The following is a 57671-nucleotide window of genomic DNA, read 5'->3' as shown; positions in this document are numbered from 1 at the left end:
CCCGGGGTCTGACGGCCAAGCAGAACGATCTGATGGCGGAGGAGGACAGGCTCAACATCGAGTGGCGCCACCTCTTGCTGGAACAGGGCACACTGGCTGAGCACTCCCGGGTGGCGAGTCTGGCCATGGACAAGTTGCAGATGGCTCGCCCACTGGTGACCACTGAAAAGGTAATTACACAACCATGACACGCAAGGCCGCCACCAAGGCTCCGGCAAAGGACAAAGCCAAGGCGAAAGCACCCTCACTCTACCCGTGGCGCTTTCGTACCCTGGTTTTCTTCATCGGCATCGCGTTTGCGGGGCTGATCCTGCGGCTGGCCTGGATCCAGGTGATCGATCCGGACAGACTGCGCCAGGAGGGGGACATGCGCTCCCTGCGCACCACCTCCACCCAGGCGGTGCGCGGCATGATCACGGACCGCAATGGCGAACAGCTTGCGGTATCCGTGCCGGTCGAAGCGGTCTGGGCCGATCCCAAGACGGTGCATGAGTCCGGTGCCATCCACAACGAGCGTGCCTGGCTGGCACTCTCCGCCGTGCTCAAGCTCGACATCAACACCCTCAAGCATCGCATCGCCAACCCGAGCAAGCGCTTCGTCTATCTGCAGCGGCAGGTGACGCCTGCAGTGGCCGAGTACATCAAGGGGTTGAAGCTGGGGGGCATCTATCTGCGCCCCGAGGCGCGCCGTTTCTACCCGACCGGCGAGATAAGCTCCCACCTGGTGGGGGTGACCAACATCGATGGCAGCGGCATCGAGGGGATTGAGCGCAGCTACAACGAGTGGCTGACCGCAACCCCTGGCGAGATGAGGGTGCGCAAGGACAGGCAGGGCCGCGTCATCGAGCGCCTGGGTCTGGTGAAAGAGGGCAAACACGCCAACGATCTGCAACTGAGCATCGATCAGCGGGTGCAGGCGCTGGCCTATCGCGCCCTCAAACGGGCTACCGACGAGAACAAGGCCACCTCCGGCTCCATGGTGATGCTGGATGTGAAGACCGGCGAGGTGCTAGCCATGGTCAACACCCCCTCCTACAACCCGAACAACCGCGGCCAGTACCAGAGTTTCCGGGTGCGAAACCGGGTGGTGACCGATACCTATGAGCCGGGTTCCACGGTCAAGCCATTGATTTTGCTTAGTGCCTTGCAAGCCGGTGTCACCAGCTGGAAGGACTTCATCCCGGGCGGCCCGCTGTTTATCGGGGCCAAGCAGATCCGTGACGTGAGTATCCACAAGGCGACCAACCTGTACGACATCCTGCGCTACTCCTCCAACATCGGCATGTCGCGCATCGCGCTGCGGATGCCGGCCCAGGAGATGATCAATACCCTGAGCATGGTGGGATTCGGCATGGACACCGGCAGCGGCCTGATGGGGGAGAGCAGCGGCATGCTGCCCCAGCGTCGCCGCTGGTCCGACATTGAGCGAGCCACCCTGTCGTTCGGTTATGGTCTGCGAGTGACCCCGCTGCAGCTGGCCTCCGCCTACGCCACCTTGGCCAACAAGGGCAAGCGGGTACCGCTCTCCATCATCAAGGTGACCAAGCCGCCCAAGGGTGAGCAGGTCATCGATCACAACAACGCCGCTGCCATGTTGCAGGCGCTGGAGTACGTGGTCAGCAATGCCATTCCCAAGGCCCAGATCCCCGGTTATCGGGTCGGTGGCAAGAGTGGTACCGCCAAGGTGGCCGTGGCTGGGGGCTATGGCAAGGACTACATGGCCTGGTTTGCCGGTTTCGCGCCAGCCAGCAATCCCCGTTTCGTCATGGTGGTGGTGATCAACGAGCCCAAGGGGGATGCCTACTACGGCGGTGCTGTGGCGACCCCGCCCTTTGCGGAGGCCATGGGAGGCGTGTTGCAGCTCTTCAACATCCGTCCCGATGCGATCCCGCCCGAGGTGCCCGCCAAGCTTGCCCGCACGGAGGCCAACAATGGCGCACCGCGTACTTGACGGGCATCCGGCTTTTTCCATCGGCCCCGCTGCTGTCGGGGCGTTTTCCATGGCGTGTACGAGCGCCCGCATTCCCGCATTTTCGGAGGCTTCCCATGCCGCCCCGCACACTTGATCAACTGATGAGCCGCTTCGGCATCGATGCCCCGGCGCTTTCCCTCACCGATCTCCAGCTCGACAGCCGGCGGGTCGGTCCCGGCTCGCTCTTCGTGGCGATTCGTGGCCATCAGGTGGATGGCAGGCGCTTCATCGAACAGGCGGTGGCTCAGGGAGCGACCGCCGTGCTGTTTGAGGAGGACGGAGAATTCGTCCCTCCGGCGACCCAGATCCCCTGCATCGGCATGAGGGATCTTCCCGCTCGCCTCTCCGAGCTGGCCGGTCATTTCTACGGTCACCCTGCGCAAAAGCTGCAACTGGTGGGCATCACGGGCACCAACGGCAAGAGCACCACGGCCCTGCTGGTGGCCAACTGGCGCACCCTGCTGGGGGGCAAGGCCGGGGTCATGGGCACCATAGGCAACGGTCTGTTTGGCGAGCTCATCGAAGCAGAGAACACCACGGGCAGCGCGGTCCAGGTGCAGGCCAATCTGGCCGCCTTGCAGCAGCAGGGGGCCGATCTGGTGGCGATGGAGGTCTCCAGCCACGGTCTGGTGCAGCATCGCGTGGCGGCCCTGCCGTTTGCCGCGGCAGTCTTCACCAACCTGAGCCGGGATCATCTGGACTATCACGGCACCATGGAGGCCTATGCCGCCGCCAAGGAGGAGCTGCTGAAGCTGGTGGATGAGCCTTGCGCCGTCATCAACGCCGATGACCATCTGGGACGGCAATGGTTGGCGACCTATCCCGGTGCGGTGGCCTTCGGGGTTCATGGTCCGATTGAAAACCATGCCGGACGACAACTGACGGCGCAGGATCCCCATTTCCACCAACAAGGTTTTGATACGCGCATTAACTCCAGCTGGGGGAATGGTGTATTATCCGCCCCCTTGCTCGGCCGCTTCAACGTCAGCAACGTGCTGGGCGCCATGGGTGCCATGCTGGTGCTCGGCTACGACTTCGATGACCTGCTGGCGACGGCCCCCAGACTGCAACCGGTGACCGGTCGCATGGAGTGCTTCGGCGGTGGCGATGCGCCGCTCGCCGTGGTCGATTACGCCCACACCCCGGATGCGCTGGAGAAGGCATTGCAGGCCCTGCGGGTGCACTGTCACGGCCGGCTCTGGTGCCTGGTGGGATGCGGCGGCGACAGGGATCGCGGCAAGCGTCCCATGATGGCTGCCATGGCGGAGCAGCATGCGGACTGCGTGATCCTGACCGACGACAATCCCCGTACCGAGGAGCCGGCCCGGATAATGGCCGACATGGTGGCGGGTCTTCGCGATCCCGGCGCCGTGCAGATCGAGCACGACAGGACCAAGGCAATCCAGTTGGCACTGAGCCAAGCGAGCAAAGAGGACATCATCCTGGTGGCCGGCAAAGGCCACGAGGATTATCAGATCATTGGAACCGACAAGCGGCACTACAGCGATCGGGAAACCGTCGCAGCCGCCTTGCACACATTAATGGAGTCATTCAAATGATGACCCTCAGGCTTGCCGACCTGGCGCAGGTGCTCGATGCCCGTCTGATCGGGGGCGACCATGAGATCACGGCGGTCAGCACCGACACCCGTACCCTGGGCGCGGGGGCGCTGTTCGTGGCCCTGCGCGGCGAGCGTTTCGACGCCCACGATTTCTGCGACCAGGCGGTTGCCGCCGGCGCCAGTGCCCTGCTGGTGGAGCGCGAATTGCCGCTGGCCATTCCACAACTGGTGGTGGGCGACACCCTCAAGGGACTTGGGCGTCTGGGCAGGCTGGTGCGCGAGCGCATCAATCCGAAAGTGCTCGCCATCACCGGCAGCTGTGGCAAAACCACGGTGAAGGAGATGGCGACGGCCATCCTGCGTTGTGAAGGGGAGGTGCTGGCCACCGCCGGCAACTTCAACAACGAGGTGGGGGTGCCGCTGACCCTGCTGCGCCTCGAGCCGCAACACCAGTTCGCGGTGATGGAGCTGGGAGCCAACCACCCGGGCGAGATCGCCTGGACCACGTCGCTCGCCAGACCTGACGCCGCCATCATCAACAACGTCGCTGCCGCGCACCTGGAAGGCTTTGGCTCCCTGGAAGGGGTGTTCCATGCCAAGAGCGAAATCTTCGAAGGGTTAGGCGAGGGCGGCACCGCCATCGTCAATGCCGACAACGAGTTCTGGCCGAAGTGGCGTGAAAAGGGCATCCACTGCGCCTTCTCCCTCGAGGATCAGCGTCAGCCGTTCCACGCCCGCGACATCGTGCTCAACGAGCAGGGTTGTGCCGGGTTCGTGATGGTGACGCCCCAGGGAGAGGTGAATCTGACCCTGGCCATTCCGGGTCGCCACAACGTGGCCAACGCCCTGGCTGCTGCCGCCGGTACCCTGGCCCTGGGCGCATCGCTTGCGTCCGTCAAGGCGGGGCTGGAGCAGATGGCGCCGGTCAAGGGCCGTTTCTGCGTGCAACGCTGGGGTGGCCTCACTCTGGTGGATGACACCTACAACGCCAGCGTGGAGTCCGTGCTGGCGGGTATCGATGCCCTGACCGCCATGAACGGCTACAAGGTGCTGGTATTCGGTGACATGAAAGAGTTGGGTGAGGAGTCCGCCGCGCAGCATGCCCGGGTCGGACACCACGCCCGTGAGCAGGGCCTCGATGCCGTGCTGACCGTAGGGGAACAGAGTCGCCACACCGCAGATGCCGCGGCTGGCCGACATTTCGATAACAAGGCGTCGTTGTTTGAAGTGCTTGCGCAAATGATAAAGACACATCAGGAAATTTCGATTCTGGTCAAGGGCGCCCGTGGCTCCCGCATGGAAGATATCGTCGAGATGGTCAAGGGCCATCAGGAGTCAGCCACATGCTAGTCTGGCTGGCGGAACTGCTCACCCCGCACTTCACCTTCTTCAACGTCTTCTCCTACCTGACGTTTCGCGCCATCCTGTCGATCATCACCGGTCTGGTGGTGGCGCTCTGGATGGGGCCGCGCCTCATCCGTCGCCTGCAGATCATGAAGTTCGGCCAGGTGATCCGCAACGACGGTCCCGAATCCCATCTCAGCAAGAAGGGCACCCCGACCATGGGCGGCCTGATGATCATTGCAGCCATTTTCACTTCTGTGCTGCTCTGGTGCCGCCTCGACAACCCCTATGTCTGGCTGGTGCTGTTCGTGCTGGGGGCCTATGGCGCCATCGGTTTTGCCGATGACTATCTCAAGGTGGTGCGCAAGAACACCGACGGCCTCATCGCCCGCTGGAAGTACTTCTGGCAGTCCGCGGTCGCGCTGGGTGTGGCAGTCTTCCTCTACGCCACGGCCACCCACGATGGTCAGACCCAGCTGGTGGTCCCCTTCCTCAAGGATGTGATGCCCCAGCTCGGCCTGATGTTCATCCTGCTGACCTACTTCGTCATCGTCGGTACTTCCAACGCGGTCAACCTGACCGATGGCCTGGATGGCCTCGCCATCATGCCCACCGTGATGGTGGCGGGGGGCTTCGCCCTGATCGCCTGGGCGACCGGCAACGTCAACTTCGCGAACTACCTGCACATTCCCTACGTGCCCTACACCTCCGAGCTGGTGATCGTCTGTACCGCCATCGTGGGCGCGGGCCTGGGCTTCCTCTGGTTCAACACCTACCCGGCCCAGGTCTTCATGGGGGACGTGGGTTCCCTGGCCCTGGGCGGCGCGCTCGGTACCATCGCGGTGCTGGTGCGCCAGGAGTTCCTGCTGGTGATCATGGGGGGTGTCTTCGTGATGGAGACCGTCTCGGTGATCCTGCAGGTCGGATCCTACAAACTGCGCGGCGTGCGGATCTTCCGCATGGCCCCCATCCATCACCACTATGAGAAGAAGGGCTGGCCGGAGCCGCGCGTCATCGTGCGCTTCTGGATCATCACCCTCATGCTGGTGCTGCTTGGCCTCGCCACCCTGAAGGTGAGGTAAGCCATGGTCATCATCATCGGACTCGGCAAAACCGGACTCTCCTGCGTCGATTACTTCCTCGACCGCGGCGTCACGCCGCTGGTGATGGACACCCGTGCCAACCCGCCGGGCAAGGACGAGCTTCCCCCCGAGGTGGAGCTCATCCACGGGCTGGACGCGGAGCGGCTCAAGCAGGCGCACATGATAGTGGCGAGCCCGGGCATCGCCCTGGCGACTCCGGAGTTGAAGGCCGCCGCCGAGTTCGGGGTGCGCATCGTCGGTGACATCGAACTGTTCGTGCGTGAAACCCAGACGCCCGTCATCGCCATCACCGGTTCCAACGGCAAGAGCACGGTCACCACGCTAGTGGGTGAGATGATCGCCGAGGCGGGGCTCAAGGTCGGTGTGGGGGGCAATATCGGCACCCCGGCGCTGTCGCTCCTCAAGCAGCCCATGGATCTCTGCGTGCTGGAGCTCTCCAGCTTCCAGCTCGAGACCACCTGCAGCCTGCGGGCCGCCGCCTCCGTGGTCCTGAACCTCAGTGAAGATCATATGGATCGCTATGCCGGCATGGCGGATTACCGCGCCGCCAAGATGGAGATCCATCAGCACTCCCAGCACATCCTGATCAATCGCGACGATCCCCAGACCCTGCCCGATGTGGGTCAGGTGTGGCAGAGTTTCGGCCTCGACTGCAACGGCTACGGTCGCTGCGAGCTGGAGGGCCGTCACTGGCTGACCTTGCACGGCGAGCCGCTCCTGGCGGTGGACGAGATGAAGATAGTGGGTGCCCACAACCAGGCCAATGCCCTGGCGGCCATGGCCCTGTGCGATGCGGTGGGCATTCCCCGCGAGGCACAACTTGCCGTGCTGCGCCGCTTTGAAGGCCTGCCTCACCGTGCCCGCTTCGTGCGGGAGGTAAATGGGGTGCGCTGGATCAACGACTCCAAGGCCACCAACGTGGGGGCGACCCTGGCCGCCGTGGCCGGGGTACGTGAAGCGGTCAAGGGCCGCCTGCTGCTGCTGGCCGGTGGCCAGGGCAAGGGGCAGGACTTCGGCCCGGTGCAGGCCCTGCTCGGCAGCCAGATCGATCACATGTACTGCTTTGGTCAGGATGCCGAGGTGCTGCTGGCCCTGGGCGAACAGACCGAGCGGGTTGCCGATCTTGACGCTGCTGTCGCCAAGGCGGCGGCCGACGCCAGGCCCGGAGACTGGGTGCTGCTGGCGCCGGCCTGTGCGAGCCTGGATCAGTTCAAATCCTTTGAAGCGCGCGGCGATCGCTTCACCGAACTGGTGATGGGCTTATGAACGCCCTGCGCGTGGTTGCGGGATTCTTGCAGCGCTGGTTGCTACCGGCGCGCCCCGCCGGTCTTTATGATCGGCAGCTGGTGGTACTGGCCCTCGCCCTGATGGGCGTCGGGCTGGTGATAGTGGCGTCCGCTTCCATTCCTGAGGGGATCGCCATCAACAACGATCCCTTCATGTTCGTGAAGCGCCACGGCATGTTCCTGGTGATGGCGCTGGGTATCTCCTGGTTCGTGTTGCAGGTGCCCATGGCACGCTGGCAGCACTACAACGGCCCCATGTTGTTGCTGGCCATCGTGCTGCTGGTGATGGTGTTGCTGGTGGGCCGCAGCGTCAACGGTTCGGTACGCTGGCTGCCGCTTGGCCCCTTCAACTTGCAGCCGGCCGAGTTCGGCAAGCTGGCGCTGTTCGTCTATCTGGCGGGCTATCTGGTGCGCCGCCAGAGCGAGGTGCGCGAGCGCTTCATCGGTTTCATGAAACCCATGGCGGTGCTGTTCGTGGTGGCCATCCTGCTGCTGGCCCAGCCGGATCTCGGGTCAGTAGTGGTGATGTTCGTCACCTCCCTCGGGATGCTGTTCCTGGCCGGTGCCCGGCTGGTGCAGTTCATCGGTCTCATCCTGGTGGGGGTGAGCGCCGTGGTGACCCTGATCATCGCGGAGCCCTACCGGATGCGGCGGGTGACCTCTTTCCTCGACCCTTGGGCCGATCCCTTTGGCAGCGGCTATCAGCTGACCCAGTCCCTGATGGCCTTTGGTCGGGGGAGCTGGTTTGGCGAGGGGCTCGGCAACTCCATCCAGAAGATGGAGTACCTGCCGGAGGCCCACACCGACTTCGTGTTCGCCATTCTGGGCGAAGAGCTGGGCTACGTGGGGGTGCTTGGCGCACTCTTCCTGATTTTTGCGCTGGCGGTGAAGGCGCTCAAGCTGGGTCACCAGGCGCTGGTGGCCGAGCGGCTCTATGAAGGTTATCTGGCCATCGGCATCGGCATCTGGTTCAGTTTCCAGACTTTCGTCAACGTCGGTGCCGCCAGCGGCATGATGCCTACCAAGGGGCTGACCCTGCCGCTGGTCAGTTATGGCGGCTCCAGTCTCATCATCATGATGGTGGCGGTGAGCATGTTGATTCGTATCGATTTCGAGTTGCGCCAGGCGAGTGCCCAGGCGCGCGTGCGGGAGGTTGCGTGAGCAAGACGTTACTGGTGATGGCGGGTGGTACCGGGGGCCATGTGTTCCCCGGCCTGGCCGTCGCCGATCGCCTCAAGGCCCAGGGCTGGACCATCCACTGGCTCGGCACTGCCGACCGGATGGAGGCGGAGCTGGTGCCTGCCCATGGTTATCCCATCTCCTTCATCGACATCCAGGGGGTGCGTGGCAACGGCATCAAGCGGCTGCTCGCGGCGCCCTACCGTGTCATCAAATCCGTGCTGCAGGCCCGCCAGGTGCTCAAGACCATCCAGCCCGATGTGGTGCTGGGCATGGGGGGCTTTGCCTCCGGCCCGGGTGGCGTGGCCGCCTGGCTGTCGGGCATTCCGCTGCTGCTGCACGAGCAGAATGCCGCCGCCGGCCTGACCAACAAGCTGCTGGCCCGTATCGCCAGGCGGGTACTGATGGCCTTCCCCGGTGCCTTCGCCCCCAATGCCCGCACCGCCGTGGTGGGCAACCCGGTGCGCCCCGAGGTGGTGGCGCTGCCGGATCCCCAACTGCGCAGCAGCAGCGATCCTCTGCGCCTGCTTGTGGTCGGTGGCAGCCTGGGGGCCCGGGTCCTCAACGAGCAGGTGCCTCCTGCGGTTGCAGCCGCCGGTGTGCCCATCGAGGTGCGTCACCAGTGCGGCAAGGGCAATGGGGAGGCCGTGGCTGCCTCCTATGCCGGGCTGGGGGTCGAGGCCGAGGTGAGTGAATTTATCAAGGACATGGCGGATGCCTATGCCTGGGCGGACCTGGTAGTGTGCCGCGCCGGCGCATTGACCGTCTCCGAAGTGGCCGCCGCCGGTGTGGCCGCCATCTTCGTGCCCCTGCCCCATGCGGTGGACGATCACCAGACCCGCAACGCCCTGACCCTGGTCGACGGCGGTGCGGCCGAGTTCCTGCCCCAGTCCGAGCTGACGCCGGCCGCGCTGGCGTCGCGCCTCTCCTGGCTCGCCGGGCGCAGGGAAACCCTGTTGAACATGGCCCAGGCCGCGCGCCGGGTCGCCATCATCGATGCCGCCGAACGGGTTGCCGATGAGTGCAAGCGGCTCGCCACCGGCTGAGCCAAACGAGATGGAAGGCCAAGATGTGCCGCCAAGGCCCCGCTTCTGTCTTCGAACTGATGAATGTCGCCGAATGAAAATGGCCTGTGGCCGCGAATTGAGAAAGAACTATGACCAAGGTTGAACTGGCAAAACTGCGTACCGTTATCCCCGAAATGCGCCGCGTGCGTCGCATCCACTTCATCGGCATCGGTGGCGCCGGTATGGGCGGTATTGCGGAAGTGCTTGCCAATGAAGGGTATCAGGTGACCGGCTCGGATCTGGCCCGCAACGGGGTGACCGAACGCCTGGCCTCTTTGGGCGCACACATTTTTGTCGGTCACAGTGCCGAGCATGTGGACGGTGCCAGCGTGGTGGTGGTTTCCACCGCCATCAAGCAGGACAACCCCGAGCTGCTGGCTGCCCGCGAGCTGCGTATTCCCGTGGTGCGCCGCGCCGAAATGCTGGCGGAACTGATGCGCTTCCGTCACGGTATCGCCATCGCCGGGACCCACGGCAAGACCACCACCACCAGTCTGGTGGCGAGCATCTATGCCGAGGCGGATCGCGACCCCACCTTCGTCATCGGCGGTCTGCTCAACAGCGCCGGCACCAATGCCCGCCTGGGCAGCAGCCGTTATCTGATTGCCGAGGCGGACGAGAGCGACGCCTCCTTCCTGCATCTGCAACCCATGGTTTCCATCGTGACCAACATCGAAGCGGATCACATGGACACCTATGGCGGCGATTTCTCCAGGTTGAAGGCCACCTTCATCGATTTCCTGCACAACCTGCCGTTCTACGGCCTGGCCGTGGTGTGCGTGGATGACCCCGTGATCCGCGGCATGCTGCCGGAGATCGCCCGTCCTACCCTCACCTACGGTCTGAGCGATGATGCCGATGTGCAGGTGCTGGACTTCGTGCAGACCAGCAATCGCAGCCGCTTCCGGGTGCGCCGTGCAGGGGCGGGTGAGCTGGAGGTGACTCTCAACCTGCCCGGTATTCACAACGCCCTCAACGCCGCCGCCGCCATCGCGGTGGCAACCGAAGACGGCATCGGCGACGAGGCCATCATCCGGGCACTTTCCAAGTTTGAAGGGGTAGGGCGCCGCTTCCAGCAATATGGCGAGTTTGAAACCGGCCGTGGCAAGGCCATGCTGGTGGACGATTACGGTCATCACCCGAGCGAAGTGAAGGTGACCATCAACGCCGCTCGCGCCGGCTGGCCCGAGAAGCGGCTGGTGATGGTGTTCCAGCCGCACCGCTACAGCCGGACCCGGGATCTCTACGAAGATTTCGCGGATGTGCTTTCCAAGGTGGACGTGCTGGTGATGCTGGAGGTCTATGCCGCCGGTGAGGAGCCCATTCCCGGTGCCGATGGCCGTGCCTTGTGCCGTTCCATCCGCTCCCGCGGCACCCTGGAGCCCATCTTTGTCGCAACGCCGGATGATGTGCCCGCGGTGCTGGCCGACCTGATTGGCGAGGGGGATCTGGTATTGACCCAGGGGGCGGGTAACGTCGGTGCGCTGGCCCGTCGTCTCGGCGAGATGAAATTGAGCGTGGATAGCATGAAATCCGGTGCCTGAGGGCCCAATGAGTATTTTGACCGCCAAGCCGAGGCCTATATAATGGCGAACCGGTCTGCAAGTGGCCGGCATGGCGCGTTTTACGGGGATCGATCGGGTGGAGGCAAGGGCACAAGGGCGCACCAAGGGGGGCTTCATCGCCGGGGTGGCATTTTTCATCCTGGTCATGTGGGGGCTCTACCAGACTGCGCTGGATGTTAAAGACTGGCTGACGGATGCCAGTCGGTTGCCCATGAGCGAGCTGTTGCTGCAGGGGCAACACGAATATTTGAAGGCCGATGAGTTGCGTGCTGCCGTGCTGGATGGTGCCGAACTTCGCAACTTCTTCGAGCTGGATGTGAACGAATTGCAGGCGCGTCTGAACGCTCTGCCCTGGGTGGCCCAGGTCTCGGTACGAAAGAAGTGGCCGAACAAGATCAAGGTCTATCTCACGGAACAGGATGTGGCGGCTCGCTGGAACGGCAACCGCTTCGTCAACACCAAGGGTGAGGTATTCAGTGCCCCGGACAGGGTGAAGAAGCCCCTGATGCAGTTGTCCGGGCCCGATGATCAGGCCGCCAAGGTGCTGGAAGCCAGCCATCAGTACGAAACGCTGCTGGCGGCCAAGGGATACAAGTTGCTGGGGGTGAATCTGACCCCCCGCCATGCCTGGGAACTGACCCTGGATGGCAACATTCAGCTGTTTGTGGGGCGCTCGGATATCGCGCTTCGTCTGCAGCGGTTTATCGATGCCTTTCCGGTCATCGAGCCCCGTGAGCGGGTTGCTTACGTGGATCTTCGATACGACACCGGGATGGCAGTTGGCTGGAAGAAAAGCGAAGAGAAAGTGAATGACCAACACCGCAGATAGAAATTTGATTGTCGGACTGGATATCGGCACGACCAAGGTGGCGGTACTGGTTGGCGAAGTATTGCCTGATGGCGAACTCAATGTCATCGGCATGGGCAGCCACGCTTCTCGCGGGATGGAGAAGGGCGGGGTCAATGACCTCGACTCCGTGGTCAAGTCCCTGCGCCGCGCGGTGGAAGAGGCCGAGATGATGGCAGACTGCCAGATCAGTTCCGTCTATCTGGGGCTGTCCGGCAAGCACATCGATTGCCGCAACGAGACCGGCATGGTGCCCATCTCCGACGAAGAGGTGACCCAGGAGGATGTGGACAACGTCATCCACACCGCCAAGTCGGTGCGGTTGTCTGACGAGCTCCGGGTGCTGCACGTGCTGCCCCAGGAGTTCGCCATCGACTATCAGGAAGGGATCAAGAACCCGGTCGGCCTCTCCGGCGTGCGGATGGCCGCCAAGGTGCATCTCATCACCTGCCACAACGACATGGCGCGCAACATCGAGAAGTGTGTGGAGAAGGTGGGTCTGCGGGTGGATCAGCTGATCTTCTCCGCCCTGGCCTCCAGCTACGCCGTGTTGACCGAAGACGAGAAGGAGCTGGGTGTCTGCGTGGTGGACATCGGTGGCGGCACCATGGACATGTCGCTCTTTACCGGCGGCGCCCTGCGTCACACCAAGGTGATTCCCTATGCGGGCAGCACGGTGACCAGCGACATCGCCTATGCCTTCGGCACGCCGCCGCTGGATGCGGAGGCGATCAAGGTGCGCTACGGCTGCGCCCTCGGCCGCCTGGTCAGCAAGGAAGACAATATCGAAGTGCCCAGTGTCGGCGGTCGCCCGGCGCGCAGCCTGCAACGGCAGACACTGGCGGAAGTGATTGAACCCCGTTACACCGAGTTGCTCTCCATGGTGAATGACGAGCTGGTGCGGGTGCAGAGCGAATTGAAGGCACAGGGGGTCAAGCATCAGCTGGCCGCCGGTGTGGTCTTGACCGGTGGCGCGGCCCAGATCGAAGGCATTGTGGAGTGCGCAGAGCAGATCTTCCAGAGCCAGGTCCGGGTGGGCGAACCCATGAATATCCGGGGATTGAGTGACTACGTACAGGCACCGGTGTACTCGACTGCGGTCGGGTTGTTGCAGTACGGCCGCACCAACCAATCCACCGGCAGTAACAAGGAATATGCCGCCAAGGCAAGCGTAGGTGGGCTGGTCAAACGGGTCAGCAACTGGTTGCGTGGCGAGTTCTAAAGATTTTGCTGAGTCAGGCAAATAAAGCGGAGAGACAACATGTTTGAATTTATGGATAGCCACACTGACGAAGCCGTCATCAAGGTGATAGGTGTGGGTGGCGGCGGCGGCAACGCAGTCGAGCACATGGTTCGTCAAAACATCGAAGGTGTCGAGTTCATCACCGTGAACACCGACGCCCAGGCACTGCGCAACTCCAGTGCCAATACCACCCTGCAGATCGGCGGTGGCATCACCAAGGGTCTGGGTGCCGGGGCCAACCCGGAAGTGGGTCGTGACGCCGCCATGGAAGACAGGGAAGCGCTGCGCGAGCTGCTGACCGGTTCCGACATGGTGTTCATCGCTGCCGGCATGGGTGGTGGTACTGGTACAGGTGCTGCACCGATCGTGGCCGAAGTGGCCCGCGAGATGGGTATCCTGACCGTTGCCGTCGTGACCAAGCCGTTCTCCTTCGAAGGGAAGAAGCGGATGGGCTTCGCCGCTCACGGTATCGAAGAGCTCTCAAAGAACGTCGACTCCCTGATCACCATCCCCAACGACAAGTTGCTGAAGGTGCTGGGTCGCGGCATCTCCCTGCTGGACGCCTTCAAGGCGGCCAACGACGTGCTGCTGGGTGCAGTGCAGGGCATCGCCGAGCTGATTACCCGTCCGGGTCTGATCAACGTCGACTTCGCGGACGTACGTACCGTGATGCGCGAGATGGGTACAGCCATGATGGGTACCGGCTCCGCCTCCGGTGACGACCGTGCCGAAGAAGCGGCCGAGAAGGCCATCTCCAGCCCGCTGCTGGAAGACGTGGATCTGGCCGGTGCCCGCGGCATCCTGGTCAACATCACTGCTGGCATGGACATGACCATCGAAGAGTTCGAGACCGTGGGTAACGCGGTCAAGGCCTTCGCGTCCGAGAACGCTACCGTGGTGGTGGGTACCGTAATCGACCCGGAAATGCACGACGAACTGCGCGTTACCGTAGTGGCGACCGGTATCGGTGCCGAGCGCAAGCCCGACATCACCCTGGTCAAGAACAACATGGTTCAAGAGCGTCCGGCCCGTCAGCCCCTGATCAGCGAAGCCCTGCAGTCTCGCGTGATGGAAGAGGCCCCGGCCAAGGTGGTGAACGCCGAGCCGCAAGCTCGTCGCGAACCGGATTATCTCGATATTCCTGCGTTCCTGCGCAAGCAGGCAGACTAAGCCTCTGATGGCTCTGGTTTGTTTGTTGCTTAAGAATTGTGCTAAGATGGCCCGGCAACGACCATCTGGTCAGGAATTTGAGCTGTTAAAGCGGATACGCCCATGATTAGACAAAGAACCTTGAAAACGAGTGTCCAGGCCACCGGTGTGGGCCTGCATTCGGGCCGGAAAGTCACAATGACGTTCCGTCCGGCGCCTGTTAACACAGGGATCGTTTACTTGCGTACCGATCTGAATCCTGTGGTCGCGCTGCCAGCCAACGCCGATCAGGTGCGTGATACCGTGCTTTGTACCGCTCTGGTGAACGAAGCCGGTGTTCGCGTGTCGACCATCGAACATCTGTCTGCCGCTCTGGCCGGGATGGGGATCGACAACCTCTATGTCGAGGTTGATGCCCCCGAGATCCCGGTAATGGACGGCAGTGCGCATCCGTTCATCTATCTGCTGCAGGAAGTGGGTATTCGTGAACAGAACGCGCCCAAGCAGTTCGTGCGGATCAAGCAGAGCATCCGGGTAGAAGACGGCGACAAGTGGGCGGAATTCCACCCCTATCGCAACGGCTTCAAGATGGATCTCGAGATCGATTTCCAGCATCCGGTGTTTGAAGGCCGCAACCAGCGTTGCGTGCTGGACTTCTCCGGCAGCTCCTTCGTGAAAGAGATCAGCCGTGCCCGTACCTTCGGCTTCATGCGTGATATCGAGTACCTGCGTTCCCAGAACCTGGCACTGGGCGGCAGCCTGGAAAACGCCGTGGTGCTGGATGACTACCGGGTGCTGAACGAAGATGGTCTGCGCTACGAAGATGAGTTCGTGAAGCACAAGATGCTGGATGCCATCGGCGATCTGTACATGTGCAATCGCAGTATCATCGGTGAATTCCGTGCCTACAAGACGGGCCATGCCCTGAACAACAAGCTGCTGCGTGCCCTGCTGGCCCAGCAGGAGGCCTGGGAACTGGTGACCTTCGAGGGTGAGGGCGACAAAGCGCCCATCGCTTACTACGACAACGGTCTGGTTCTGGCCTGATAGCTGTGCAACAGGACGTCGGTCATCTCTCCGCACCGACGTCCTGTCATTTGTTTATTCCATCCTTTAATACCGATTATCTCCCGGTTTTATTGCCCGTGCAGGCCCTTGGCCTCACCTGACCGAGAAGACAGATTTCTATGAGCATTACCCTGATCCTCCACGGTAAGCAGCGCCGCAGGTTGCACTTACCCAAACAACGTCTGGCCTGGGTCGGCGGTATTCTCTTCACTGTATTGGCCTTGGGGGGCGGCTGGCTCTGGCAGAGCTGGCAGCAGAAAATGGAGGCGCTGGAAGTGGCGCTGACCCTGGCGCAGCAGCAAAAATCCACGCAAGGGGCCGATGAAGCCCGCGAACAGCTTGCCATGCTGGCCGCCCAGGTGGGCACCATGCAGGGACAACTTGGTCGCCTCAACGCCCTCGGCGAGCGCCTGACCGAGAAGGCGGACCTCGATCCCGAGGAGTTCAACTTCAAGGAGCTGCCCCCGATGGGCGGCCCTTCCTACGATGCAGACCTAGAAGTCAGCCTGGGTGAACTGCAAGATTCCATGGAACACCTCAGTCGTCAGCTCAGCAGCCGCGAAGAACAGCTGTCGGTACTTGAATCCTTCATCATGAACCACCATATCACCGATGCGGGATTCATCCCCGGCTCACCGGTCAAGCAGGAGCGTGTCTGGATCTCCTCCGGTTTCGGTGGGCGGGTCGATCCGTTCAACGGTCGCGCCAAGATGCACAAAGGGGTGGATTTCCGCGGCAGGCCCGGCACCCCCATCCTGGCGACAGGCAAGGGGATTGTCAGCTGGGCGGGGCGCCATCCGGAGTTTGGCAACATGGTGGAGATTGACCATGGCAATGGTCTGGTCACCCGCTATGCCCACAATTCCAAGTTACTGGTGGATGTGGGCACCCTGGTCGATGAGGGCCAGAAGATTGCCCTGATGGGGCGAACCGGTCGTGCAACCGGAGTTCATTTGCATTACGAAGTGTTGAAAGATGGTCGTCAGGTCAACCCCGCGCGCTTTCTGAATGCCAGACGGGGTTAGGTTTTTTCTTCAGGTTCCAGTGACGGAACGCTTATATAACCAAAACAGTTGGTACCCATGATTAGCACACTGCTCACCAAGATTATCGGCAGCCGGAACGACAGAACGCTCAAGGCTTTGCGCAAAATTGTAAAACAAATCAATGCGATGGAGCCTCAGTTCGAGGCACTGTCCGATCAGGAACTGCAGGCGAAGACCGCCGAGTACCGTCAGCGTCTGGAGCAGGGCGAAACACTGGAGCAGTTGCTGCCGGAAGCGTTCGCCACCGTCCGTGAAGCCTCCCGCCGTGTGTTCGGCATGCGTCACTTCGACGTCCAGCTGATCGGCGGCATGGTGCTGAACTCCAACCGCATCGCCGAAATGAAGACAGGTGAAGGTAAAACCCTGACGGCCACGCTGCCGGCCTACCTGAACGCCCTGACCGGCCGCGGTGTGCATGTCGTGACGGTGAACGACTATCTGGCCAAGCGTGATGCGGAAGCCAACCGCCCGCTGTTCGCCTTCCTCGGCATGACGGTGGACTGCAACGTGCCCGGCATGGATGCATCCCAGAAGCGCGATGCCTACGCTGCCGACATCACCTACGGTACCAACAACGAATTCGGTTTCGACTACCTGCGCGACAACATGGCATTCTCGCCGGAGCAGCGCGTACAGCGTCCGCTCAACTACGCGCTGGTGGATGAGGTGGACTCGGTGCTCATCGATGAAGCCCGCACCCCGCTCATCATCTCCGGTCCGGCGGAAGACAGCTCCGCCATGTACACCCAGATCAACAAGTTGATCCCGCTGCTGGTCAAGCAGGACAAGGAAGACTCCGAGGAGTACACCGGCGACGGCCACTACACGGTGGACGAGAAGAACCGCCAGGCGCTGCTGACCGAAAACGGCCAGATCTTCGTGGAAGAGCTGCTCAAGAAAGAGGGACTGCTGGCCGAGGATGACTCCCTGTTCTCCGCCACCAACATCAGCCTGCTGCATCACGTCAATGCCGGCCTGCGCGCGCACACCCTGTTCGAGCGCAACGTCGACTACATCGTCCAGAAGGACGAGATCGTCATCGTCGACGAGCACACCGGCCGCACCATGCCGGGTCGTCGCTGGTCAGACGGTCTGCACCAGGCGGTCGAGGCGAAGGAAGGGGTCAAGATCCAGAACGAGAACCAGACCCTGGCCTCCATCACCTTCCAGAACTACTTCCGTCTGTACGACAAGCTGGCGGGCATGACCGGTACTGCGGATACCGAAGCCTTTGAATTCCAGCAGATCTATGGCCTGGATACCGTGGTCATCCCGACCAACAAGCCGATGGTGCGCAAGGATATGGGCGATCTCGTCTACCTGACCGCCCAGGAGAAATACGCGGCCATCGTGCAGGACATCCGCGAGTGCGTGAAACGCGGCCAGCCCGTGCTGGTCGGTACCGTCTCCATCGAGAACTCCGAGCTGCTCTCCGGCATCCTGACCAAGGAAAATATCCCGCACAAGGTACTGAACGCCAAGTTCCATGCCATGGAAGCGGAGATCGTCGCCCAGGCCGGCCAGACCGGCGCCGTCACCATCGCCACCAACATGGCCGGTCGTGGTACCGACATCGTGCTGGGCGGCAACTGGCAGGCGGAGATCGCCCAGCTGGAAAACCCGTCAAGCGAGCAGATTGCCGAGCTGAAAGCGGCCTGGCAGGTGCGTCATGACGAAGTACTGGCTGCCGGTGGCCTGCACATCATCGGTACCGAGCGTCACGAATCCCGCCGTATCGACAACCAGCTGCGCGGCCGTTCCGGTCGTCAGGGTGATCCGGGTTCCTCCCGCTTCTACCTCTCCATGGAAGATACCCTGATGCGGATCTTCGCCTCCGACCGCGTGACCGGCATGATGAAGAAGCTGGGCATGGAAGAGGGCGAGGCCATCGAGCATCCCTGGGTGACCAAGGCCATCGAGAATGCCCAGCGCAAGGTGGAAGGTCGCAACTTCGACATCCGTAAAAACCTGCTCGAGTTTGACGACGTGGCCAACGATCAGCGCAAGGTGGTCTACGAGCAGCGCAACGAACTGCTGGACACCAACGACATCTCCGAGACCATTCACGTCATCCGTGACGACGTCTACGGCGCCATCATCGACGAGTACATCCCGCCTCAGTCCCTGGAAGAGATGTGGGACGTGCCGGGTCTGGAAGCGCGTCTGAAGTCCGATTTCGCCCTGGATCTGCCGTTGCAGCAGTGGCTGGCGGAAGACGACAAGCTGTATGAAGAGAAGCTGCGTGAACGCATCCTGGATGAAGCCACCAAGCTCTATGCCCACAAGGAAGAGCTGGTCGGCAAGGAGGTGCTGCGCAACTTCGAGAAGGCGGTGATGCTGCAAACGCTGGATGGTCTGTGGAAGGAGCACCTGGCGGCCATGGATCACCTGCGTCAGGGCATCCATCTGCGCGGCTACGCCCAGAAGAACCCCAAACAGGAGTACAAGCGCGAATCCTTCGATCTGTTTACCCAGATGCTGGAGACCCTCAAGCGCGACGTGGTCAGCATCCTGAGCCGGGTACAGGTGCAGGAGCGGGATGTGGAGGCGATGGAAGAGCAGCAGCGCCAGCAGGCCGAAGCCGCTCCCCGTACCTACACCCATGCCACGGCCGAAAACCAGCTGGCTGACGAGGATACGGGTGGGGCCGAGGGCCATACCACCTTCGTGCGCGACGAGCAGAAGATCGGGCGCAACGATCCCTGCCCCTGTGGTTCGGGTAAAAAATACAAGCACTGTCACGGTCAGCTGACCTGACACCCTGCCATGATGAATACACCGCCTCCGGGCGGTGTATTCATTTTCGGACCAAGGAGGGGACGATGAGCAGATTGCCGGCGGGATGGGATGGGGAGGCACATGGGCACTGGCTGCAGGAGAGACGCCAGGAGGCGATCCGTTGTGTGCTGAGCAGGCTGAACGCAGAGACGAACAAATCCGTTCCCCTGCAACTGCAGTTTGCCTATTACCTATTTTTGTCCGGCGATCCCGCCTCGGCGGCACAGGTGCTGACGCTGGCGTACCGGTCCGCGCCCGATAACACTGAGGTGCTGCGCAATCTCTGTGTCTGCCTCTCGCGCTCCGATCAGCATGAGCGGGCCGTGACGCACCTGGCCGAACTGGTGCGGCGCGAGCCGGATGATTATCTGGTCCATGACGGGCTTTGCACTTCCCTTGCCAAGCTAGGACGCCATGAAGAAGCGGCACAAGCGGGAACCCGTGCCCTGACTCTCAAGGATGAGGCCGTCTCGCAGCCCGTCGCGGGGTGGGTGCTGCCGGCAGAGGGGCCGGATGTCTGGCTCGCGGAGCAGGGGGACAAGCAGGCAGTCATCGCCTTCTCCTTGTGGGGAGCACAGCCCCGCTATTTGCGGGGAGCGCTCGACAATGTGCTGGCCGCAGCTTACCTCTATCCGGGCTGGCGGGTGCGCTTCTATGTGGATGGCAGTGTCCCTCAGGGGTTTCTGGCCTGCCTGCAGGAACATGGCGCCGAGATAAAGGTGCAGCCCGATGGTCAATCCCAGCGTCAGCGCCTCTGCTGGCGCTTCCAGGTCGCCAATGATCCCGGAGTGGGGCGCTTCCTTGTGCGCGATGCGGACTCCGTGCTGAATCTGCGGGAGCGGCTGGCGGTCGATGACTGGCTTGCATCGGGGCGCTGGTTCCATATCATGCGTGACTGGTGGAGCCACACCGATCTGGTGCTGGCCGGCATGTGGGGCGGTGTGGCCGGAGTGCTGCCTCCCCTTGCGCCGCTGATGGCGAGCTATCAGCCCAGTACCATGGAAACACCGAACATCGACCAGTGGTTCTTGCGAGACTGTTTATGGCGCTATCTGCGCCAGAGCGCGCGGGTACACGATCGTTGTTTCACTCCGCCCGGTGCGGTGCCCTGGCCGCAGGTTGCGCCGCCGGGCAATGAGCATGTCGGGCAGGATCTCTTCAGGGCCCGGGGGGATCAGCAGGCCATTCGGCTTGCCCCCTGGATCGCCCGTTTGCCGTGTTTACGCTGAGGACAATGATGGAACAGAAGAAACGGATCTGGGTGGCGGTGGGCGTCATCGAGAACGAACGGGGCGATATCTTCATCGCCAAACGCTCAGCCGATCGCCATCAGGGGGATCGCTGGGAGTTTCCCGGTGGCAAGGTGGAGTCGGGGGAGGATCTGCTCACCGCGCTGGACAGGGAATTGTGGGAAGAGATCGGGATCCGGGTGCAGGATTGTGCCCCCTTCATGGAGCTGCACCACGACTACCCCGACAAGCAGGTCTTGCTGGATATCTGGAAGGTGACCCGCTTCCACGGCGAGCCCTTTGGCAAGGAGGGACAGGAGTGCCGCTGGGTACCACTGGCCTCGCTGCACGAATACCACTTCCCGGATGCCAACGGCCCCATCGTCGCGCGGTTGCAGGCCTCGCTTGCCTGAAAGGGAATCGATACCAACGAAAAAGGGCCTGAGGGCCCTTTTTTGATCGTGAAGTGTTTATTGCCAGGGATCGCCCTGTTCCGGATCGGGCAGCAGATCCGGGTTGATCTCGCCCGGGATACGCTTCTGTTCATCCGCCCACTCGCCGAGGTCGATCAGCTGGCAGCGCTTGCTGCAGAAGGGGCGAAACGGGCTCTGCGGACCCCATTCGATCTCGCTCTGACAGGTCGGACACTTTACCTTGGTCACCATGGGGCGCTCCTCAACAACAGGCGAGCTGGAAGGAGACGTCGCCTATCTGCTGTTCCGTCGTCGGCAGGAAGCGCAGGGCGAAGCGGTTCTTGTGGCCGCTCAGGGTCGGATAGCAAGGCTGGGTGCCCGCCAGACGGATGCGGATCAGTTCAGCCCCTTCGGCGGTATCCTGGAAGAAGCCGTTGGTGGCCACCTGGTCGCTGAAGTTGCCCGACTCGCGCCACAGGCGCAGCAACAGGGAGATGGCGTTCATCAGCAGGGTGATGTCACTCAGCCATTGCTGCATCTGCTGGTGGCGGGTGACGGCCGGGGTCGCCAGCCAGTGGTGCAGCTGCGGCACATCGAAGGCGCACAGACCACCCGGAATGGAGAAGCGCTGACGAATGGAGCCGAGCAGGCGATCCTCTTTCAGACGGGCGCCGGGGCGCGGGGAGTTCAGCAGGTTGCGGGAGAGCTGGGTACTCTCCTGCTGCATCCGCTGGATCTGCTCGAGATCGACGTCAGGCAGACTGGCCCAGTGGCTCAGGCGTTGGCCGAGGCGCTCCAGATCCTTGATGAGATCGGCACGCAGGTCACCACGCTCCAGCAACTCCTGCAAATCGAACAACCCCTTGAAGAAGGCGATATGTGCCCAGGACTGGTCACTCTCCAGATTGTCGCGGATCTGGGAAAACAGGGACTCCAGACGAAGATAGGTCCGGCTTTTTTCATTGAGGGGGAAATCGTAAATCATGCCTAATCCTGGCCAGCCATAAACCGGCCTAGTGTACTCACAGTTGGTGGGCTTGTTGAGAGGCAAATGCCAGATATGTCTGGTGCAGGGCGAAAATTCGCTGCCCGATGGTCTCACTCGTGCCACTCTGGTTGTCCAGGACGTCGTCGGCCATCGCCAGGCGCTCGCTGCGGCTCGCCTGGGACGCCAGTATCGCCTGGGCCTGTTCCCGACTGACGCCATCGCGGCGGCAGGTACGCTCGATTTGTGTCGCTTCGTCCACATCGATCACCAGCACCCGATCGGCGAGGGAAGTGAGCCTGTTTTCCACCAGCAAGGGGACGACCAGCAGGCAGTAGGGGGAGCGGGTTGCCGCACACTGGCGCAGCATCTCGCTGCGGATGAGGGGATGGAGCAGGGCATTGAGCCACTCCTTGGCCTGTGAGTCGGTGAAGATCCGCTCTCGCAGCCGGCGGCGATCGAGCTGGCCATCGGGGGTCACGACATCCGGGCCAAAACGGGCGGCGATGGCAGCCAGAGCAGGGGTGCCGGGCTCCACCACCTCACGGGCGATGATGTCCGCATCCACCACCTCGATGCCCAGCTCGGCAAAGCGGTTGGCAACCGTGGTCTTGCCGCTGCCGATTCCCCCTGTGATTGCGACTACATACATGGGTCAGAGATCCTTTTGCTAGAGCACGACATCAAGATACCAGCGGGTGATGCTATCGCCCCACAGCAGCGTTATCCAGCCCGCGATGGCGAGATAGGGGCCAAAGGGAATGGGTTTGCCCTGGTGGTGGTTGCGCAGCAGGATGAGACCGATGCCGATGATGGCGCCCGCCAGCGAAGAGAGCAGCAGCACGATGGGCAATGCTTGCCATCCCAGCCAGGCGCCCAGCGCCGCCAGCAGTTTGAAGTCGCCATAGCCCATCCCTTCCTTGCCGGTCAGCAGCTTGAAGGCCCAGTAGAGGCTCCAGAGCACCAGATAGCCCGCCATGGTACCGATCACCGCATCGGCCAGGGGCACGAAACCGCCCGCCAGATTGAACAGCAGGCCACCCCAGAGCAGGGGCAGGGTGAGCTGATCCGGCAAGAGCATCTTGTCCAGGTCGATGAAGGTCAGTGCGACCAATGTCCAGGTGAGCAACAGAGCGGCAAGGGTGCCCCAGCCGGGGGCAAGCGCGGCTGCTACCGGGACCGACAGCAGGGCGGTGAGCAGCTCAACCAGGGGATAGCGAGCCGAAATGGGGGCGTGGCAGTTGCGGCAGCGCCCCCTGAGCCATAGCCAGCTCAGCAGGGGAATGTTCTCCAACGCCCCTATGGGGTGGTCGCAGTGGGGGCAGCGGGAGCGAGGCACCATGAGGTTGTATCGTCCGGTTGCAGGAGGAGTCTCTTCACCGTCACCGAAATAGTCGCTGTATTCGGCATGCCAGGCCCGCTCCATCATGATGGGCAGGCGATGGATCACCACGTTCAGGAAGCTGCCCACCATCAGGGAGAAAAGGAAAATCAAGGAGAGATAGAGCCAGGGCAAGCCCTGGGCCAGTTCGATCAAAGGCACCATAGATCAATCGCTTGTGTCGGGAACGGGGATGACAGATGGCCGGGGGAAATGCACCGCCCGGCCCTCTGTCGAGGGGGTCAGTGTATCACAGAGCCCAGCTTGAAAATGGGAAGGTACATGGCCACGACCATGCCGCCGACCAGCACCCCGAGCACCACCATGATGATGGGTTCGAGCAGGCTGGTGAGGCCGTCGACCATGTCGTCCACTTCCTGTTCGAAAATGGCGGCGACCTTGGAGAGCATGTCGTCGATGGCGCCGGACTCCTCACCGATCATCACCATCTGGGTCACCATGTCGGGGAAAAGATCCACGGTGCGCATGGCGACGTTGATCTGCATGCCGGCCACCACCTCGTTGCGAATGGCCATGGTCGCAGTGCGATAGACATAGTTGCCCGATGCTCCGGCCGCTGAGACCAGGGCATCTACCAGTGGGATACCGGCGGAGAAGGTGGTGGAGAGGGTGCGTGCAAAACGGGCCATGGCCGCCTTGTGCAGTATGTTGCCCACCACGGGAATGGTGAGGATGAACTTGTCCGTGTTGTCCCTGACCTTCTGGGATTTTCGCCAGGCCCGCACATAGAGGAAGACGGCGAGAGCAGCGCCGCCAAAGATGGCGTACCACCACTCCTGCATAAAGCGGGAGATGGCGATGACGAACCGGGTGAAGGCGGGCAGCTCGGCACCGAAGCTCTTGAAGATATCCTCGAACTGGGGAATGACGAAGAGCAGCAGGATGGAGGTGACGACGATGGCCACCAGAATGACCATGGACGGATAGAACATGGCCTTCTTGATCTTGGATTTGAGGGCTTCGTTCTTCTCGCGGTAGATGGCGATACGGTCGTAGATGGTCTCCAGGGCACCGGATTGCTCCCCGGCCTCGACCAGGTCGCAATAGAGGTCGTCGAAGTGGCGAGGATGGCGGCGCAACGCCTCCGAGAGCGGGGTACCTGTTTCCACATCGGCGGCGATCTGGCCGATGAGCTCGCGCACAGCCGCTTTCTCGTGGCCGCGAGCAATGATCTGAAGACTCTGCACCAGAGGCACGCCGGCGGAGAGCATGGTAGTGATCTGGCGGGAGATGACGGCGATGTCCATCGGCTTGATCTTGGCGCCGCCCTTGGAGAAGAGCCCCTGGCTCTGCTTGCTGACCCTGGTGACGTTGACGCCCTGCTTGCGCAGCTCGGCCTTGACGGTGGTGATGCTGTCGGCTTGCAGCTCGCCGGAGACCTTCTGTCCCTTGCGGTTGACGCCGTGCCAGCGGTAGGAGAAGACTTTTTTCGGTGCGTTGCGTTTTTGAGCTAATGTGGCCATCACTGCATCCTGCAATTGGGCGACGTTGGCCGGATGCTGCTGCCTGTCCGGCTCATCTTGGCTTGAAGAAGGTCATCGGGGTGATGGCAGCGGCTTCACCCGGCGAGATGACTCGGGTACTGCGAACTCAGTTGGTGGTGATCCTGTTGATTTCGGCCAGACTGGTGACGCCAAGACGCGCTTTCTCGAGGCCGGATGTGCGCAGGGTGCGCATCCCTTCTTTTTGGGCTATGGCGGCAATCTGCAGCGAGTTCGCCCCCTGCATGATGAGTTTGGCGATGTTGTCGGACATCAGCATGATCTCATAGATGCCGACCCGGCCTCTGTAGCCTCCCGAGCACTCCTTGCATCCCACGGGCTTGAACAGCCGCAACCCGGCGGCCAGTTGCTGCTGGGTGAAGCCCAGCTCCAGCAACTCGGCTTCCGGCACCACTTCCGGCGCCTTGCAGTGATCGCAGAGTTTGCGGGCAAGGCGCTGGGCCATGATGAGGGTGACCGAAGAGGCGATGTTGAAGGCCGGCACCCCCATGTTCATCATCCGGGTAAGCGTTTCTGCCGCCGAGTTGGTGTGCAGGGTGGAGAGCACCAGGTGACCGGTCTGGGCGGCCTTGATGGCGATCTCGGCGGTTTCCAGATCCCGTATCTCCCCTACCATGACGATGTCGGGATCCTGGCGCAGGAAAGAGCGCAGGGCGCTGGCGAAGGTGAGCCCCGCCTTGGGATTGATCTGCACCTGGTTGACGCCGGGCAGGTTTATCTCAACCGGATCTTCGGCGGTGGAGATATTGACCTCGCTGGTGTTGAGGATGTTGAGGCCGGTATAGAGTGAGACCGTCTTGCCTGACCCCGTCGGGCCGGTCACCAGGATCATACCCTGAGGTTTGGAGAGGGCGTGAAGGTATTGCGTCTTCTGCCGGTCGTCAAAGCCGAGCTGATCGATATTGAGCCGGGCGGCCGAGGAGTCCAGCAACCGGATCACGATCTTTTCGCCCCACATGGTGGGCAGGGTGTTGACACGCATGTCCATGGATCTGTTGCGTGAGATCTTGAGCTTGATCCGGCCATCCTGGGGCAGGCGCCGTTCGGCAATGTCGAGCCGTGCCATCACCTTGAGGCGAGCCGCGAAGCGGTTGGCCAGGTTGACCGGCGGCGTGGCGACTTCGTGCAGTATGCCGTCTACCCGAAAGCGGATCCGGTACTTGGTCTCGTAGGGTTCGAAATGCAGGTCGGAGGCCCCGCGCTTGATGGCATCCATCATGATCTTGTGGATGTATTTGACGATGGGGGCATCATCGTCCGCGGTGTTGACGCTCTCGTCGAGGCGGGAACTCTCGTCGGAGACCTCGAGTTCGGAGATCTCGGCCTCGTCGATATGATCCATGCCCAGGGTATCCTGCTCGCTCTCCATCAGCTTGCCGATGGCGGCGGTCAGCTTGCTCTCTTCGACCAGCAGGGCTTCCGTATGCAGGCCGAAGCTGAAGCCAAAATCCTCCAGAGCCGACACATTGGTCGGATCGGACATGGCGATATAGAGGGTGTGCCCCTGGGTGTAGATGGGCAGGACATGGTGCTTTTCAATCAGCTTTTGATTGAGGTATTTCTGCGGGATCTCGGCGAGATCGAAGGCCGCCAGATCCAGCAGAGGTACCCCATATTCCAGCTCGCAGAAATCGGCGAGGGCTTTGCTGTCGAGGATGTCGTTTTCAATCAGGAAGGTGACAAAGGGCTTGCGCTGCGCCTTGGCCTGGCTCAGATAGCGCTGTGAGTCCGGCTCACTGAGGAGGGAAGAAGCGGCCAGGCTGGTGGCCAGGCCGCTATTGAGGCTAGAGGTCATTAAATACAGCTCGCGCCGGAAACCTGACCCCATGTAATTTTGCCTGAACCTTGAACTGTACCCTCAAGCGTACAAGTCACATCGCTAACATCTGAAGCACCCACCCCAGTTATCGTGGCATCTGCGCCACTTGTTGTACCGGCTGATCCACTGACGCTTGCAACAAAGGTAGAGGACGAGCCTGTTGCATCACAGGTTGCGGTACTTCCAGAAGCAACACCTGTAGTCTGGACACAAATTTCAAGATCTGTTTTTACTTGTCCCATGGCTGCTGTTATTTCAGTAGCTTTAGCCTTTTTCGTGTAACTCTGATACGCCGGCAAGGCGATGGCGGCGAGGATGGCGACGATCGCAACGACGATCATCAATTCGATTAGCGTAAACCCTGACTGTCTTTTCATGTGAAATATCCTTTTTTCCATGTTTCCTGATAAGCACCGGTGGAATGCTATCCACGCTGGTATCTTATCCGAGCGCTTCGGGTTGGCAACAGAGGCGGGGAGCTTGTTAGCCACTTTTATGTCATTTAGTGAAATGTGTAGAAAAATCAAAGATTAAATGGCTTCCATTGGCACTTGTCATGAGGCGGGAGGGCCCATCTTCACACTCCTTATGTCGTGGGATCCTGCATAAAGAAAAGGCGCCGATGGCGCCTTTTGCAAGTTTCGAGCCCTGTAATATTTTTGGGCACGAGCAATGGATGGGGCTTGCTCAAGCCTCGACAAAGCGCATGGAGAGATCCAGTGCCCGCACATGCTTGGTCAGCGCTCCCACCGAGATGAAGTCGATCCCGGTCGCGGCGTATCCGGCAAGGGTATCGAGGGTGACGTTGCCGGAGACTTCCAGCTTGGCTCTGCCCTGATTGAGGCGAACGGCTTCCTGCATCATGGGGATGTCGAAGTTGTCCAGCATCACGATGTCGGCCCGTGCGGCCAGGGCCTGCTCCAGCTCGGCCAGGGATTCGACCTCGACTTCCACCGGTTTGTCCGGATTGAGACGGCGCGCTTCGCTGATTGCTTCAGCGATGCCGCCGCAGGCGAGAATGTGGTTCTCCTTGATGAGGTAGGCATCAAACAGACCGATGCGGTGGTTTTTGCCGCCGCCGCAGGTGACCGCATACTTCTGGGCGCTACGCAGGCCGGGCAGGGTCTTGCGGGTATCGAGCAGGCGGCAGTCAGTACCTTCCAGCTCGGCTACATAACGGGCGGTCAGGGTGGCGACCCCGGAAAGGGTCTGCACGAAGTTCAGCGCATTGCGCTCGCCGGTCAGCAGCACGCGGGCGGGGCCATGGAGGCGGAACAGCTCCTGATTGGGGGCAAGGCGTTCACCATCTTGCACTTTCCACTCGACCTTCACTTCGCCACCGAGCTGGGCAAACACCTCGTCGACCCAGGGCTGGCCGCAGAAGACGCCCGCCTCGCGGGTGATGACTCGCGCGGTCGAGATGCGATCGGCCGGGATCAGCTGGGCCGTGATGTCGGCGCTGGCATCCGGTTGATCCAGCGCGGTGAGGGCATCGCCCAAGTCTTCGAGAAGTGCGGCGCGCACGGCGCGGCGGATGTCCTGTTGTAACATGCCTTATTCCTGCAAGGGTCTGAGAAGCAATTGCCTGTCTTTCTGGCGCAATTCCAGCCTGCCCAGAGCATTCATGCCCACCAGGATCTCCTCCCCGTCGGCAGCCGGATTGATAAAGACGGACAAATCGTACAGGGTCAGCGGACCCATCGCCAGACTTTCGATCCGGCTGGTTTCGACCTGGATCTCTCCGGCTGCCGTGTTGACCCGGCTGCGGCCCGTGGCGACGAGGCCGAGCCGGGCGGCCACCTGGCTCGGTATGGTCACCCGGGTTGCTCCTGTGTCCAGCAGCAGTTGCACCGGCTGGTCGTTGATGGCACCCTCCAGACGATAATGGCCGCTGGCATCGGCCCTGAGCAGCAGATCGCCGCTAGCGGTCACCGACGGTTGTTCACGACCATGAAAGTAGAGGGTCAGCAGACCCAGCAGCGAGAGCCAGGCGAGCAGCCAGAGACGGCGTGCCATCGGGTGCATAGTGTGTCCCATATCGCGCGAGTGAATGGCTCAGCCTAACATAGCGTTATCCATGAATTCAGAGACTTGTTCCCAGTTTTCCCATCCCGCCAGAGGCACATCGCTTCCATTTGTGAGTCGAGCAGACGATGACACAACCCACAACCCTGTTTTCCATCGATCGAGAAGGATGGTGCGAGCAGGCCCGCAAGGTGCCTTCCCCCCATCACAATGAGAGGCTCAGCCCGGAGGATGTCTCCTTGTTGGTGATACACGGCATCAGTCTGCCCCCCGGGCAGTTTGGTGGCCCCTTTATCGACGATCTGTTTCTGGGGCGCCTCGATCCTGGTGCTCACCCCTATTTCGCCGGTATTCATCAACTGAGGGTCTCGGCCCACTGCCTGATCCGCCGTGATGGGGAACTGGTTCAGTACGTGCCTTTTGGCGCCAGGGCATGGCATGCGGGAGTCTCGAGCTGGGAGGGGAGGGAGGCGTGCAACGATTTTTCCATCGGGATCGAACTGGAAGGGACCGACGAGCTTCCCTACAGCGACAAGCAATACGAGGTGCTGTCGGACCTCAGCCGGGCGATTGTTCACCGTTATCCCGCCATCACGGCGGACCGTATTGTCGGCCACTGCGACATCGCGCCGGGCCGCAAGACGGATCCGGGTGACAGTTTCGAATGGCCTCGCTATCGGGAAAATCTTCACTTTGAGTGAAAAATCTAAAAATTATTTTGTGTTTTTAGAATCAATGGCTTGCCTTGTCTGGCAAGCCATTTTTCATGCTGTTGAACAAATGTTATCGGTGAGCAAGCTCACAAATATTGGTCAGACCATTTTCTATGAGCTATATCATGATTCCGCGTTTTTACCCCCAAAGTGGCAGCCTAGCTTCTTGATTCAGATCATCTTTTGGGTGGACTTTTTTCAAGCCCTCTGCTAATTTTCGCCCCAACCATAAAATTGGTAATACCAATTTAACAAAGTAGCCTCATGCCCTATATCAAGATAACTCAGCCCAAGCTGGCCGACGCCATTGTCGCCGAGCTGGAAAGCATGATTCTGGAAGGCAGCCTGCAGCCGGGCCAGAAGTTGCCGCCCGAGCGGGAACTCGCCATCCAGTTTCAGGTGTCGCGCCCTTCCTTGCGCGAAGCCATCCAGCGCCTGGAAGCGAGAGGACTCTTGTATCGTCGTCAGGGCGGTGGCACTTACGTACAAAATGCCCTGAGCAAGGGGATCGCCGACCCCCTGTTCGAACTGCTCAGCACTCACCCGGAAGCCCAGTACGACCTGCTGGAGTTTCGTCACGCGCTGGAAGGCATCTGTGCCTACTATGCGGCGCTGCGGGGCACCGAGGCTGATTTCGAACGGATTCGCCTGGCGCAAGCCGCCATCGAAGAAGCCGGTCAGCAAGGGTCGCTGGTGGTCGAATCGGCCGCCGTGACCCAGTTCTATCTGGCCGTGGCCGAGGCCTCCCACAACGTGGTGCTGCTGCACCTGTTGCGGGCCATGGGCCCCATGCTCGAGCAGAACATTTTACGCAATAACGAAATTTTGAATCGCCGTCCGGGAGTGGTCGCCAAGATCCGTCGCCATCGTGCGAGCCTGATCGAGGCTATCCTGTCGGGGGCTCCGGAGCGGGCCAGGGCTGCTTGTCATGAGCACCTGGCCTTTATCGAGGACACCTTGTTGGATATGCAGAGGGAAGACAGCCGGATCCAGCGATCCATGCGTCGGATCCGTCAGCAGGAAAACTAATCCCACAAGGCTTTCTTAATTGTCGAATGCTTGCGCCCTTCGCCGTGCAATGCCGTGCAATCACAACAACATAGGAACCAGCCATGTCTGATATCCTGAAGAACGATGTGGACCCGATAGAAACGCTGGAGTGGCTTGCCTCTCTGGAATCCCTGCTGCGTGAAGAGGGTCCGCAACGCGCTCAGTTCATCCTTGAACAGTTGGCCGAGAAAGCCCGCGCAAGCGGTGTGGACGTGGCTGCCAAGGCAAACCGCGACTACATCAACACCATTCCGTCCAGCGACGAGCCGGCTTACCCGGGCGACCTGGAAATGGAACGCCGCATTCGCGCCATCATCCGCTGGAACGCCATGATGATCGTGCTGCGCGCCTCCAAGAAAGACCTGGACCTGGGTGGTCACATGTCTTCCTTCGCTTCTTCCGCGACCATCTATGAAGTCTGCTACAACCACTTCTTCCGTGCCCGCAACGAGAAGGACGGTGGCGATCTGGTCTACTTCCAGGGTCACATCTCCCCGGGCATCTACGCCCGTGCATTCGCCGAAGGTCGCCTGACCGAAGAGCAGCTGGACAACTTCCGTCAGGAAGTGGATGGCAAGGGTATCCCTTCCTACCCGCACCCGAAACTGATGCCGGAATTCTGGCAGTTCCCGACCGTTTCCATGGGTCTGGGCCCCATCGCCGCCATCTATCAGGCGCGTTTCCTGAAGTACCTGACCGACCGTGGCATCAAGGATTGCTCCGAGCAGACCGTTTACGCCTTCCTGGGTGACGGCGAGATGGACGAGCCGGAAGCCAAGGGTGCCCTGACCGTTGCCGTGCGTGAAAAGCTCGACAACCTGGTGTTCGTGGTCAACTGCAACCTGCAGCGTCTGGATGGTCCGGTTGTCGGCAACGGCAAGGTCATCAACGAGCTGGAAGGTCTGTTCGCCGGCGCTGGCTGGGACGTGACCAAGGTCATCTGGGGTCGCAAGTGGGATGAGCTGCTGAAGAAAGACACTTCCGGCAAGCTGATCCAGCTGATGAACGAGACCGTGGACGGTGACTACCAGACCATGAAGTCCCGTGACGGTGCCTACGTGCGCGAGCACTTCTTCAACCGTTACCCGGAAACCGCTGCGCTGGTCAAAGACATGACCGACGAGGAGATCTTCGCCCTGAACCGCGGTGGTCACGACCCCCGCAAACTGTTCGCCGCCTTCTCCAAGGCTGCACAGACCAAGGGCAAGCCGACCGTGATCCTGGCCAAGACCATCAAGGGCTATGGCATGGGCGAAGCGGCCGAAGGCAAGAACATCGCTCACCAGGTCAAGAAGATGGATCTGGGCTCCGTGCGTCACCTGCGCGATCGTTTCAACCTGCCGGTCACCGACGAGCAGCTGGAAAACCTGCCGTACCTGAAGATCGAAGAGGGTACCGAAGAGCACAAGTACCTGCACGCCCGCCGTGCCGCACTGAAGGGCTATGTACCGACCCGTCTGCGCGAGAGCACCACCAAGCTGGAAATCCCGGCGCTGGATGCCTTCGGTCCGCTGCTGGGTGAACAGGCGCGCGAAATCTCCACCACCATGGCGTTCGTGCGTTCCCTGAACGTGATGCTGAAAGACAAGTCCATCGGCAAGCGCATCGTCCCGATCCTGGCTGACGAAGCCCGTACCTTCGGTATGGAAGGCCTGTTCCGCCAGATCGGTATCTACAGCCCGCACGGTCAGCAGTACACCCCGCAAGACCGCGACATCGTCTCCTACTACAAGGAAGACAAGCAGGGTCAGGTTCTGCAAGACGGTATCAACGAGCTGGGCGCCATGTCCTCCTGGCTGGCTGCTGCGACCTCTTACAGCACCAACGACTGCCCGATGATCCCGTTCTACATCTACTACTCCATGTTCGGCTTCCAGCGGATCGGCGACATGGCGTGGGCAGCCGGTGACCAGCAAGCCCGTGGCTTCCTGCTGGGCGCGACCTCCGGTCGTACCACTCTTAACGGAGAGGGCTTGCAGCACGAAGATGGTCACAGCCACATCCTGGCCAACACCATCCCGAACTGCATCTCCTACGACCCGTCCTACGCCTATGAAGTGGCGGTGATCGTACAGGACGGCCTGCGCCGCATGTACGGTGAGAACCCGGAGAACGTGTTCTACTACATCACTACCCTGAACGAGAACTATGCCATGCCGGCCATGCCGGAAGGTGCCGAGGAAGGCATCCGCAAGGGGATCTACAAGCTGGAAACCGTGGCCGGCACCAAGGCCAAGGTACAGCTGCTGGGTTGTGGTTCCATCCTGGGTCACGTGCGCACTGCCGCCCAGATCCTGGCCAGCGAGTACGGCGTGGGTTCCGACGTGTTCAGCGTCACCTCCTTCAACGAACTGGCTCGTGACGGTCAGGACGCGGATCGCTGGAACATGCTGCACCCGACCGCCGAAGCGCGTGTGCCCTACATCGCTCAGGTACTGGGTTCCGAAGCCACCATCGCCGCGACCGACTACATGAAGTCCTTCGCCGATCAGGTGCGTGCCTTCGTTCCGACCGAGAACTACCGTGTACTGGGTACCGATGGTTACGGCCGCTCCGACAGCCGTGCCAACCTGCGTCGTCACTTCGAAGTGAACGAGTTCTACGTAGTGGTTGCAGCCCTGACCGAACTGGCCAAGCGCGGCGAGGTAGACAAGCAGGTTGTGGCCGAGGCCATCGCCAAGTACGGCATCGATGCCGACAAGGTCAACCCGCTGTACGCGTAAGAGGATTGAGTGTCGCGCCGGGTATCCGGCGCGACCTTGCCTGGGTTTAAACGGATAACGCGGGATGCGCGTGGTGATGCTCAGGCTGCCACGCGGATGCACGCAAGAGGATAAAGCGCAATGTCCAAACAGATTATGGTGCCGGATATCGGTGCCGATGAAGTTGAAGTCACCGAGATCATGGTGGCCGTGGGTGACAAGGTCGAACTGGACCAGTCCCTGATCGCCGTGGAAGGTGACAAGGCCTCCATGGAAGTCCCGGCTCCGGCCGCCGGTATCGTCAAAGAGATCCTGATCAAGGTGGGCGACAAGGTTGCCACCGGTTCCCAGATCATGGTCTTCGAATCCGAGGGTGCTGCCGCACCGGCTCCGGTCCAGGCTGCTGCCCCGGTTGCTGCCGCGCCGGCCGCCGCTCCTGCCGCTGCCGCTCGTCAGGACGTCAACGTGCCGGACATCGGTGGTGACGAAGTCGAAGTGACTGAGATCATGGTTGCCGTGGGCGACATGGTTGAAGCCGACCAGTCCATCATCGCCGTGGAAGGTGACAAGGCCTCCATGGAAGTGCCGGCACCGTTCGCCGGTCGCGTGGTCGAGATCAAGGTCGCCGCCGGCGCCAAGGTTTCTACCGGCTCCCTGGTGATGGTCTTCGAAGTGGCGGGCGCTGCCCCGGCCGCTGTTGCCGCGCCGGCTCCTGCTGCTGCCCCCGTGGCTGCCGCTGCTCCAGTTGCCGCCGGTGCCAAAGACGTCAACGTGCCGGACATCGGCGGTGACGAAGTGGAAGTGACCGAAATCATGGTCGCCGTGGGTGACAAGGTTGAAGCCGACCAGTCCCTGATCACCGTGGAAGGCGACAAGGCCTCCATGGAAGTGCCTGCGCCGTTCGCCGGTGTGGTCAAGGAGATCAAGGTGAAGGCGGGTGACAAGGTCTCCACCGGTTCCCTGATCATGGTATTCGAAGTGGCGGGTGCCGCTCCGGCTGCCGTGGCTGCTCCGGCTCCTGCCGCAGCGCCCGTTGCTGCCGCGCCGGCTGCCGCCGCTCCTGCGCCGGTTGCCCAGGCTGCTGCCGCCTCCGATTTCGTCGCCAACGACGCCTATGTCCACGCCTCCCCGGCAGTACGCCGTCTGGCGCGCGAGTTCGGCGTCAACCTGGCCAAGGTGAAAGCCTCCGGTCGCAAGGGTCGCATCGTCAAAGAAGACGTGCAGGCTTACGTGAAGGATGCGGTCAAGCGCGCCGAGTCCGCTCCGGCTGCCGGCACCGGCACTGGCAACGGCATGAGCGTCGTGGCCTGGCCGAAGGTTGATTTCAGCAAGTTCGGCCCGGTCGAAGAGCTGGAACTGACCCGTATCCAGAAGATCTCCGGTCCTGCCCTGCACCGCAACTGGGCCATGATCCCCCACGTCACCCAGTTCGACGAAGCCGATACCACCGAGCTGGAAGCGTTCCGCAAAGAGCAGAACATCCTGGCCGAGAAGCAGAAGCTGGACGTGAAGATCACCCCGCTGGTGTTCATCCTGAAGGCGGCCGCCAAGGCCCTGGAAGCCCATCCGCGCTTCTGCAGCGCCCTGTCCGAAGACGGCAGCAAGCTGATCATGAAGAAGTACATCCACATCGGTGTGGCGGTGGATACCCCCAACGGCCTGGTGGTTCCGGTGGTTCGCGACGTCAACAAGAAGGGCATCCACGAGTTGTCCCGCGATCTGGCCGAGATCTCCAAGAAGGCCCGTGCCGGCAAGCTCACCGCTGCCGACATGCAGGGCGGTTGCTTCACCATCTCCAGCCTGGGTGGCATCGGCGGTACCAGCTTTACCCCGATCGTCAACGCGCCGGAAGTGGCCATCCTGGGCGTCTCCAAGTCCGAGATGAAGCCGAAGTGGAACGGTAAAGAGTTCGTGCCGCGCCTGATGCTGCCGCTGGCTCTGAGCTACGACCACCGCGTCATCGATGGCGCCGACGGTGCCCGCTTCATCACCACCCTGAGTGGTGTGTTGTCCGACATTCGTCGACTGGTCCTGTAAGTGAGAGGGCGGGCCCAGAGCCCGCCCTTTTTGCTTCTCATTTCGTTAACAGGATTGTAAACTTGCCCCGTTTTTTTCACGGCTGCAGCGGCCTTGTTTGGCATAAGACTGTGCTGTCCGGGGATATAAGAACGACAAAGAGGTCATGATGAGTAAAGAAATCAAAACCCAGGTCGTAGTACTGGGTGCTGGCCCTGCCGGTTATTCCGCTGCCTTCCGTGCGGCTGACTTGGGTCTGGATACCATTATCGTCGAGCGTTACTCCACCCTGGGTGGCGTCTGTCTGAACGTGGGTTGCATCCCGTCCAAGGCACTGCTGCACGTCGCCAAAGTCATTGAAGAAGCCAAGGCGCTGGCCGAGCACGGCATCGTCTTCGGTGCCCCGCAGACCGACATCGACAAGGTGCGTCTGTGGAAAGAGAAGGTCATCAACCAGCTGACCGGCGGTCTGGCTGGCATGGCCAAGATGCGTAAAGTCCAGGTTGTTAACGGTTTCGGCAAGTTCACCGGCCCGAACACCCTGGAAGTGGAAGGTGCCGACGGCAAGACCACCGTCACCTTCGACAACGCCATCATCGCCGCCGGTTCCCGTCCGGTGAAGCTGCCGTTCATCCCCCATGACGACCCCCGCGTATGGGACTCTACCGATGCGCTGGAGCTGACGACCGTTCCTGGCAAGCTGCTGGTCATCGGTGGCGGCATCATCGGCCTGGAGATGGGTACCGTGTACTCCTCCCTGGGTTCCGAGATCGACGTGGTGGAATTTGCCGACCAGCTGGTACCGGCTGCCGACAAAGACATCGTCAAGATCTACACCAAGCGCGTTGCCAAGAAATTCAACATCATGCTGGAGACCAAGGTCACCGCCGTTGAAGCCCGTGAAGACGGCCTGTACGTCTCCTACGAAGGCAAGCACGCCCCGGCCGAGCCGGTTCGCTACGACAACGTGCTGGTTGCCGTAGGCCGTGTACCGAATGGCAAGATGCTGGATGCCGAGAAGGCCGGTGTTGCCGTCAACGAGCGCGGTTTCATCGAAGTCGACAAGCAGCTGCGTACCAACGTGGCCCACATCCACGCCATCGGCGACATCGTCGGTCAGCCCATGCTGGCCCACAAGGGTGTACACGAAGGCCACGTGGCGGCCGAAGTCATCGCCGGCAAGAAGCACTACTTCGACCCGAAAGTGATTCCGTCCATCGCCTATACCGAGCCGGAGATGGCCTGGGTGGGTCTGACCGAGAAGGAAGCCAAGCAACAGGGTCTGAACTTCGAAGTCGCCACCTTCCCGTGGGCTGCTTCCGGTCGCGCCATCGCGTCCGACTGCTCCGACGGCATGACCAAGCTGATCTTCGACAAGGAGAGCGGCCGCGTCATCGGTGGTGCCATCGTGGGCACCAACGGCGGTGAACTGCTGGGTGAAATCGGTCTGGCCATCGAGATGGGTGCCGACGCCGAAGACATCGCGCTGACCATCCACGCTCACCCGACTCTGCACGAGTCCGTGGGTCTGGCTGCCGAAGTGTTCGAAGGCTCCATCACCGACCTGCCGAACGCCAAGGCCAAGAAGAAAAAATAATCTTCTGCCCGTTTCATAAGAAAAGCCGCTCCATGGAGCGGCTTTTTGTTGTCTGTCTTTCGGCACCCAGCGGTCAGCAGCGCCCCTTCTTGGCCTGTCCCGGTGGGCAGAAGGTACCGTCGCCTCCGCGATCCCCGTCGCTGACCCGGATCCGGGTATCGTCCACGCTCACATCGGCTCCGTGCACCCGCACGGGCCCGCTGCTGCAGGCACTGAGCAGCCCCCCCAGCACTATCATCACGACCAGCTTGCCCATCATACCTCCTCGCGTTTTCCTGATTATGAGGCATGTGGCAGGGCGGTGGGAGGCGGCGTATCCCCCGTGCGTCACGGCTTGCCGTGGTCATGAAGAAGGGCGCCGAAGCGCCCTGGTGCGGGTCAGGAAGAGGTGCCGGACGCTCAGAGGCGGAAGTTGCCGACCAGCTTGTCGAGCTCACCGGAGAGGTGCTGCAGGTTGCGGCTCGACTCGGTCAGGTGATGGGCGATGTCGGCGGTCTCCATGGTGAGCTGGTTGATGTCCTCCACGTTGCGGTTGAGTTCGCCCACCACGCTCGACTGCTCTTCGGTGGCGGTGGCGACCTGGATGTTCATGTCGCTGATCTGGGTGATGTGTCCGGTGATCTGGTCGAGGGCGCCGTTGGCCTCGTCGGCCTGGGTCACCACCCGCAGGCTCTGGTTGCGGCCCTGGGCCATGGCGCTGACGGCACGGGCGCTCTGCTCCTGGAGGCTGTTGATCATGCCCTGGATCTCGGCGGTGGAGGCGGCGGAGCGGCTGGCGAGGTTGCGCACCTCGTCGGCCACCACGGCGAAGCCACGGCCCTGCTCGCCGGCGCGGGCGGCCTCGATGGCGGCGTTGAGGGCCAGCAGGTTGGTCTGCTCCGAGATGCTGCGGATGGTGTCGAGGATGCTGCCGATGGAGTCGGTCTGGCTCGCCAGGGACTCGATGACCCCGGCGACCTGTTCGATTTCACCGGAGAGGCCGACGATGCCGTGACGGGCCTGGGCGACGACCTGGGCCCCCGCATCGGCCTGCTCGTTGGCCTGCTTGGCAACGTCGGCTGCCAGGGATGCATTGCCGGCGATCTCGGTGACGGTGGCCCCCATCTCGTGGATGGCGGTGGCGACCTGGACGGTGCGATCCCGCTGGGCGGTGCAGTTGTGCTGGGTGAGCTGGGCCTTGGCGGCCACCTCACTGGCGGTGGCGGCTACCTGGCGGGAGTTGCTCGCCACCTGCACGATGGCCCCGTGGATCCGGGTCACGAACTGGTTGAAGCTGTGGGCAATCTCGGCCAGCTCGTCCTTGCCGGTGAGACTGGCGCGGCTGTCGAGGGCGAGGTGGCGGGCCACCTCGCCAATATGGGATTGCAGGAAGGAGACCCGGCGGCGCAGCCCGATGAGGATGAGGGTCGAGACGAGCAGCGAGATGGCGATGGCGATGACGATGATGGCGATCATCTGGGTACGACCGCTGTCATAGCTGTTTTCGCTCAGGTCGTTGCGATGCTGGGCCTGACCTATCAACCCGTCGAGCAGCTCATTGGCGCCCTCGCACATGACCCCGTAGCTCTGGCTGTAGCGATCCCGGTAGATGGCGCGTGCCTCGTCCATCTTGTTGTCAGAGAGCGCCTGCAACATGGGGGTCAGCTCCTCCCGCTCCACCCGGGTGAATTGATCGAGCAGGGTCTGGGCCCTGGCCCGGGCGTCCGGATCGACCTGGGCCTTGACGGCCTGCTCCATGGCCTGGCGCATCTCGGGAATGTCTTCCTCGCGGGTCTCCTTGACCCGGGTCAGCACCCCCTTTTCGTCGCGCAGGGAGGTGTCCTGCAGCAGCATCATGTCGATGCCGACGCGCATGCGCGGGATGCGGGAGGCCACTTCCGCCATGGCCCGCATGGGGGTGGCGGTATTCTGGAACAGCTCTTCGGCCTGCTGCCTGATGTTGTCCATGCTGCGCAGACTGGCGGCGCCAACCAGCAGCAGGGCGAGACAGGGCACGGTGACGGCCAGGATCAGTTGGGTTTTGATGGTGAGGTTGCCTGCCAGCATGTTGACTCCTTGGTGTGTTGCTGTGTCGCTACTGTAGCGGCTTGTCATGACGGTTCGCCGTCATGGGGGTCGGTATTCCCTGTCGACCCGGTGAAAAAAGGGCGCCGCAGCGCCCTTTCATCTTATAACCGGAAGTTGCCGACCAGCTTGTCGAGCTCGCCGGAGAGCTGTTGCAGGCTGCGGCTGGACTCGGTCAACTGGTGGGCGATGTCGGCGGTCTCCATGGTGAGCTGGTTGATGTCCTCCACGTTGCGGTTGATCTCCCCGACCACGCTGGACTGCTCTTCGGTGGCGGTGGCGACCTGGATGTTCATGTCGCTGATCTGGGTGATGTGCCCGGTGATCTGGTCGAGGGCGCCGTTGGCCTCGTCGGCCTGGGTCACCACCCGCAGGCTCTGGTTGCGCCCCTGGGCCATGGCGCTGACGGCGCGGGCGCTCTGCTCCTGGAGGCTGTTGATCATGCCCTGGATCTCGGCGGTGGAGGCGGCGGAGCGGCTGGCGAGGTTGCACACCTCGTCGGCCACCACGGCGAAGCCACGGCCCTGCTCGCCGGCGCGGGCAGCCTCGATGGCGGCGTTGAGGGCCAGCAGGTTGGTCTGCTCCGAGATGCTGCGGATGGTGTCGAGGATGCTGCCGATGGAGTCGGTCTGGCTCGCCAGGGACTCGATGACCCCGGCGACCTGTTCGATTTCACCGGAGAGGCCGACGATGCCGTGACGGGCCTGGGCGACCACCTGGGCCCCCGCATCGGCCTGCTCGTTGGCCTGCTTGGCAACGTCGGCTGCCAGGGATGCATTGCCGGCGATCTCGCTGACGGTGGCCCCCATCTCGTGGATGGCAGTAGCGACCTGGACGGTGCGATCCCGCTGGGCGGTGCAGTTATGCTGGGTGAGCTGGGCCTTGGCGGCCACCTCGTTGGCAGTGGCGGCGAGCTGGCGGGAGTTGCTCGCCACCTGCTCGATGGAGCCGTGGATCTTGGCGACAAAGTTGTTGAAGCCGGTCGCCACCTGGGCCAGTTCGTCACGGCCATCGACCTTGAGGCGATGGGTGAGGTCGCCATCACCGCTGCCGAGTTCGCGGAACAGGCGGGCCAGTTCGTTGAGGGGGCGGCTCACGGAGCCCGCCAGGAGAACGCCGAGCAGCCCCATGCCGACGGCGATGGCCAGGCTGACCAGCACCATGTGCAGGCGCGCTCTGTCCAGTTCGGCATAAATCTCGGCCTCCGGCACCTGGGCCACCAGATACCAGTCGAGCAGGGGGATGTAGCTGCTGGCCAGGATCACGGGCTGGCCGTCGACCTCGGCACGGGTGGCGGCAAAGGGCTGCTTGTTGAGCAGGTTGGTGCTGCTGCCGCTGGCCAGCTGGGTCAGGTTGTCCCGATCGATGCGGGCGGCGTCGGGGTGCAGCTTCACCTTGCCGCTGCCGTCTGTCATGAAGACGAAGCCGCTGTCGCCGATGCGGAAGTTGGCGAGCATGCTGACCATGCTGTCGAGGGATTTGGCGAGGCCGGCGAGGCCGCGTCCGTCAAGTTGCTGGAAGTTGACGAACAGTTTCACCTCGCCGTTGCTCTCCCGAAAGATGCTGAGCATCAGATCCTGGCGGCTCTTGGTGTAGTCATAGAACCAGTTGTCCTGCTCGTGGTTCAGGATGCGCAGAAAACCGTCCTGGTTGTAGTAGGCGGCACTCTGGCGATCGGCGAAGGAGGCGGTGACCAGGCCATACTGGCTCGTCATGTCCTTGAGCTGGTTGATGAGGATGGACTCCTGCTCTTTTGGCATGCCGCGCTCGACCCAGTCCAGCACGAAGCGGTCGTTGGCAAGCTGTCTGGCGGCATTGGCGACCGAGGTGAGATCCTTTTCGATCTCCTTGCCGATGCGCTGGGTCAGGTTGGGCAGCTCCTGCTCGAACATGCGGTTCTCGATCAGCTGCTGGGCAGAACGCTGGCTGAAATAGCCCACCAGCAGGCAGGAGAGGGCCACGGCGAGGATGACGGTGGCCAGAATTTTCTGTTTCAGTGTCAGGCTTGCGAACATAGGGGTGACTCGGAAGTGTGAACCAGGGTTGAACTCATAATAGCGGCTGATTTGGCGCGCTCTTGAGGCGGCGGGGGCGTTTATTGTCGATTAACGTTTGCGCTCACACCCGGATTGGACTGGATTGGCGCCCGATTTTGCCAAGACATCGTCGCAAGCGGGGCGACCCCTCGCCAGCACCCCGGCTTGCGGTTAAAGTGCTTGCACTTATAGTAGGCTGCACCTGACTGGCGGCCTGCCCGCTCGACTCGCACCGGATTTATGGACTCTCATATGCGCATCTTTCATCGGGGATGGACCCACCTGCTTGTGCTCCTGCTGGCGACCCTGCCGTTCATGGCGGCGGCCGGAGCCAATGATCCCGCGCCTTCGGCCAGAAACCCGGGGGCAACCAAGATGGATCGTCCGAAGATCGCCCTGGTACTGAGCGGCGGCGGGGCCAAGGGGTCGGCCCATATCGGGGTGCTCAAGGTGCTGGAGGCAAAGCACATCCCGGTGGACATCATCGTCGGGACCAGCATGGGCTCCTATGTGGCGGGCATGTATGCCATGGGGCTCAGCGCCGAGGAGGTGGAGCGCACGACGCTGGCCATCGACTGGAACAAGGGCTATCAGGACAAGGTGGGGCGCGACGAGCTCTCCCTGCGCAAGAAGCAGCAGACCGAGAAGTACCAGCTGCGCACCGACATCGGGGTCAACGGTGACCAGACCCAGCTACCGGACGGCTTCTTCCAGGGGCAGTCCATGGCCAGCCTGCTGCGCCACGCCACCTCCAACCTGCCGGCGCAAAAGAGCTTCGACAACCTGCCTATCCCCTATCGCGCGGTGGCGACCGACATGGAGACGGTGACCCCCTTCGTGCTGGATCACGGCAGCCTCGCCAAGGCGATGCAGGCCTCCATGTCCATTCCCGGTGCCCTCAAGCCGGTGGAGTGGGACGGCCGCATCCTGGCCGACGGTGGCACGGTCAACAACATGCCGGTGGATGTGGCCAAGGCCATGGGGGCCGACGTGGTGATCGCGGTGGACATCAGCGCCAAGCTGCGTACCCGGGAGTCCCTCAAGTCGGGGCTGGCCATGATCGATCAGCTCACTACCTACATGACCCAGGTGGGGACCGAAAAGCAGAAGGCGCTGCTGGGCCCCGGGGACATCCTGCTGACCCCCGAGTTCGGCAACATGGGGATCGCCGACTTCGCCCTGATGCCGGAGGGGATCAAGATCGGGGAGGCGGTCGCCAACAGTGCAGCGGCCCGGCTCGATGCGCTCTCTCTCTCGCCCGCGGCCTACGCCGACTATCGCAACGGCAAGCTGAGCCGGCGCGCCGAGCGCAGCGGCCAGCCCGCCTACTACATCGACAAGGTGGAGATCATCAACAAGTCGCGCCTCTCCGACGACACGGTGCGGGCCATGCTGAACGTGCGTCCGGACAAGGTGCAGACCTACGAGAGCCTGGAGGCGGGGATCCGTCGCCTCTACGCCCTGGAGTCGTTCGATCGCATCACCTACGAGGTGGAGGAGCGGGACGGGGAGAACGTGCTGGTGGTGGACGCCAGCGAGAAGAACTGGGGGCCGGGTTATCTCAACTTCCAGCTCGGTTTCTCCGATGACTTCGAGAGCAGCTCCAACTACAACGTTGGCATGTCCTACACCCTGACCAACGTCAACGACTGGGGAGGCGAGTGGCTGACCGAGGCGTCCCTCGGGACCGCCAAGCACCTCAAGACCGACTTCTACACCCCGCTGGAGCCCTCCCAGACCTACTTCGGCGAGACGAGCCTGGCCTACGACAAGACCCAGCGGCGGGTCTTCTTCCCGGAAGAGAGCAGGTCGTCGTCCGGGGTCAGCTATCTGGACTCCGAGTACAGCTTCACCAGCGTGGATCTCGCCGTCGGCTGGAATCGCCAGCCCTGGAGTCGCTTCTCCCTTGGACTGGAGGGCAAGATCGGCAGCGTGGAGATCCAGAACCTCACCAACGCGGATGCCGATGCCTCCGCCTGGGGACCCTACATCCGCTTCGAGCACGACACTCTCGACAGCCGCTACTTCCCCTATCAGGGGGTCTACTGGGACATCAAGGGGGGCTACTCCTACGTCGATCTCGACCCCTCGGACGGCCCCTCCGAGCAGGCCGAGGGGGTGAATTACCGGCTGGTGATGATCAAGCCCTGGTCCTGGGAGAGGCACAGCCTCAACCTGATGCTGGAAGGGGGCGGCTCAAGCTCCCAGGAGACGGTACCGCTGTTCGTGCAGGATCTGGGGGGGCTGTTCCGCATGTCCGGCTTCCAGCATTACCAGTTGAGCGGTCGCTACAGCCTGTTTGGCGGATTGCGCTACATCTACCGGGTGGCGGACAACGACTTCGGTGCCTTCAAGGCGCCCCTGTTCCTCGGGGGCTCCCTCGAGCAAGGGGGGGTCTGGGACAAGGGAGAGGACATCAGCATCGAATCCTCCTATACCTCGGGTTCCCTCTATATGGGGGTGGAGAGTTTCCTCGGTCCCATCTTCCTCGGCTATGGCGTGGCGGAGGGGGGACACGACATGTTCTATCTGCAATTGGGCACTACGTTCCAATAAGGGCGAAATGCTGCCTTTTTGTTAACTCACCTTGGGTGGGCGGCTTGTCACTCTAAAAAAACCTAATGGGTTTATATGGTTATGCTGGCTTGATGAATAACTGCACAGGGTTTGGATTTTAATTAGTCGTTAAAACTTATATAGTGGGGGGCACCCTACGGGTGTCCCGCAAGGACGATCGCCGCGAGCTTGGGCGAACCCCAAAAAAAAGACCAAAGAGGAATTAGTCGTGCTTGAAACATACCGTAAACACGTCGCAGAACGTGCCGCCGAAGGCGTGGTTGCCAAACCTCTGGACGCAGAGCAGGTCGCCGCCCTGGTTGAGCTGATCAAGAATCCGCCCGCCGGCGAACAGGACTTTCTGAAAGAACTGTTGTCCTCCCGCATTCCCCCGGGTGTTGATGAAGCGGCCTATGTGAAAGCCGGCTTCCTCACTGCCGTCGCCAAGGGCGAGGCCCATTCTCCCATCCTGACTGCCGCCGAAGCCGTCGAGCTGCTCGGTACCATGCAGGGTGGTTACAACATTCAGCCGCTGATCGACCTGCTGGACGATGCGACCCTGGCTCCTCTTGCCGCCAAGGGCCTCTCCCACACCCTGCTGATGTTCGACTCCTTCCACGACGTGGAAGAGAAGGCCAAGGCGGGCAATGCCCACGCCAAACAGGTACTGCAATCCTGGGCTGACGCCGAGTGGTTCCTGAACCGCCCGGCCCTGGCCGAGAAGATCACCGTCACCGTGTTCAAGGTGACCGGCGAAACCAACACCGACGATCTGTCGCCGGCGCCGGACGCCTGGTCCCGCCCGGACATTCCGCTGCACGCCCTGGCGATGCTGAAGAACGCCCGTCCCGGCATCACCCCGGACAAGGATGGCGTCATCGGCCCCATCAAGACCATCGATTCGCTGAAAGAGCAGGGCTTCCCGCTGGCTTACGTGGGTGACGTGGTCGGTACCGGCTCTTCCCGTAAATCCGCCACCAACTCCGTGCTCTGGTTCATGGGCGACGACATTCCGTTCGTGCCGAACAAGCGTGCCGGCGGCGTCTGCCTCGGCGGCAAGATTGCCCCGATCTTCTTCAACACCATGGAAGATGCCGGCGCCCTGCCCATCGAAGTGGACGTCTCCAAACTGGAGATGGGCGATGTCATCGACATCTTCCCCTATGAGGGCAAGATCACCCGCCACGGCACCGACGAGGTGCTGGCCCGGTTCGAACTGAAGACCGAGGTGCTGATCGACGAAGTGCGCGCCGGTGGCCGCATTCCGCTGATCATCGGCCGCGGCCTGACCGACAAGGCCCGCGAAGCGCTGGGTCTGCCGTTCTCCACCGTGTTCCGTCGTCCGCAGCCTGTCGCCGACACCGGCAAAGGCTTCACCCTGGCCCAGAAGATGGTGGGCAAGGCGTGCGGCGTGAAGGGCATTCGCCCGGGCACCTACTGCGAACCCAAGATGACCACGGTCGGCTCCCAGGACACCACGGGCCCCATGACACGCGACGAGCTGAAAGACCTGGCCTGCCTCGGCTTCTCCGCCGATCTGACCATGCAGTCCTTCTGCCACACCGCCGCTTATCCCAAGCCCATCGACGTGCAGACCCACCACACCCTGCCTGACTTCATCATGAACCGCGGCGGTGTCTCTCTGCGTCCGGGTGACGGCGTCATCCACTCCTGGCTGAACCGCATGCTGCTGCCGGATACCGTGGGTACCGGTGGTGACTCCCACACCCGTTTCCCCATTGGTATCTCCTTCCCGGCGGGCTCCGGTCTGGTGGCCTTCGCCGCCGCCACCGGCGTGATGCCGCTGGACATGCCGGAATCCGTGCTGGTGCGCTTCAAGGGCGAGCTGCAACCGGGCATCACCCTGCGTGATCTGGTCCATGCCATCCCCTACGCCGCTATCCAGAAAGGGCTGCTGACCGTCGAGAAAGCGGGCAAGAAGAACATCTTCTCCGGCCGCATCCTCGAGATCGAAGGTCTGCCGACCCTGAAGGTGGAGCAGGCATTCGAGCTGGCGGACGCCAGCGCCGAGCGTTCCGCCGCCGGTTGCACCATCAAGCTGGATAAAGAGCCGATCATCGAGTATCTGAAGTCCAACATCGTGATGCTGAAGTGGATGCTCTCTGAAGGCTACGGCGACGTGCGCACCATCACCCGCCGCATCAAGGGGATGGAAGAGTGGCTGGCCAACCCGGTACTGATGGAGGCGGACAAGGATGCCGAGTACGCCGAAATCATCGAGATCGATCTGGCCACCATCAAGGAACCCATCCTGTGTGCGCCGAACGATCCGGACGACGCCCGTCTGCTGAGCGACGTGGCGGGTGACAAGATTGACGAGGTGTTCATCGGTTCCTGCATGACCAACATCGGCCACTTCCGCGCCGCCGGCAAACTGCTCGAGAAGTATCAGGGCGAGCTGCCGACCCGCATGTGGATCGCCCCCCCCACCAAGATGGACAAGGATCAGCTGACCGAAGAGGGCTACTACGGCATCTTCGGTCGCGTCGGTGCTCGCATCGAGATCCCGGGCTGCTCCCTCTGCATGGGCAACCAGGCGCGCGTGGCGGAAGGGGCTTCCGTGGTCTCCACCTCCACCCGCAACTTCCCGAACCGTCTGGGCAAGGGTGCCAACGTCTATCTGGCTTCTGCGGAGCTGGCCGCGGTTGCCGCCATCATCGGCAAGATCCCGACCGTGGAAGAGTATCTGCAGTACGCCAAGACCCTGGACGCCACTGCGGCCGACACCTACCGCTACCTGAACTTCAACGAGATCGCCTCCTACACCAAGAAGGCCGATGCGGTGATCCTGCAGCAAGCGGTCTGAGACTCGCCGGTCTGACCACTGAAAATAACAATGCCGCGTCTCGACGCGGCATTTTCCATTTCAGGGGGCTGCGCGATAATGACCCGCCATGCCCAGCAACGGCGTCGTCGATTTGCCTGGTACGCGCGTTGCGCTTTCGTTGTCTGGCCATGATGGCCCCACCGTTTCCTGGTGGGCATTTTTATACCGCGGTACCTGCGAAGCGGGCCCGCGCATTGCGGCGTGGTTGCTATGTTTCTGTTCCGGATTGATCTGGCCCGCATGAAGTGGCGCCTTGGTTGTGCCCTGCTGGTGTTGGCCCTGCCCCTGGTGGTGGGAGGGTGGATGGTGCATGACAGCTACGAGCAGGAGCTGAAGAACGATGCCAGTGCGTCAGCCAGCAAGGCCAGAACCTTGCTGGAGCGCATGCTGGATCAGGCCGAGCGGGCCAACCTCGAGGTATTGCCGCTGGCCGGTCGCTCCTGCAGCGACAACCTGTTGCTGCTGCGCAAGCGGGTGGCGCTGGAGCCGTTCCTGCGCTCCATCAATCTGGTGCGACAGGGGATCATCAACTGCACCTCGCTGTTCGGGCCTGCCAGGGAAGTGGATGACGGCTCCCGCTACACGGATCGCAAGTTGCTGCTGATGAGCGGCAACCTGGTGCGCAAGAATCACCCCTTGCTGGTGGTGCGTCAGGAGCGGGGGCGTGATGCGGCACTGAGCGCCATTGACAGCAGCCAGCTCAGTTTCATGCTCACCCTGAGCAGCGATCCCAGCGAGCTGTTCTTGCAGGTGGGGTCCGCCTGGCTCGATGAGTCCGGCCACTTCCAAAGCGATCCGCCGAAACTGCACAGCAAGTTTGCCCTGATCCTCGCCTCCCAGCGTTACCCCTTCACCATCCACGCCGGTTATGCCATGCCGATCTACTGGCGTGCCCTGTGGGAGGCTCGCCATCTGCAACTGATCTGGCTGGGAGCCAGTTCGCTGGTGCTCTCACTGCTGGTGTGGTGGCTGCTTGGGCGGCCTGGGGCCCTGACGGACGAGCTGAGACGCGGGCTGCGAGCCAGGGAATTTGTCCCCTATCTGCAACCGCTGATCGCCAGCAAGGGCGGCAAGATGGTGGGGGCCGAGGTACTGATGCGCTGGCAACATGCCACCGAGGGGCTGATCCGTCCCGATCTCTTCATCCCCCAGGCGGAAGAGTCTGGCCTGATCGTGCCCATGACGGTCAACCTGATGAAGACGGTGGCCAAGACACTCCACCCGGTGCAGGAGCAGCTGCCCGAGGCATTTCACATCAGCTTCAACATCAGTGCCATCCACTGCCGGGACCTCTCCCTGGTGGCGGAGTGCCGCGACTTCCTCGGCCATTTCGTGCCGGGACGGGTGGTGCTGGTGCTGGAGCTCACGGAGCGGGAGCTGCTGGTGACCAGCCCGCAGACCCTCTCCCTGTTTCGCCAGCTCGACGAGATAGGGGTGCAGCTCGCCATCGATGACTTTGGCACCGGCCACTCCAGCCTCATCTATCTGCAGCAATTCCACGTGGACTATCTCAAGATCGACCGCTCCTTCATCGGCCGTATCGGGACGGAGTCCCTCTCCGAGCACATCGTGGACAACGTCATCGATCTCGGCGGGCGGCTGGGGTTGTCCCTGGTGGCCGAAGGGGTGGAGACGGAGCAGCAGGCCGCCTATCTGAGAGGCAAGGGGGTCCAGTATCTGCAGGGATACCTGTTTGCCCGCCCCATGCCGATACGCCAGTTCTGCCGGGAGCTGACGGCGGGAGAGATACAGGTCGCCGCCGGGCGCACCGCCCAGGGCTAGGCCGCGCCCACCAGGCTGTGCAGCCAGTTCACCAGGATGTCGTGGGGGCTGCCGGGTTCGGGAGGGGCGAGGGCGAGCAGGTGATAGCCGGTGCCGTCGGGGACGAAGCCGAGCGGTGCCACCAGCAGGCCGGCCTCGATATCGTCGCACACCTGCCGGTAAGGGCCGATGGCGACTCCCAGCCCGGCGACTGCCGCCTGCAGGCTGAAATAGAAGTGCTCGAAGGTCTGACCCGGCACCTCCTCGTTGGCGGGCATGCCTGCGTGCTGCTGCCACTCCAGCCAGGCGCCCGGACGGGTCTTGGTGTGCAGACGGGGGGCCGTTGGCCTGAGGGCCTGCACATCCCCCCTGGATTCAAAGAAGTGCGCCACCTTGCCCGGCGGGCAGACAGGGCCGGTCCGCTCTTCGAACAGCAACTGGTTGTAGAGCTCGGCAGGCCAGTGAAAGTCGTTGCGCCGGATGGCGAGATCGATGCCGCTGCCAAAGCTGAGGGCGCCGCCGCCCGCCATCAGGTGTACGTCCAGCTCCGGGTGCAGGGCCTGGAAGGCGGGCCAGCGCGGGATCAGCCAGCGCATCAGGAGGGTGGGTTCGCAGGAGAGCACCAGCGACTGGGGACGGCTCTGCTGGCGCAGGGCCTGCGCCGTCTGGCGGATGCTGCCCAACCCCTCTCTGACCGCCTGATAGAACCGTTCACCCGCGTCGGTCAGAAAGACCCGGCGCTGGCGCCGCTCGAACAGCATGACCCCCAGATCCTCCTCGAGCAGTCGTACCGCCCGGCTGATGGCGCCATGGGTGAGATGCAGTTCATCGGCGGCGCGGCCGAAATGCTCGGTGCGGGCCGCCACCTCGAAACAGCGCAGGGCGGTAAGGGAGGGAAGCGAGAGGGCTTTTTGTGAGTTTTTTTCACCATTCATGTCAGAAATCATCGTTCGTTATTGGTGTTATTGGCAAATAAAATAGCCGATATCCTCTCTAATCAGGACTCTTTTCATGACTGAACTGTTAGCCGTTGTCGCCATTACCCTCTTTGCCGTCATCAGCCCCGGGCCCGACTTTGCCATGGTGTCGCGCAACAGCCTGCTGCTCTCGCGCCGCACCGGCGTGCTGACGGCGATCGGCATCGCGGCCGGGGTCTGCGTGCACGTGGCCTACACCCTGCTGGGGGTGGGTCTGCTGATCCAGCAATCCCTCTGGCTGTTCAACCTCATCAAGCTGGCAGGGGCCGCCTATCTCATCTTCCTCGGCATCAAGATGCTGCGGGCCAAACCGGCTGCCGATGAAGAGAGCATCTGTCAGCCTGCCCTCTCCAGTCTGGGTGCGCTGCGCACCGGATTTCTGACCAATGTGCTCAATCCCAAGACGACCATCTTCATCGTCAGCCTCTTCATGCAGGTGGTGCAGCCGCAGACGCCGCTGGCGGTCCAGATCGGCTATGGCGCCTTCATCGCGCTGGCGCACGCCCTCTGGTTTGGTGCGGTGGCGCTCTTCTTCTCCACCCCTGCGGTGCGGGACCGACTGCTGGCGGTACGCCACTGGATCGATCGGGTGTTCGGGGGGCTGCTGGTGGGATTCGGCATGTTGCTGGCATTGACCCAGCAGACGCGCTGAGGCGGGGAGGGGCGCTCCCCCTATCCACCCCCGACTGTAGGGTCTTGTTTTTCATGCCTTGGCAGCCACTTTTCGGTAGAATTGGCGCTCATTTTGAAGTCAGATGAGGCGCGGTATGACGGTCAGGTTCCAGGCATTTCACAGCATCAAGGCGATTGGCAATCGGGAGGTGCTGTTCAACTGGTCCAGAACCAACCCCCTCGGCGCCCTTGATCAGGTGTGGCGCCCGACGACCCGTGACGAGCTGCAGCAACTGCTACGGGAATACCCCGAGCGCAAGCTGCGGCTCATCGGCTCCGGCCTCTCTTTCGAACCCATCCACAGCGTCTACGCCGAAGGCAGCCAGGCGCTGCTGGTGGACCTGCACCACCTGCGCGGCCAGCTGGACAAGACTGCCGATACGGTGACCTACCTGGCGGGGACGCCGCTTGATACCGTCTATGCCGACCTCATCGCCATGGATCGCATGCTGCCGGCGTCCCCCGGCGTCATCGGCATCCAGACCCTGGGTGGAGCGCTCAGCACCGGCACCCATGGGCAGGGACTGCACCAGTCCGCCCTGTGCGATGCGGTGGCTGCCCTGACCGTGATGCTGGCGAGCGGCGACATCATCCGGGTGGATCGCACCGATCCGCGCTTCGGCGCCTTCGTGATGGGCATGGGGATGCTCGGCATCCTGCTGGATGTGACCCTCAACACCGTGCCCAACCGCATCATGCGCTGCACCAAGTTCACCACCGACTACCCCTTCCTGCTGGAACACAACGAGCGCCTCAACCGGGAGCACGCCTTCGTGAAGAGCTGGTGGTTCGCCTGGACCGGCGAGAGCCACATCTGGCTGGTGGATCCCGCCTCCGATGACGAGGTGGCCCGCTACCGTGCCGGGGGCAGCGAGCCGCTGGTGCTGGAGGGAGACATGGACGAGCGCATGAACCTGGCGCTCAATGCCACCATAGACGCAACCCTGCAGAAGATGGCCAGAGACACCAAGGACGAGGCGCTGGCCGGTGAGCACTTCGAGACGGTGCGCCGCTTCAAGGATGCCTCCGATCTGGTGGGCAACGTCTACCAGATCCTCTGCAAGGGGATCCCGGCGCCCCAAATCAACTGCGAGGTGGCGGTGCCGCTGCATCGCATGAACGAGGCTCTGGAGACCCTGCAGGCCTGGCAGCAGGCCAACCCGGGCGTGCTGCACTACCCCTTCATCCTGCGCTGCACCGGTCCCTCCGTGGCCTGGCTCAGTGCCGCCCATGACAAGTCGGTGTGCTGGATAGGTTTTCTGGTCTATTTGGCGGCGGACGGGACCTTTGTCGGGGGCTCCATGGAGCAGATGCGCGAGTTGCAGCAACTGCTGGTGCCGCTCGGCGGCATTCCCCATTTCGGCAAGCACCTGGCGATGGACCTCTACGACTTCCCGGCCCTGTTGCCGCGCTGGCACGACTTCCTGGCCCTGAAGCGGGAGCTTGACCCCCATGGCCGTTTCGAAAACCGTTGGCTCGGCGACCTGTTCGCCAACCGGTAAGGATCTGACATGACCGATATGCAAGACACTCGCTTACTCATCCTCCTGCCGATCAGAGGGGGGGCAACCCGATGACAGACATGCAAGACACCCGCATCCCCGTGACCCTGCTGACCGGTTTTCTCGGCAGCGGCAAGACCACCTTGCTCAACCACTGGGTCAAGCAGCCCGAGCTTGGGGAGTGCGCCGTGCTCATCAACGAGTTCGGCTCCGTGGGGCTGGATCACCATCTGGTACAGCAGGTGGACGAGCAGGTGGTGCTGCTCGATTCCGGCTGCATCTGCTGCTCGGTGCAGGGCTCCCTGGTGGAGGCGCTGCAGGGGCTCTTCATGAAAGCCATCCAGCGGAAAATCAAGCCCTTCAAACGGCTGATTATCGAGACCACGGGTCTGGCCGATCCGGCCCCTGTGCTGTTCACGTTGAGGGAAGAGGGCTTTATCGCCCAGCGCTACCGCTTCGATGGCACCGTCACCGTAGTGGATGCCGGCCATATCGAGCAGCAGCTTGCGGCTCAATATGAGGCGGTCAAACAGGTGGCGCTGGCGGATCTGCTGGTGGTGAGCAAGGGCGATCTGGTGGATGAAGAGACCCTTGCTCGGGTGGAAGCCCAACTGGCGGCCCTCAATCCGGCAGCCCCCATCCAGCGGGTCAGCAATGGGGTGCTCTCACCTGCGGTGCTGGAGAAACTCGGCGCCTACAACGAGGCAGCGGGGCGCGACGTGCGCCAGTTGCTGGCCTGGCTGCGTACCGAATCCCCGAAACAGGGGCTGGCTTCGCCCATGCAGCCGAAGATGACGCCGTTTGCCGCCAAGGTGGGGACGGCCGCGCCCACCCGCTTCGAGCACGGCAATATCGAAAGTTTCTCCCTGCGCATCGGCGAGCCGCTCAAGCCCTCCCGCCTACTGGCCGCCATCGACGCGGTGCAGGCGCAATACGGCGATGCCCTGCTGCGTCTCAAGGGGATATTGCAACTGGAAGGGGAGAGCCAGCCCGTGGTGATCCACGGCGTGCACGGCCAGCTCTATCCGTTGCAGGCGCTGGGGGAGTGGCCCGAAGGCAAGGCCCAGTCCCGGCTGGTGTTCATCGTGAAGAGCCAGGACAGGGTAGGCATAGAGCAGTTGTTCCTCTCAACCCTCAAGGCCCCCGAACCCAGCCTGGAAGAGCACCTCAAGGCCATGCTCGGCCAGCCGGATGCCTGATATGCTGATATGACCCGCGCTCGTGCGGGTCTTTTCTTATGTGATGAGGAGAGACAGAACCATGCCTGACAGCTCCCCGATGGTGACGCCCGCCCAGCGCAAATGGCTGCCCTGGCTGACAGCGGTCGGTTTTTTCATGCAGACCCTGGATGGCACCATCCTCAACACCGCCCTGCCCAGCATGGCCGATGCCCTGGGCGAGAGTCCGCTGCAGATGCAGTCCGTCATCATCGCCTACATGCTGACGGTGGCCCTGCTCATTCCTGCCTCCGGCTGGCTGGCGGACAGATTCGGCACCCGCCGGGTCTATCTGGTCGCCATCCTGCTGTTTACCCTGGGTTCCCTGGCCTGTGCCATCGCCAACACCCTGCCCATGCTGGTGATCGCCCGGGTGTTGCAAGGGGTCGGGGGGGCCTTGCTGATGCCTATCGGGCGTCTGGCGGTGCTGCGGGTCTACAGCAAGCATGAGCTGCTGAGGGTGATGTCGTTCGTCACCATCCCCGGTCTGCTCGGCCCCCTCATCGGCCCGGCCCTGGGGGGCTGGCTGGTGGAGGTGGCGAGCTGGCACTGGGTCTTCCTCATCAACCTGCCGGTGGGCCTGCTCGGCTTCGTGGCAAGCTGGCACTTCATGCCCGACCTTCGCCAGCACACCGCCAGGTTTGACTGGCAGGGGTTTGTGCTGTTCAGTGTCGGCATGGTGCTGGTATCCGTCGGTCTGCAAGGCCTGGGGGAGCACAGCATCTCAACCGGCTGGGCCCTGTTTGCGGTATTGTTCGGTCTGGCCGCCATGGCGAGCTACTGGCTCTATGCCGCCACGGCGGAGCAGCCCCTGTTCAGTCTGGCGCTGTTCAAGACGTCCACCTTCGCCATCGGTATCTGGGGCAATCTGTTTGCCCGCCTCGGCAGCGGCGCCATGCCGTTTCTCACCCCGCTCTTCCTGCAACTGGGGCTCGGCTTCTCCCCGAGCAAGGCGGGGATGACCATGATCCCCACGGTGATCGGCGCCATGCTGACCAAGACGCTGGTGAACAAGCTCATTCCGCGCATCGGTTATCGCCGCATCCTCATCGGCAACACCCTGGCGCTCGGGGCCATGATCGCGAGCTTCTATTTCATCGACAACCAGGTGCCCCACGGCGTACTGCTGGTGTGGCTGGCGGTCTTTGGTGCCATCAACTCCCTGCAATTTTCCGCCATGAACACCCTGACCCTGCAGGATCTCAGCAGCGAGCACGCCAGCAGCGGCAACGGTCTGCTGTCGGTGGTGATGCAGCTCTCCATGAGCCTGGGGGTGGCCATCGCCGCCAGCCTGCTGGGGCTCTTCTCCATCGGCCAGCCCGAGGAGAGTGGCCGCTGGCTGGAGGGGTTCCACCTCACCTATCTGTGCATCGGCCTGATGTCCATGCTGGCGGCGCTGATCTTCGCCCAGCTGGCGCGGGAAAAGCGCTGAGTCCCAGGCTCAGGGGGCGGGCAGGTAGCTCACGTCGCAGGGCAATCGGGCCAGCAGTCCGGCCAGGTGGGTGGTCTCCAGCAGGAAAGTCTGCTCGGGGTGGCCCGGCGTCCAGGTAAAGGCATGGTGATTCATGAGCACGGGATCCACCAGCAGGGGGATGTCGGCGCGGGGCAGGAAGGGGCAGACGGCTCCCGGCAGGCAGCCAATCTCGGTCTGCATCTCGTCGGCAGTGCAGATGGAGGGTTTGGCACCGAGCGCCGCCTTGACCGCCTTGCTGTCGAGCCGGCCGTCCCTGTGGGTCAGCAGCAGGGCGAAGCGACCATCCTTGAATTTGAGGAAAAGGGTCTTGCTGAACTCGGCCTGCCAGCCGAGGCGAGCCTTGACCCGCTCGTCGGTGGCGTAATCGAGGATGGGTTCGTGCTCGAAGTGCTGGTGGGGCAGGCCGGTGAGCAACTGACGGTTGAAGTCGTGAATGGCATCGAGTGGCATGGGGTTCTCCTGTGATGGCGGTCATCCTGCCACTTGCACCAGCGCAGGCCCAATCACCGTTTCTTATCCGTCATCAGCGGAGTCATCAACAAGGGCACCCGAGGGTGCCCTTGTCGTTCAGTGATGCTGCAATTCGCCCGCTTTCCAGTGGAAGGGAATGGGCTCAAGGCGCTGGGAGGCTTTGTTGTAACCTGCCCACAGCTCACCGATGGTGCGACCATCGATGGGATGGCGGAATGTGGGAGCCAGCTCCGCCAGCGGCCAGAGCACGAAGGCGTTGGTGAGGATCTCGCCGCGGGGCAGCACCAGCGGCGTCTCGCAGACCAGCTCGCCGTAGAGCAGCAGATCGAGATCCAGGGTGCGCGGGGCGAACTTCTTGGCATCCGGCTCGCGGCCGTGAGCGAACTCCATGGCGCGCAGCCGCTGGCACAGGGTCGCCAGGGGCAGCTCGGTATCGGCACCCACCACCAGGTTGTAGAAGGGGCGGCCGTTGAAGCCCACTGCCTCGCTCTCGAATACCCGGGAGACCTGCAACTCGCCGAATTCGGCGTGCAGGGCATCGAGGCCGGCGCGGATATGGCGTTCCCGATCGATGTTGGATCCCAGACTGATATAGATGCGGGTCATCAGCTGGCGCTCGCAGCCGGCGTGCGATGGCGCAGGATCTCGACCCCGACGCCTGCCGCATTGGGCACGGCACCCGGTTTGGTCAGGGTTACCTTGACCCACTGTACCCGCTCGTCTTCCAGCACCAGGGCGGCGACCTGCTCGGCCATGGTCTCGACCAGCTCCACTATCTTGCCCTGGGCGTGATCACAGATCTTGCGAGAGAGGGTGGCGTAATCCAGCGCCAGATTGATATCGTCGGTTGCGGCGGCTGGGCGATTGTCAAACCCCATCTCGAGGTCGAAACAGAGCTTCTGGCGAATGCCCTTCTCCCACTCATATACCCCTATGGTGGTCAAAACCTCGAGTCCGCGAATAAACACCTTGTCCATGACAGTACTTCTTCTTTACTCTTGATGGGCTGTGAAAACAGCGCAGGGATGCAGGCCCGGCAAGCAGATTGCCGCTGGCGGCCGGTTTGGGCGACACGCTTTCGGGCAAGCCCGGGCCTGGGAATGTGGCCCGCATCATACCCCATTCATATCGTGGTAAAAACGACCAAGATGACGGCCCTGACGATTTTGATGATTATTCTGGCCTATCTGGGCGGCTCGCTGTCCAGTGCCGTGCTGGTTTCCCGCATCACGGGTCTGCCGGATCCCCGTGACCATGGTTCCCACAACCCGGGGGCGACCAATGTGTTGCGCCTCGGCGGCCGGATGGCGGCGCTGATCGTACTGCTTCTCGACGTGCTCAAGGGGATGGCCCCCGTCTACCTCGCCTGGTATCTGCAGATCAAGCCCGTCTACCTCGGCTTTATCGGGGTGGCCGCCTGTCTGGGCCACATGTACCCCCTCTTCTTCCACTTCCGTGGTGGCAAGGGCGTCGCCACCGCCCTCGGTACCATGTTGCCCATTGGGTTTGCCATGGGGGGCGCCGTCATCACCACCTGGCTGCTGGTGCTGCTGGTGAGCGGCTATTCGTCACTGGCGTCCATCGTGACCGTGTTGCTGACTCCGCTCTTTACCTATCTGCTCAAACCGGAATACACGTTGCCGGTCTCCCTGCTCTCCTGTCTCATCCTGATCCGTCATCACGAGAACATTACCCGCCTGCTCAAGGGGGAGGAGTCCCGCCTCTGGGGGCGCCGGGGAGCGGTCCCGCCAGCAGAAGTGATGAAAATGGATGATGCTGCGCAAAAAAGAGACGAACGAGACGAAAAGTGAAATTTCCCGTTGACCACCTGCCCTAAAATCCGTTTAATAGCGCCCACGCCCAGATAGCTCAGTCGGTAGAGCAGGGGATTGAAAATCCCCGTGTCGGCGGTTCGATTCCGTCTCTGGGCACCATATTTTGGTGCCATGAAATAAAAACGTGTTCATGCACAATAGTTTGAAGTGTGCCGGCTTAGCTCAGTAGGTAGAGCAACTGACTTGTAATCAGTAGGTCACCAGTTCGATTCCGGTAGCCGGCACCATTTGCCCAGATAGCTCAGTCGGTAGAGCAGGGGATTGAAAATCCCCGTGTCGGCGGTTCGATTCCGTCTCTGGGCACCACGAATAATTCCTCCTTAGCTCAGTCGGTAGAGCGACGGACTGTTAATCCGCAGGTCGCTGGTTCGAGCCCAGCAGGAGGAGCCAAATAAAAAGCCCAGCAGCAATGCTGGGCTTTTTCTTTTCCCATTGTCCCCGTCCTGAATATGGCTTATACCTTCTTCCCCGAATAGATGGAGATCTCGATGGGACAAGGTGTGAAACGCACACAGCGCGATTACTCACTGAGGTTTAAATTGTCCCTGGTCGAGCAGATTGAAAAAGGTGAACTCACCTACCAGTAGACACAATTCCAATATGGCATTCAGGGCAATTCGACCATTCTGGTATGGTTGCATAAGCATGGTCTGCAGGGTTGGAGCCAGGGAGCATCGATTAGAGCTGGCAGGATCACATCATGCCTGACTCCCGGCAACCAAATGTCTGAACAGCGTATCAAGGAGCTCGAGTAGCTGGCGCTGATGAGCCTGGAGGCTCAGTTCTTTGAAGGCGCCTCAATCGTAAAAAACGACCTGGTAAGCTCTCTCGCAGCGGTATGTCGAAAAGCTGACCATCTTCAGTGCTTGCTGGTTCCTCGGAATAAACCGTTAGGCTGACTACAATCGCAATCGGGTCGCCGACCTGCGTCATGCACAAGGGCAGCAGGTAGTGAGCTTTGTGCGCAAAGTTCACTACGGGTGGGCATCCACAAGTAGCATTATCTGCTGCAGGGCCAAGACGATGCTGGGCTGACGGTCTGGTGGGACAGACTGTTTAGGATATTGGCCGAGCACCGTCTGTTGGTGCAGCCCAAACGGGCCTATCACAAGACGCTCCACAGTTTTCAGCGTTTCTATCGCCATCCCAACTTGCTCAAACCCGGCCCGGTGAAAATCACTGCGGTGGCGCCAGGGCAGGTCTTGGTTGCCGACATCACTTACCTGCCGGCAAAGAGCGGGCCACTCTACCTGAGCCTGGTGACGGATGCCTTCTCGCGTAAGATAGCGGGGCATCACGTGCACGAAGGGATGCATGCTGAGTTGGTTGTGATGGCGCAGAGCACTGAAGCAACGGCGTGGCAGCGGGGAGTTTATCCATCACTCGGACGGCAGGGTGCAGTATTGCTCAGGCTTGAATCAGACGCTGTATGAACGGTACGGAGTACAGTACTCGATGACTGATGGGTATGACTGTTATCAGAATGCGCCGGCAGAGCGGGTGAACGGGATACTGAAAGGTGTAGTGGTCTAATCATCCCGGACACCGTTTTAGGTGGTACAGTCGCCACCATTATTTGAGGTGTTCAATGACAAGA

At 62.0% G+C, this 57671-nt stretch carries 47 protein-coding genes, 4 tRNA genes and 1 pseudogene (1 of these 52 running past the window's edge); 36 read left to right on the top strand and 16 right to left on the bottom strand.

All coding sequences use genetic code 11. The features are described 5' to 3' along the window. The 17 genes from ftsL to mutT all read left to right on the top strand — a co-directional run. Window positions 1-188: the 3' portion of a cell division protein FtsL gene (gene ftsL, locus OKC41_RS06095; protein ID WP_010675842.1), read on the top strand. The gene continues 127 nt to the left of window position 1, outside the view; 188 of the gene's 315 nt are visible here — the last part of the coding sequence; its start codon lies beyond the left edge, outside the window; it ends in the stop codon at window positions 186-188. After that, entirely contained in the window at window positions 185-1951 is a 1767-nt protein-coding gene (locus tag OKC41_RS06090; protein ID WP_010675841.1) for a peptidoglycan glycosyltransferase FtsI, read from the top strand. Before ftsL ends, OKC41_RS06090 begins: the two co-directional genes overlap by 4 nt. A gap of 95 nt (window positions 1952-2046) precedes the next feature. Then, window positions 2047-3531, top strand: a complete 1485-nt coding sequence (gene murE, locus OKC41_RS06085; RefSeq protein ID WP_039040490.1) for a UDP-N-acetylmuramoyl-L-alanyl-D-glutamate--2,6-diaminopimelate ligase — start codon at window positions 2047-2049, stop codon at window positions 3529-3531. Continuing rightward, window positions 3528-4883 (top strand): UDP-N-acetylmuramoyl-tripeptide--D-alanyl-D-alanine ligase, encoded by a 1356-nt coding sequence (murF, locus tag OKC41_RS06080; protein WP_042864853.1) that lies wholly within the window; start codon window positions 3528-3530, stop codon window positions 4881-4883. The genes murE and murF overlap by 4 nt, the downstream gene beginning before the upstream one ends. After that, window positions 4877-5959, top strand: a complete 1083-nt coding sequence (gene mraY / locus OKC41_RS06075; protein WP_010675838.1) for a phospho-N-acetylmuramoyl-pentapeptide-transferase — start codon at window positions 4877-4879, stop codon at window positions 5957-5959. Before murF ends, mraY begins: the two co-directional genes overlap by 7 nt. Before the next feature lie 3 nt (window positions 5960-5962). Beyond that, window positions 5963-7246, top strand: a complete 1284-nt coding sequence (gene murD / locus OKC41_RS06070; protein WP_010675837.1) for a UDP-N-acetylmuramoyl-L-alanine--D-glutamate ligase — start codon at window positions 5963-5965, stop codon at window positions 7244-7246. After that, window positions 7243-8427: a cell division protein FtsW gene (gene ftsW, locus OKC41_RS06065; protein WP_010675836.1), complete on the top strand. Its 1185-nt coding sequence runs from the start codon at window positions 7243-7245 to the stop codon at window positions 8425-8427. Before murD ends, ftsW begins: the two co-directional genes overlap by 4 nt. Beyond that, entirely contained in the window at window positions 8424-9491 is a 1068-nt protein-coding gene (gene murG, locus OKC41_RS06060) for an undecaprenyldiphospho-muramoylpentapeptide beta-N-acetylglucosaminyltransferase (protein ID WP_010675835.1), read from the top strand. Before ftsW ends, murG begins: the two co-directional genes overlap by 4 nt. A gap of 110 nt (window positions 9492-9601) precedes the next feature. Further along, window positions 9602-11056, top strand: coding sequence for a UDP-N-acetylmuramate--L-alanine ligase (gene murC, locus OKC41_RS06055; protein WP_010675834.1), 1455 nt, complete (start codon window positions 9602-9604; stop codon window positions 11054-11056). A 97-nt stretch (window positions 11057-11153) separates the two neighbouring features. After that, the gene (locus OKC41_RS06050) at window positions 11154-11906 is read left to right on the top strand and encodes a cell division protein FtsQ/DivIB (RefSeq protein ID WP_029314839.1); all 753 of its coding nucleotides are present in this window, start codon (window positions 11154-11156) and stop codon (window positions 11904-11906) included. After that, on the top strand, window positions 11887-13146 hold the full coding sequence (ftsA, locus tag OKC41_RS06045) for a cell division protein FtsA (protein WP_010675832.1): 1260 nt from the start codon (window positions 11887-11889) through the stop codon (window positions 13144-13146). Before OKC41_RS06050 ends, ftsA begins: the two co-directional genes overlap by 20 nt. Window positions 13147-13185: 39 nt before the next feature. After that, a complete protein-coding gene (ftsZ, locus tag OKC41_RS06040) occupies window positions 13186-14337 on the top strand; it encodes a cell division protein FtsZ (protein WP_005305686.1) in 1152 nt (383 codons plus the stop codon). 102 nt (window positions 14338-14439) lie between these two features. Then, window positions 14440-15363 carry a UDP-3-O-acyl-N-acetylglucosamine deacetylase gene (gene lpxC, locus OKC41_RS06035; RefSeq protein ID WP_010675831.1) on the top strand — a complete coding sequence of 308 codons (924 nt, stop codon included), beginning with the start codon at window positions 14440-14442 and terminating at the stop codon, window positions 15361-15363. Between the two features lie 140 nt (window positions 15364-15503). Beyond that, window positions 15504-16409, top strand: a complete 906-nt coding sequence (locus OKC41_RS06030; protein WP_039040495.1) for a M23 family metallopeptidase — start codon at window positions 15504-15506, stop codon at window positions 16407-16409. Window positions 16410-16466: 57 nt separating this feature from the next. Next, window positions 16467-19187, top strand: coding sequence for a preprotein translocase subunit SecA (gene secA, locus OKC41_RS06025; protein WP_041211791.1), 2721 nt, complete (start codon window positions 16467-16469; stop codon window positions 19185-19187). 65 nt (window positions 19188-19252) lie between these two features. Then, window positions 19253-20437 (top strand): tetratricopeptide repeat protein, encoded by a 1185-nt coding sequence (locus OKC41_RS06020; RefSeq protein WP_201894971.1) that lies wholly within the window; start codon window positions 19253-19255, stop codon window positions 20435-20437. Between the two features lie 8 nt (window positions 20438-20445). Next, window positions 20446-20850, top strand: coding sequence for an 8-oxo-dGTP diphosphatase MutT (gene mutT / locus OKC41_RS06015; protein WP_174213873.1), 405 nt, complete (start codon window positions 20446-20448; stop codon window positions 20848-20850). Between the two features lie 57 nt (window positions 20851-20907). Here mutT and yacG read toward each other — a convergent pair whose 3' ends face one another. The 9 genes from yacG to OKC41_RS05970 form a co-directional block, all read right to left on the bottom strand. Beyond that, a complete protein-coding gene (yacG, locus tag OKC41_RS06010) occupies window positions 20908-21102 on the bottom strand; it encodes a DNA gyrase inhibitor YacG (protein WP_039040499.1) in 195 nt (64 codons plus the stop codon). A 10-nt stretch (window positions 21103-21112) separates the two neighbouring features. Beyond that, complete coding sequence (gene zapD / locus OKC41_RS06005) at window positions 21113-21835, bottom strand: cell division protein ZapD (RefSeq protein ID WP_010675825.1); 723 nt, start codon at window positions 21833-21835, stop codon at window positions 21113-21115. A gap of 37 nt (window positions 21836-21872) precedes the next feature. Beyond that, a complete protein-coding gene (coaE, locus tag OKC41_RS06000; RefSeq protein WP_048208563.1) occupies window positions 21873-22487 on the bottom strand; it encodes a dephospho-CoA kinase in 615 nt (204 codons plus the stop codon). Between the two features lie 18 nt (window positions 22488-22505). After that, window positions 22506-23381 (bottom strand): A24 family peptidase, encoded by an 876-nt coding sequence (locus OKC41_RS05995; RefSeq protein WP_069652262.1) that lies wholly within the window; start codon window positions 23379-23381, stop codon window positions 22506-22508. 77 nt (window positions 23382-23458) lie between these two features. Continuing rightward, complete coding sequence (locus tag OKC41_RS05990; protein WP_010675822.1) at window positions 23459-24700, bottom strand: type II secretion system F family protein; 1242 nt, start codon at window positions 24698-24700, stop codon at window positions 23459-23461. Between the two features lie 127 nt (window positions 24701-24827). Beyond that, complete coding sequence (tapB, locus tag OKC41_RS05985) at window positions 24828-26543, bottom strand: PilB family type IVa pilus assembly ATPase TapB (RefSeq protein ID WP_176722689.1); 1716 nt, start codon at window positions 26541-26543, stop codon at window positions 24828-24830. Then, window positions 26534-26935 (bottom strand): prepilin-type N-terminal cleavage/methylation domain-containing protein, encoded by a 402-nt coding sequence (locus OKC41_RS05980; RefSeq protein ID WP_081332023.1) that lies wholly within the window; start codon window positions 26933-26935, stop codon window positions 26534-26536. The genes tapB and OKC41_RS05980 overlap by 10 nt, the downstream gene beginning before the upstream one ends. 310 nt (window positions 26936-27245) lie before the next feature. Further along, on the bottom strand, window positions 27246-28109 hold the full coding sequence (nadC, locus tag OKC41_RS05975; protein WP_042864860.1) for a carboxylating nicotinate-nucleotide diphosphorylase: 864 nt from the start codon (window positions 28107-28109) through the stop codon (window positions 27246-27248). Between the two features lie 3 nt (window positions 28110-28112). Beyond that, window positions 28113-28583, bottom strand: coding sequence for a TIGR02281 family clan AA aspartic protease (locus OKC41_RS05970; RefSeq protein ID WP_010675818.1), 471 nt, complete (start codon window positions 28581-28583; stop codon window positions 28113-28115). Window positions 28584-28711: 128 nt separating this feature from the next. On the opposite strand from OKC41_RS05970, the gene ampD reads away from it, so the two are divergent. From ampD to lpdA, 5 genes are all read left to right on the top strand, one after another. Continuing rightward, the gene (gene ampD / locus OKC41_RS05965) at window positions 28712-29284 is read left to right on the top strand and encodes a 1,6-anhydro-N-acetylmuramyl-L-alanine amidase AmpD (protein WP_069652261.1); all 573 of its coding nucleotides are present in this window, start codon (window positions 28712-28714) and stop codon (window positions 29282-29284) included. A 276-nt stretch (window positions 29285-29560) separates the two neighbouring features. Then, entirely contained in the window at window positions 29561-30325 is a 765-nt protein-coding gene (gene pdhR / locus OKC41_RS05960; RefSeq protein ID WP_010675815.1) for a pyruvate dehydrogenase complex transcriptional repressor PdhR, read from the top strand. A gap of 83 nt (window positions 30326-30408) precedes the next feature. Next, window positions 30409-33069, top strand: coding sequence for a pyruvate dehydrogenase (acetyl-transferring), homodimeric type (gene aceE / locus OKC41_RS05955; RefSeq protein WP_039040509.1), 2661 nt, complete (start codon window positions 30409-30411; stop codon window positions 33067-33069). A gap of 120 nt (window positions 33070-33189) precedes the next feature. Then, on the top strand, window positions 33190-35085 hold the full coding sequence (gene aceF / locus OKC41_RS05950; protein WP_201894972.1) for a pyruvate dehydrogenase complex dihydrolipoyllysine-residue acetyltransferase: 1896 nt from the start codon (window positions 33190-33192) through the stop codon (window positions 35083-35085). 148 nt (window positions 35086-35233) lie between these two features. Further along, window positions 35234-36661 (top strand): dihydrolipoyl dehydrogenase, encoded by a 1428-nt coding sequence (lpdA, locus tag OKC41_RS05945; protein WP_010675812.1) that lies wholly within the window; start codon window positions 35234-35236, stop codon window positions 36659-36661. 73 nt (window positions 36662-36734) lie between these two features. On the opposite strand, the gene OKC41_RS05940 is transcribed toward lpdA, so the two are convergent. From OKC41_RS05940 to OKC41_RS05930, 3 genes are all read right to left on the bottom strand, one after another. Further along, complete coding sequence (locus OKC41_RS05940) at window positions 36735-36917, bottom strand: hypothetical protein (RefSeq protein WP_042015109.1); 183 nt, start codon at window positions 36915-36917, stop codon at window positions 36735-36737. A 143-nt stretch (window positions 36918-37060) separates the two neighbouring features. Then, window positions 37061-38707 (bottom strand): methyl-accepting chemotaxis protein, encoded by a 1647-nt coding sequence (locus OKC41_RS05935; RefSeq protein WP_270671793.1) that lies wholly within the window; start codon window positions 38705-38707, stop codon window positions 37061-37063. Between the two features lie 122 nt (window positions 38708-38829). Then, entirely contained in the window at window positions 38830-40740 is a 1911-nt protein-coding gene (locus OKC41_RS05930) for a methyl-accepting chemotaxis protein (protein WP_270671792.1), read from the bottom strand. A gap of 273 nt (window positions 40741-41013) precedes the next feature. Between OKC41_RS05930 and OKC41_RS05925 the strand changes: the two genes are divergently transcribed. From OKC41_RS05925 to OKC41_RS05915, 3 genes are all read left to right on the top strand, one after another. Continuing rightward, window positions 41014-43317: a patatin-like phospholipase family protein gene (locus OKC41_RS05925; RefSeq protein ID WP_201894974.1), complete on the top strand. Its 2304-nt coding sequence runs from the start codon at window positions 41014-41016 to the stop codon at window positions 43315-43317. Window positions 43318-43546: 229 nt separating this feature from the next. Further along, window positions 43547-46144 carry a bifunctional aconitate hydratase 2/2-methylisocitrate dehydratase gene (gene acnB / locus OKC41_RS05920; RefSeq protein ID WP_049636528.1) on the top strand — a complete coding sequence of 866 codons (2598 nt, stop codon included), beginning with the start codon at window positions 43547-43549 and terminating at the stop codon, window positions 46142-46144. Between the two features lie 231 nt (window positions 46145-46375). After that, window positions 46376-47947 (top strand): cyclic diguanylate phosphodiesterase, encoded by a 1572-nt coding sequence (locus tag OKC41_RS05915; protein WP_236275376.1) that lies wholly within the window; start codon window positions 46376-46378, stop codon window positions 47945-47947. Here OKC41_RS05915 and OKC41_RS05910 read toward each other — a convergent pair. Continuing rightward, window positions 47944-48861, bottom strand: coding sequence for a LysR family transcriptional regulator (locus OKC41_RS05910; RefSeq protein WP_270671791.1), 918 nt, complete (start codon window positions 48859-48861; stop codon window positions 47944-47946). The two genes, OKC41_RS05915 and OKC41_RS05910, sit on opposite strands and share 4 nt — an antisense overlap. Window positions 48862-48937: 76 nt before the next feature. On the opposite strand from OKC41_RS05910, the gene OKC41_RS05905 reads away from it, so the two are divergent. The 4 genes from OKC41_RS05905 (at window position 48938) to mdtD (ending at window position 53726) form a co-directional block, all read left to right on the top strand. After that, window positions 48938-49555: a LysE family transporter gene (locus tag OKC41_RS05905; RefSeq protein WP_010675804.1), complete on the top strand. Its 618-nt coding sequence runs from the start codon at window positions 48938-48940 to the stop codon at window positions 49553-49555. A 115-nt stretch (window positions 49556-49670) separates the two neighbouring features. Next, window positions 49671-51077: a D-arabinono-1,4-lactone oxidase gene (locus OKC41_RS05900; RefSeq protein WP_270671790.1), complete on the top strand. Its 1407-nt coding sequence runs from the start codon at window positions 49671-49673 to the stop codon at window positions 51075-51077. Window positions 51078-51148: 71 nt separating this feature from the next. Beyond that, window positions 51149-52276: a GTP-binding protein gene (locus OKC41_RS05895; protein WP_029314837.1), complete on the top strand. Its 1128-nt coding sequence runs from the start codon at window positions 51149-51151 to the stop codon at window positions 52274-52276. Between the two features lie 22 nt (window positions 52277-52298). Further along, window positions 52299-53726: a multidrug transporter subunit MdtD gene (gene mdtD / locus OKC41_RS05890; RefSeq protein WP_323912347.1), complete on the top strand. Its 1428-nt coding sequence runs from the start codon at window positions 52299-52301 to the stop codon at window positions 53724-53726. 9 nt (window positions 53727-53735) lie between these two features. Here the strand turns inward: mdtD and OKC41_RS05885 are convergent, their stop codons facing one another. From OKC41_RS05885 to folB, 3 genes are all read right to left on the bottom strand, one after another. Continuing rightward, window positions 53736-54218, bottom strand: a complete 483-nt coding sequence (locus OKC41_RS05885; RefSeq protein ID WP_048208541.1) for a YbaK/EbsC family protein — start codon at window positions 54216-54218, stop codon at window positions 53736-53738. A 117-nt stretch (window positions 54219-54335) separates the two neighbouring features. Further along, the gene (gene folK / locus OKC41_RS05880; RefSeq protein ID WP_048208539.1) at window positions 54336-54845 is read right to left on the bottom strand and encodes a 2-amino-4-hydroxy-6-hydroxymethyldihydropteridine diphosphokinase; all 510 of its coding nucleotides are present in this window, start codon (window positions 54843-54845) and stop codon (window positions 54336-54338) included. Further along, the gene (gene folB, locus OKC41_RS05875; RefSeq protein WP_113069559.1) at window positions 54845-55216 is read right to left on the bottom strand and encodes a dihydroneopterin aldolase; all 372 of its coding nucleotides are present in this window, start codon (window positions 55214-55216) and stop codon (window positions 54845-54847) included. The genes folK and folB overlap by 1 nt, the downstream gene beginning before the upstream one ends. A gap of 171 nt (window positions 55217-55387) precedes the next feature. Between folB and plsY the strand changes: the two genes are divergently transcribed. From plsY to OKC41_RS05840, 7 genes and pseudogenes are all read left to right on the top strand, one after another. Beyond that, window positions 55388-56050, top strand: coding sequence for a glycerol-3-phosphate 1-O-acyltransferase PlsY (plsY, locus tag OKC41_RS05870; protein ID WP_029314836.1), 663 nt, complete (start codon window positions 55388-55390; stop codon window positions 56048-56050). Between the two features lie 47 nt (window positions 56051-56097). After that, window positions 56098-56173, top strand: a tRNA-Phe gene (locus tag OKC41_RS05865). Between the two features lie 52 nt (window positions 56174-56225). After that, window positions 56226-56301: transfer RNA gene (locus tag OKC41_RS05860), tRNA-Thr, on the top strand. Window positions 56302-56304: 3 nt separating this feature from the next. Continuing rightward, window positions 56305-56380 (top strand) — tRNA-Phe (locus OKC41_RS05855). An 8-nt stretch (window positions 56381-56388) separates the two neighbouring features. Continuing rightward, window positions 56389-56464: transfer RNA gene (locus OKC41_RS05850), tRNA-Asn, on the top strand. A gap of 98 nt (window positions 56465-56562) precedes the next feature. Next, a pseudogene (locus OKC41_RS05845) lies at window positions 56563-56742 on the top strand (IS3 family transposase); the annotation flags it as partial. Window positions 56743-57138: 396 nt separating this feature from the next. After that, a complete protein-coding gene (locus OKC41_RS05840) occupies window positions 57139-57507 on the top strand; it encodes a hypothetical protein (protein WP_223937767.1) in 369 nt (122 codons plus the stop codon). Window positions 57508-57671: the final 164 nt, after the last annotated feature.

This window comes from Aeromonas sp. QDB17, assembly GCF_027705305.1.
Lineage (GTDB): Bacteria > Pseudomonadota > Gammaproteobacteria > Enterobacterales > Aeromonadaceae > Aeromonas > Aeromonas caviae.
Note: the sequence above shows the minus strand (reverse complement) of the source record. Positions and strands in the feature narration are given on the sequence as shown.

Coding starts and splice junctions, on each gene's coding strand:
- OKC41_RS06090 (WP_010675841.1), top strand. CDS start 185: ATGACACGCAAGGCCGCCACCAAGGCTCCGGCAAAGGACAAAGCCAAG.
- murE (WP_039040490.1), top strand. CDS start 2,047: ATGCCGCCCCGCACACTTGATCAACTGATGAGCCGCTTCGGCATCGAT.
- murF (WP_042864853.1), top strand. CDS start 3,528: ATGATGACCCTCAGGCTTGCCGACCTGGCGCAGGTGCTCGATGCCCGT.
- mraY (WP_010675838.1), top strand. CDS start 4,877: ATGCTAGTCTGGCTGGCGGAACTGCTCACCCCGCACTTCACCTTCTTC.
- murD (WP_010675837.1), top strand. CDS start 5,963: ATGGTCATCATCATCGGACTCGGCAAAACCGGACTCTCCTGCGTCGAT.
- ftsW (WP_010675836.1), top strand. CDS start 7,243: ATGAACGCCCTGCGCGTGGTTGCGGGATTCTTGCAGCGCTGGTTGCTA.
- murC (WP_010675834.1), top strand. CDS start 9,602: ATGACCAAGGTTGAACTGGCAAAACTGCGTACCGTTATCCCCGAAATG.
- ftsA (WP_010675832.1), top strand. CDS start 11,887: ATGACCAACACCGCAGATAGAAATTTGATTGTCGGACTGGATATCGGC.
- ftsZ (WP_005305686.1), top strand. CDS start 13,186: ATGTTTGAATTTATGGATAGCCACACTGACGAAGCCGTCATCAAGGTG.
- lpxC (WP_010675831.1), top strand. CDS start 14,440: ATGATTAGACAAAGAACCTTGAAAACGAGTGTCCAGGCCACCGGTGTG.
- OKC41_RS06030 (WP_039040495.1), top strand. CDS start 15,504: ATGAGCATTACCCTGATCCTCCACGGTAAGCAGCGCCGCAGGTTGCAC.
- secA (WP_041211791.1), top strand. CDS start 16,467: ATGATTAGCACACTGCTCACCAAGATTATCGGCAGCCGGAACGACAGA.
- OKC41_RS06020 (WP_201894971.1), top strand. CDS start 19,253: ATGAGCAGATTGCCGGCGGGATGGGATGGGGAGGCACATGGGCACTGG.
- mutT (WP_174213873.1), top strand. CDS start 20,446: ATGGAACAGAAGAAACGGATCTGGGTGGCGGTGGGCGTCATCGAGAAC.
- yacG (WP_039040499.1), bottom strand. CDS start 21,102: ATGGTGACCAAGGTAAAGTGTCCGACCTGTCAGAGCGAGATCGAATGG.
- zapD (WP_010675825.1), bottom strand. CDS start 21,835: ATGATTTACGATTTCCCCCTCAATGAAAAAAGCCGGACCTATCTTCGT.
- coaE (WP_048208563.1), bottom strand. CDS start 22,487: ATGTATGTAGTCGCAATCACAGGGGGAATCGGCAGCGGCAAGACCACG.
- OKC41_RS05995 (WP_069652262.1), bottom strand. CDS start 23,381: ATGGTGCCTTTGATCGAACTGGCCCAGGGCTTGCCCTGGCTCTATCTC.
- OKC41_RS05990 (WP_010675822.1), bottom strand. CDS start 24,700: ATGGCCACATTAGCTCAAAAACGCAACGCACCGAAAAAAGTCTTCTCC.
- OKC41_RS05980 (WP_081332023.1), bottom strand. CDS start 26,935: ATGAAAAGACAGTCAGGGTTTACGCTAATCGAATTGATGATCGTCGTT.
- nadC (WP_042864860.1), bottom strand. CDS start 28,109: ATGTTACAACAGGACATCCGCCGCGCCGTGCGCGCCGCACTTCTCGAA.
- OKC41_RS05970 (WP_010675818.1), bottom strand. CDS start 28,583: ATGCACCCGATGGCACGCCGTCTCTGGCTGCTCGCCTGGCTCTCGCTG.
- ampD (WP_069652261.1), top strand. CDS start 28,712: ATGACACAACCCACAACCCTGTTTTCCATCGATCGAGAAGGATGGTGC.
- pdhR (WP_010675815.1), top strand. CDS start 29,561: ATGCCCTATATCAAGATAACTCAGCCCAAGCTGGCCGACGCCATTGTC.
- aceE (WP_039040509.1), top strand. CDS start 30,409: ATGTCTGATATCCTGAAGAACGATGTGGACCCGATAGAAACGCTGGAG.
- aceF (WP_201894972.1), top strand. CDS start 33,190: ATGTCCAAACAGATTATGGTGCCGGATATCGGTGCCGATGAAGTTGAA.
- lpdA (WP_010675812.1), top strand. CDS start 35,234: ATGAGTAAAGAAATCAAAACCCAGGTCGTAGTACTGGGTGCTGGCCCT.
- OKC41_RS05940 (WP_042015109.1), bottom strand. CDS start 36,917: ATGGGCAAGCTGGTCGTGATGATAGTGCTGGGGGGGCTGCTCAGTGCC.
- OKC41_RS05935 (WP_270671793.1), bottom strand. CDS start 38,707: ATGCTGGCAGGCAACCTCACCATCAAAACCCAACTGATCCTGGCCGTC.
- OKC41_RS05930 (WP_270671792.1), bottom strand. CDS start 40,740: ATGTTCGCAAGCCTGACACTGAAACAGAAAATTCTGGCCACCGTCATC.
- OKC41_RS05925 (WP_201894974.1), top strand. CDS start 41,014: ATGCGCATCTTTCATCGGGGATGGACCCACCTGCTTGTGCTCCTGCTG.
- OKC41_RS05915 (WP_236275376.1), top strand. CDS start 46,376: ATGTTTCTGTTCCGGATTGATCTGGCCCGCATGAAGTGGCGCCTTGGT.
- OKC41_RS05910 (WP_270671791.1), bottom strand. CDS start 48,861: ATGAATGGTGAAAAAAACTCACAAAAAGCCCTCTCGCTTCCCTCCCTT.
- OKC41_RS05905 (WP_010675804.1), top strand. CDS start 48,938: ATGACTGAACTGTTAGCCGTTGTCGCCATTACCCTCTTTGCCGTCATC.
- OKC41_RS05900 (WP_270671790.1), top strand. CDS start 49,671: ATGACGGTCAGGTTCCAGGCATTTCACAGCATCAAGGCGATTGGCAAT.
- OKC41_RS05895 (WP_029314837.1), top strand. CDS start 51,149: ATGACAGACATGCAAGACACCCGCATCCCCGTGACCCTGCTGACCGGT.
- OKC41_RS05885 (WP_048208541.1), bottom strand. CDS start 54,218: ATGCCACTCGATGCCATTCACGACTTCAACCGTCAGTTGCTCACCGGC.
- folK (WP_048208539.1), bottom strand. CDS start 54,845: ATGACCCGCATCTATATCAGTCTGGGATCCAACATCGATCGGGAACGC.
- folB (WP_113069559.1), bottom strand. CDS start 55,216: ATGGACAAGGTGTTTATTCGCGGACTCGAGGTTTTGACCACCATAGGG.
- plsY (WP_029314836.1), top strand. CDS start 55,388: ATGACGGCCCTGACGATTTTGATGATTATTCTGGCCTATCTGGGCGGC.